The following is a 57,671-nucleotide window of genomic DNA, read 5'->3' on the forward strand; positions in this document are numbered from 1 at the left end:
CACAAGAAGCGTTTATCGAAATCGAACAAGCGGCAAAAGAAACTCTTATTGCAGCTGTAGATGGAGATAACCAACGTATGATGATTTCTGCTTTACGCAAATTGACTCGCTACACTCCATACAACGTAATTGAGAAAAAACGTGAAGCATCGGTTAAACTGATCGAAGCAGAAAAATACGTTCTTTAATCAATTCATGAAAAAGCCGATTCCTTGTGGATCGGCTTTTGTGAAGATTAGGACTATATAAAATTGTACCGTGAACACTGTGTTTTAAGGGTGAAAGAATGAATAATTACTAATACTGATTTGCGTTTCAGGTGGACGCGTTTCGCGGGATGAGTGATGAGCTCATCCCGCAGAAGTCGCCACCTTTCACTTTAATCAATTAAGTTAGTAGTACTCAATTTTAAAATATTGCATAGCTTCTCGCTTAGATATTAAGAGTAGTCAAAGTTAATATAGGGATAAAACCTTCTGCTTGGTTAGGAACATTATCTTTGATAGGATTCCCTTTCAGCCTTACTTATTTTAAAAGAAATTTGTATATTTAGGTGGTTTTATAATTAATTATCCGATCATTTAAAGCGGATCTAGTTGTTTGGAGCGCAGAGCGGTGACTCCAGTGGGAACAGCACGAGCTGAAGATCCTGGACTGAGCATCGCGTTGGGAAGCGGCTGAAGCCGGGCCCACGGAAAGCGTCCGCTTGAAGCGGAAATTATGGGCATTTCTATATTCTTATTTTTAAAGGGCCGGGCGCATTTTGCTCGGTTTTTCTTGATTGGAGGCTGAATCATATATTAATTTATTCAAAATAATTGCCTATCCTTTCCGCTTTTATGTATGATTAAGAGAAAAAGGTGGTACAACATGACTATTCAATATTATGGCTATCCAAAATGTACAACGTGCAGAAAAGCAAGTAAATGGTTAAAAGATAACGGAATAGAATACATAGACAATCATATAGCTGAAAGTCCCCCAACGAAAGAAACTCTTCAAAAAATGTTTGAGGTAAGTGGACTAGAACTAAAAAAATTCTTTAACACTTCCGGTATGAAATATCGCGAGCTTGGACTAAAAGACAAGCTTCCAACAATGTCAGAAGACGAACAACTATCCTTGCTTGCTTCGGATGGAATGCTTATTAAACGACCAATTGTTTTTGACGGGATTAAATTAACGCTAGGCTTCAAGGAGCAACAGTTTGAGGATGTATGGAAGACTTCTTAAAGTCACTTGTTTTTACTATTAAAATATGTGAATATAGTAGATGAATGTATTATTAATGGAGAGGGGTATATAATATGAACGCACCTAAAGATTTAAAATACTCAGCAGAGCATGAATGGGTAAAAACTGAAGGCGGCAATGTCCGTATCGGTATTACTGAATTTGCACAATCTGAACTTGGAGATATCGTTTTTGTTGAACTTCCACAAGTTGGAGATGAGATCAAAGCAGGAGATCCGTTTGGAAGTGTTGAATCGGTTAAAACTGTTTCTGAACTGTATGCACCAATTAGCGGTAAAGTAGTAGAGGTAAATACAGAACTAGAAGATAGCCCTGAGTATGTTAACGAATCCCCTTATGAAAATGCATGGATGATTGTTATTGAACCATCTGATGCAGCTGAAGTGGATGGTTTACTTTCTCCAGAAAAATACGAAGAATTAATTTCAGAATAATTTCGAAAACGCCGCTTAATATCGGCGTTTTTTTCATATAATATTGGAAAGGGCATAGTTGGGAGAGAGGCTGAATGGCTATTGTCTTTAGTGAAAAGATAATTCTTGTTGAGGGTAGATCCGATAAATTAAAGCTTTTAAAACTGCTTGATGAATCAACAGAAATTATTTGTACCAATGGAACAATATCGAATGTCAGGCTAGAAGAAATTTTAAGTCCTTATGAAGGCATTCCTATTTATGCGTTTCTGGATGCAGATAAGTCTGGTGAGCAAATTCGCTCTGTCGTGAGAAAAGAATACCCTGAAGCGATTCATCTATATACCAATCCGATGTTCTGCGAAGTAGCGACTACACCATTCAAAGTTTTGGCTTCTATATTAAAAAGTGTTAATATAAAAGTGAAAAGACAATATTTACTTTAGGATGATGTAATATGAATGAATGGACCTTAGAACAATGGAACAGCCATAAGAACAGTGGGCAGCTTACCATATTTTATATTTATACACCTATGTGTGGAACCTGCCAAGTTGCTAGTAAAATGATGCAAGTTATAAAAGAGATAAAGCCTTTTTTAATTGGTCAAGCAAATATTAACTATCTTGGGGATTTTGCTATGGATTATCAAATTGAAAGTGTGCCATGTCTGCTGATCGCTAAAGGTGGAACGGTATATAAAAAAATATATGCCTTTCAGTCAGTTCCATTTATCTTGGATGCGATAAAAAGTATTGACGACCAAGTTGTCGTATGATAACATTCGATATACCGACAAATTAATAGTTTTACTCTTATTAAGAGAGGTGGAGGGAAGTGCCCTTTGAAGCCCGGCAACCGTCATGTAAATGAAATGGTGCCAAGTCACGCAAAGCAAATGCTTTGGGAAATGAGAGAATGGATAAATGTTATTAAATTGGATAACTTTAAACCCTTCTGCTCTTTTGCAGGAGGGTTTTTTTAGTTGAAAATGGGAAGAATAAGGTTTTAATACAAAGTAAATTTCAACAACCTGTTAATAATAGATAGGTATAGAATAGTTTAAAGAAAGGGGGCAAGGTTCCCATGATTAGTTTAAAAAATATTTCCAAAAAATTTAGTACGAAACAAGGTACGATTGTTGCAGTGGAAGAGGTGAATCTTGACATAAAAAAGGGTGAGATCTTTGGCATTATTGGTTATAGTGGTGCTGGCAAAAGTACACTCATTCGCTTATTAAATGGATTAGAAAAACCAACTTCAGGTGAAATCATCGTAAATAATGAAGACATCACAAAGATAAATGAAGTGAAGCTTCGACAAGTAAGACAAAAGGTAAGTATGATTTTTCAACATTTTAATTTGTTATGGTCAAGAACGGTTGAAGAGAATATTGCTTTCCCATTGGAGATCGCCGGTATACCACCAGCTCAACGTTCTCAAAGAGTTAAAGAACTTATTGATTTGGTTGGTCTGGAAGGGCGAGGGCATTATTATCCTTCTCAACTATCAGGTGGACAAAAGCAACGTGTTGGGATTGCACGCGCATTAGCCAACCGTCCAGAAGTACTTCTTTGTGATGAAGCAACTTCTGCATTAGATCCAGAAACTACAGATTCTATTTTAGATTTATTAGTTAGTATCAATGCGAAACTAGGTCTGACAATTGTATTAATAACCCATGAGATGCAGGTTATTCAGAAGATATGTGGTCGCGTTGCAGTTATGGAAAAAGGTCATGTAGTAGAAGAAGGAAATGTGCTAGATGTATTTCAAAATCCGCAACAAACGATTACGAAGCGTTTTGTTTCGCAGGTCAGTGATTCCAATAAGGCGTTGCAAACAATACAGCAATTAAAAGAACTTTACCCAAATGGCAAGCTGATTAAGCTCGTATTTGTTGGGGAGCAGGCAGTACAACCAATACTGTCTAGACTTATCAAACAGTTTGATTTGGAAGTGAATATTGTACAAGGAAATATTTCGCATACACAAACTGGTGCATTTGGTACGCTCATCCTTCAGTTAGAAGGAGAAGCACTACTAATAGATGATGCAATTCGATATATACACGAACAAAAAGTAAATACAGAGGTGATCAACAATGATTAATAATTTGTTTCCTAATGTTGATTGGCCAAAAATGTGGGAAGCCACAGTTGAAACATTATATATGACTGCAGTATCAACAATTTTAACAGCTATTATTGGACTAGTTCTCGGTCTTCTACTTTTCTTAACTAGCCCTCATCAAGCGTGGGCGAACAAATTAGCAAACTGGTTAACAGGAGCTTTCGTCAATATATTCCGCTCCATTCCATTTATAATTTTGATCATTCTGCTAATACCTTTAACGAAGTTTTTGGTCGGAACAATGCGTGGTCCAAATGCGGCCTTCCCGGCTTTAGTAATCGGGGCTGCTCCATTCTACGCCCGTATGGTATTAATAGCGCTTCGAGAAATTGATAAAGGTGTGCTAGAAGCTGCAAAATCGATGGGTGCTAAAACTTCTACTATTATATGGAAAGTATTAATGCCAGAATCTATGCCTGCTTTAGTATCAGGCATAACGGTTACAGCGATTTCACTAGTTGGATATACAGCGATGGCTGGTATTATCGGCGCTGGGGGACTAGGAACATTAGCCTTTTTAGATGGTTTCCAAAGAGGTAGGACAGACGTAACGCTTGTTGCCACGGTATTAATATTAATTATGGTATTTATCATCCAGTGGATTGGCGATGTAATTACTACGAAGATAGACAAACGATAATAGGTGTTAACGAGAGTACTCGATCACATAGAAATAATAGGATAAAAAGGGAGAGATATTGAATGAAGAAATTTTTAGCTGGAGCATTACTATCGGTAAGCGCATTAACCCTTGCAGCGTGTGGAGATGAAAAAAGTAGTCAGCTTGTAGTAGGTGCATCCAACGTACCTCATGCAGTTATATTAGAAGAAGTTAAGCCAATTCTAGAAGAACAAGGAATTGAGCTTGTTGTAGAATCTTATCAAGATTATGTATTACCAAACAAAGATTTAGATTCAGGAGACTTGGACGCAAACTTTTTCCAACACATTCCTTACTTTGAATCGCAAAAAGCTGATTTTGGATATGACTTCGCCAACGCAGGCGGTATTCACATCGAGCCAATCGGTTTATACTCTAAAAAATACGGTTCTATTGAAGAGCTTCCAGAGGGTGCAACTATTTTAATGAGCAACTCTGTTGCAGATCATGGACGTATCCTTGCAATGTTAGAAGCGAAAGGCCTTATTAAATTAGCTGACGGCATTGATAAAACAAAAGCGGAAGTAAAAGATATTGTGGAAAATGAGAAAAACCTTGAATTTGATGCTAACTATGAATCTGCTTTAATGGTTCAGTTATATGAAAATGAAGAAGGCGACGCAGTACTGATCAACTCTAACTATGCAATTGACGCTGACCTTAATCCATTAGAAGACTCAATCGCTATTGAAGAATCAGATGAATCTCCATACGTAAATATCATCGCAGTAAACTCTGGTGATGAAGACAATAAAGAGATTAAAGCTTTAGTAGAAGCATTAAAATCTAAAGAAATCCAAGACTTCATCCTAAGCGAGTGGGGCGGATCAGTAGTACCGGTAAAATAATAATATTGTAGGAAAAAACAGGCATCCTGGGATGTCTGTTTTTTTGTGGTTGCGATTTGCACACGAGGATTTGGCAAACGCCCGAGAATTAGCCGTATCGGCCCGAGTCGCAAAGCCATGCGCCCGAGCTAGAGCCGTATCCGCCCGAGCATCCGGGGAACGCCCGAGAAGATGCCGTATCGGTCCGAGGACCAGAGCCATGCGCCCGAGCTAGAGAGGTATCCGCTCGAGCATCCGGGGAACGCCCGAGAAGATGCCATATCGGCTCGAGTGTCAGAGCTATGCGCTCGAGCTAGAGCGGTATCCGCCCGAGCATCCGGGGAACGCCCGAGAAGTAACCGTATCGGCCCGACTGGCAGAGGCATGCGCCAGAGCTAGACCAGTATGCGCTCGAGCATCCGGCGAACGCCCGAGAAGTAGCCATATCTGTCCGAGCACCAGAGTCATCCGCCCGAGCCACAAAGTCATGAGCCCAAATAGTAGAACCTCTTGCCAATGATCCGACTCCACTTCAATACACTAATATAAACTCTCTTGAAATATACTGACAATTCATGCTATTGTATTGGGGAGGTGATGAAAATTTGATAATTAAACCGTACTCCGCATCAAATTATGTATTAAGATTATTGGAACTAGTAGACAGACTTTCTCCGCAACATCCATTATATTCAAGAATCTCAAAAGATATAGGCGCTATTAAAGCAGGAGACTATGGGGAAGAGATGGTTTATAGGGAACTTGAGCAAGTGAGACTACCCTACAAAAATTATATTTTTCATAAAGTGTTCCTTCGGGCAGAATCTACATTCGAGTTAGATTATTTAGTTATAACCCCATATGGTTTAGTGATTCTCGAAGTGAAAAACATTATTGGTGAATTAGAGTTTTCGATTAATCCGTCGCAACTTATTCAACGTAAGGAAGACGGAAAAATGTCTAAGTTTCCTTGCCCCGCAAATCAATTAAACGAATATAAATATCAACTCTCGCAGTACCTCCACCATTATAATATTTCAGTCCCCATTCATGGTGCATTAATTTTTGCTTCCCGAAATAGCTTTATTAGAAAATCTACCAATGCCGTTACAGTGATTTATAAGAATGAAATACCGTCTTATCTACGAAATTTTTCCACAATTAATTCAACCCTAAGTGAGGATGACATGGAGCAAATAAAAGGAATTCTCCTAAAGTGCCCATCCCCTTCTACTATTCCTCTTATCAATCATTTCTCTATTCCATTTGAAGATTTAAAACTCGGAGTAAAATGTGAAAGTTGTAGTTTTATTGGGATGCAAAAAATAATACGTACGTGGTATTGCCCTAAATGTAGCAAGACCAATTCCTATGCACATTATAAAGCAATTTCTACTTATTTTTCACTTTGCAAAGAAACGATTACTAATAAAGAATGCAGAGATTTTCTTTTGCTAAACAATAGAAATGAGGCAAAAAGAATACTTTCAAACTCTGGCTTATTGAAATGTGGAAAAAGCTCTGCTACGTACTATAAACAAAGGTTTTATTGATAGAATATTACGTATATTACTCATCCTATTCACTTTAATAAATGAGTGTGCTAAAGTGTATGAAAGTTGTAAATAACACATTTGTACATTTGAGGAGGACACTTCATGAAAAGGTTTGGGTTATTGCCACGAATAGTGGTAGCGATAGTAGCTGGTGTTTTATTGGGATTAGTTGTCCCTAAAATAGTAGTGGAGATTATGGCTACTTTTAATAGTATTTTTAGTTCATTTTTAGGGTTTATTGTTCCTTTCATCATTATTGGTTTTATCGTTCCAGGGATAGCTAAACTCGGAAAAGGTTCTGGTAGATTACTAGGGATTTCTACGGGTATTGCTTATTTATCTACTCTAGTAGCAGGTTTTATTGCATTCTTTATCGCTTCCAATTTATTGCCGAAGCTTATAGGTGGGAAAGAGAGCGTGAAGTTAGAAAATCCAGAGGAGTTTTTAATTGGTGGCTTGTTTGAAATGCCCATCCCTCCAATGATGGATATTATGACTGCATTGGTTTTCTCCTTTATTATGGGAATTGGAATTTCTAAATTAAAAGGAAACACGTTACAAAATGCATTTGAAGAGTTTAGTGAGATTATTGAAAAGGTAATTTCGTTTGTTATTATTCCGTTGTTACCGATACATATATTTGGGATATTTATGAATATGGCGTACGGTGGTCAAGTGGCAAAAGTATTATCTGTTTTCGGAGTTGTGTTTGTCATGATTATCGCACTGCATCTTGTAATGCTTCTATTACAATATACTGCTGCCGGTACTGTAACTGGAAAAAATCCTTTGAAGCTGTTAAAAACAATGTCGCCAGCCTACTTTACAGCTTTAGGTACACAGTCTTCAGCGGCAACTATTCCGGTGACGTTAAAACAGGCGCAGAAAACGGGTGCTTCCGATAAAGTAACAAACTTTACGATTCCTCTTTTTGCAACTATTCACTTATCAGGGAGTACGATTACGCTTGTCTCATGTTCCATTGGCGTATTGCTAATAAATGGGCAAGATATTCTGTTATCTACGTTTATACCATTTATATTCATGCTTGGTGTAACAATGATCGCAGCTCCTGGAGTTCCAGGTGGAGCCGTTATGGCAGCATTAGGTTTACTGGAAACAATGCTAGGCTTCAACGGGGCTATGATAGGTTTAATGATTGCTCTTTATATTGCACAGGATAGCTTTGGAACAGCGACAAATGTAACTGGTGACGGAGCACTTGCGATTATCGTAGATAAGTTTTCTAAGACAAATTAAGTTTTTTTATAAATAAATGTTTAAGTCCGAATTGGTTGGGTATATAAATCATGAACTCAAAAATAGAGAGGATGATTCATTATCAGTTCGGAAGATTTACCTTATACAGAACAGATGGACCACGCATTTAGAGGAGTACATGGTTTTGGATACGATGAATTGAGACAAAGTCAGGAATTACGATTGCAGGTCGAAAACAAGCGACAGCAAGATCATGAAAAATGTATGCAATTAGCGGCTAAACTTGATGCCCAAGCATTTAGGGGATAATATACAAGAATCCATGGAGAATTTCTCCGTGGATTCTTTTTTGTTTACACTAGCTTCATAGTGAAATCCATTCTCAATTAGAAAGTTCTTAATGAAAATAAAGGAAGATTACTATTTACCTAATAGTTTAGTGAAAAGTCAATAGAAAACAGTAAATCTGTATATTCTACAATATTAAATAGAATATGCTTCAAAAGATTTGCAAGGTACCTTCGTTTGGGTTAAGATTAGAATGATAATAAATTAGAATGATTATACATTCGTATTTACTTAATGGAGGTTATTAAATGTCGACTTTAGCTATTAAAGATTTACACGTTGCAATAGACGGTAAAGAAATTTTAAAGGGTGTTAATTTAACAATTAATACGAACGAAATTCACGCAGTAATGGGTCCAAATGGTACAGGTAAATCTACTTTAGCTTCTGCTATTATGGGTCATCCAAAATATGAAGTTACATCTGGTTCAATTGAATTGGACGGCGAAGATGTATTAGCAATGGAAGTAGACGAACGTGCGCAAGCAGGTCTATTCCTAGCAATGCAATATCCAAGTGAAATTACTGGAGTAACAAATGCAGATTTCTTACGTTCAGCAATCAATTCACGCCGCGAAGAAGGCGATGAAATCTCACTAATGAAATTCATCCGTGAGCTTGATAGCAAAATGGAATTTTTAGAAATGGATTTAGATATGGCACAACGTTATTTAAATGAAGGATTCTCAGGCGGAGAGAAAAAACGTAATGAAATTCTTCAATTAATGATGTTACAACCAAAATTCGCTATTTTAGATGAAATTGACTCTGGTCTTGATATCGATGCTTTAAAAGTTGTTTCTAAAGGGATCAACCAAATGCGCGGAGAAGGATTCGGAAGCTTAGTAATCACTCACTATCAACGTCTTCTTAACTACATCACACCTGATCATGTTCATGTAATGATGCAAGGTCGCGTAGTTAAATCTGGTGGACCTGAGCTTGCTCAAAGACTAGAAGCAGAAGGCTATGAATGGATTAAAGAAGAATTAGGAATTGAAGACGAAACAGTTGGACAAGAAGCATAAGAAAGGAGTCGAATAAGCATGACGGTTGAAACAAAATTGGCATTAACCGAGCAAGATATCCGCTCCTTTTCAGAAGGTAAGCAAGAACCAAGCTGGATGACAGCACTTCGTCTAAAAGCATTTGGTCAACTTGAAACACTTCCGATGCCAACACCAGATAAAACAAAAATTACTAATTGGAATTTCACTGAATTTCCAGTTCATACTGTAGAGAGCAGCAAATTTACATCTTTAGCAGAATTACCTGAAGAAGTGAAGGCTGTCGTAAATGCAGAGCAACAAAACATTTACATTCAACATAATAATACGCCTGCTTTTCTTTCATTATCAGAAGAGCTAAAAGCAAAAGGTGTTGTTTTAACAGATATATACACTGCAATTCGTGAGCATTCAGCACTTGTTCAACAATACTTCATGACCGATGGTGTCAAAGTAACAGAACATAAACTAACTGCACTTCATGCTGCATTATTAAACGGTGGTGTATTCTTATACGTACCTAAAAATGTAGTAATCGAAGAACCAATTCAAGTTATTTACTTACATGATGATAAAACAGCTTCTCTTTTCAATCACACTTTACTAGTAGCTGATGAAAATAGTTCTGTAACATATGTAGAGAACTACTTATCTACTGTGGATCATGCAGAAGGATTAGCTAATATCGTGACGGAAGTCATTGCCAAAGACAATTCAAGAGTTACATTTGGAACAGTTGATGTTCTAGCAGAAGGATTTACAACATACGTTAATCGTCGTGGTGTAACAAGTCGTGATGCAGTTCTTGAATGGGCACTTGGTATGATGAATGATGGTGATACTATTTCTGAAAATACAACACATTTAGTTGGAGATAATTCAGAAGGTCATGTGAAAATGGTTGTTGTAGGTCGCGGGAAACAAAAGCAAAACTTTACAACAAAAGTAATCCACTGGGGCAAACATACGGAAGGTCAAATTCTTAAGCACGGCGTTATGAAAGACGAAGCATCATCTATATTCAATGGTATTGGTAAAATTGAGTATGGTGCTACTAAATCTAACGCAGAGCAAGAATCTCGTGTATTAATGCTTAGCGAAAAAGCACGTGGAGATGCAAATCCTATTCTTTTAATCGATGAAGATGATGTAACAGCAGGTCACGCAGCATCAGTTGGCCGAGTAGATCCACTTCAGTTGTACTATTTAATGAGCCGTGGTATTTCTCAACATGAAGCAGAGCGTCTAGTAATTCATGGATTCCTTGCTCCTGTCGTAAACGAATTACCGATAGAAGGCGTGAAGAAGCAACTGACGGAGGTTATTGAAAGGAAAGTTCGCTAATGCTCAATACTAAAGAGATTCGAAGCTATTTTCCGATTTTAAACCAAGAGATTAACGGTCATCCATTAGTCTATTTAGACAATGGGGCTACTTCTCAAAAACCAATTCAAGTAATAGAAGCGATCAAAAAGTATTATGAATTTGAAAACGCAAATGTGCATCGTGGTGTTCATACGCTGGGTAACCGAGCGACGGATAGTTACGAAGGAGCACGTGAAAAGGTTCGAAAATTTATTAATGCTAAGTCTACTAAAGAAGTTATTTTTACTCGTGGTACAACAACCGCTATCAATATGGTGGCACAGAGCTACGGCCAAGCTAACCTAAAAGAGGGCGATGAAATTGTTATTACGCATATGGAGCACCATTCCAATATTATTCCTTGGCAGCAACTAGCTAAGAGAACAGGTGCCGTATTAAAATATATTGATTTAGAAGCTGATGGTACACTTTCTTTAGAGAAGGTTAGAGAAACTATTACTAACCAAACTAAAATCGTGTCAATCGTTTATGTATCGAACGTCTTAGGAACCATGAATCCGATTAAAGAAATTACGCAAATTGCACATGAACATGGAGCTGTAATGGTAGTTGATGGTGCTCAAGCTGCACCACATCTAAAATTAGATGTTCAAGCACTTGATTGTGACTTCCTTGCATTCTCTGGACACAAAATGTGTGGGCCTACTGGAATAGGGGTACTATACGGAAAAGAAGCTTTATTGGATAAAATGGAACCAGTCGAATTTGGTGGGGAAATGATCGACTTCGTAGGTTTGTATGATTCTACGTGGAAAGAACTTCCTTGGAAATTTGAAGGGGGAACACCAATAATTGCTGGTGCTATTGGTCTTGGAGCTGCAATTGATTTCTTAGAGGAAATTGGCTTAGATGAAATTGAAAAGCATGAACATGAGTTAGCTGCTTACGCCATGGAAAGAATGTCTACAATTGAAGGGTTAACCATTTATGGTCCTGTCGATCCTGCGAAACGTGCAGGAATTGTTACATTCAATTTAGATGATGTGCATCCACATGATGTTGCAACAGTTTTAGATATGAGTGGAATTGCAGTTCGTGCAGGACATCACTGTGCACAACCATTGATGAAATGGTTGCAATGTGTGGCAACTGCTCGTGCTAGTTTCTATATATACAATTCAGAAGAGGATTTAGATCGTCTAGTTACTGGATTGCTTTCAGCAAAGGAGTATTTTAACGATGTCTTCTAATTTAGATCAACTTTATCGCCGTGTCATTATGGATCATTATAAAAATCCTCGTAACAAAGGTAGTATCGAGGATGGCGCTTTGACAATTGATATGAATAACCCTACTTGTGGAGATCGCATCCATTTAACACTTCAAGTGGAAGATGGTAAAATTCAAAATGCGAAATTTGATGGAGAAGGATGCTCGATTTCTATGGCATCTGCTTCTATGATGACACAAGCAGTTAAAGGAAAGTCTGTAGAGGAAGCTTTACAACTTTCTAGTACTTTTTCTGAAATGATGCTTGGGAAAGATTATGATGACTCTTTAGATCTTGAAGATATAGAATCATTAAGTGGTGTTTCTCAGTTTCCAGCACGTATCAAGTGTGCAACTTTAGCTTGGAAGGCAATGGAAAAAGGCGTTTCAGAAGAAAAAGAATAACAGACGAACGGAGGAAATACGATGGCTAAAAAAATGCCTGAAATTGGTGATTACAAATATGGTTTCCACGATAAAGACGTATCCATTTTCCGTTCTAAACGTGGATTAACGAAAGAAATCGTAGAAGAAATATCACGTATGAAATCAGAACCACAATGGATGTTAGATTATCGCTTAAAAGCGTTAGAAATTTTTTACTCAAAACCAATGCCTCAATGGGGTGGAGATTTAGGGTCATTAAACTTCGATGAAATTACGTATTACGTGAAGCCTTCTGAACAAACAGAAACTTCATGGGATGAAGTACCAGAAGAAATCAAAGCTACTTTTGATAAATTAGGTATTCCAGAAGCAGAACAAAAATACCTTGCAGGTGTTTCTGCACAATACGAATCAGAAGTTGTATATCATAACATGAAGCAAGAGCTTCAAGACTTGGGTATAATATTTAAGGATACTGATTCTGCACTTCGTGAAAATGAAGATATTTTCAAAAAGCATTGGGGAACAGTAATTCCTTCTTCCGATAATAAGTTCTCTGCACTTAACTCTGCAGTATGGTCGGGTGGATCGTTTATCTACGTACCACCAGGCATTAAAGTGGAAACACCATTACAAGCATACTTCCGTATTAACTCTGAAAACATGGGTCAATTCGAACGTACGCTAATTATTGTAGACGAAGGTGCTTCTGTACATTATGTAGAAGGATGTACAGCTCCTGTTTACACAACAAATTCACTTCATAGTGCAGTTGTTGAGATCATTATTAAAAAAGATGCTTATTGCCGTTATACAACAATCCAAAACTGGGCAAACAACGTTTATAACTTAGTTACAAAACGTGCAGTTTGTGATGCAAATGCAACGATGGAATGGATTGACGGAAATATTGGATCTAAATTAACGATGAAATATCCAGCCGTTATTTTAAAAGGTGAAGGCGCTCGTGGTATGACTCTTTCTATCGCAATTGCTGGTAAAGGTCAACACCAAGATGCTGGTGCGAAAATGATGCATTTAGCTCCAAATACTTCTTCTACTATTGTTTCGAAATCAATTTCTAAACAAGGTGGTAAAGTAACATACCGTGGTATCGTTCATTTTGGCCGTAAAGCTACTGGTGCACGTGCGAATATCGAATGTGATACATTAATCATGGATAATCAGTCTACTTCTGATACAATTCCTTACAACGAAATCTTGAATGATAATATTTCTTTAGAGCATGAAGCAAAAGTTTCAAAAGTATCTGAAGAACAATTATTCTACTTGATGAGTCGTGGACTTAGTGAAGAAGAAGCAACTGAAATGATCGTAATGGGCTTCATCGAACCATTTACAAAAGAACTTCCAATGGAATATGCTGTAGAAATGAACCGTCTTATCAAGTTTGAGATGGAAGGCTCTATCGGTTAATCCAATTATATAAATGCAGCAGGGTGTACTTCACCTTGCTGCATTTTTTTATCCTCTAAATAGGCAAATTGCTAAAAACTATTAGGTTTGGTTATAACTATTAAGTGGTACTCAGAAAGTAGTAGAAGTATTTTGTAAAGAGAGGTATCGACAATGATTGTATTTGAAAGAGAAAAAAGCTATGTCATGGTTACTCAAGATGATCATGCACAAGTTTCCAAGCAAATAGCAGAACATTGTAAAGATGATTTTTATTACGATTCTAAAGATGTGCAGGAAGTAGTTCTCGCCATTCAAGAGCATGACCGTGGTTGGATAGATCCGGATAAGTCCCCAGTATGGAATGATCAATTAGAACAGCCTTTCTCGTTTATAGATTATCCTACAGATCTTAAGATTTCTTTTTATGAAAAAGGATTAGATGAAGTGGAGGGAATGAGTAAGTATGCTTGTTTATTGTGTAGTTTACATTACTCCTCTTTTGTCCAAGATGCTGATGAAACTGCAGTTCAAAAATTTTGGGATATAGAAAAGCAAAGACAGGATCGACTTTATGATGAATTAGGAATTGTCGGCAATGAGAAAAAGAAAGAAACGTTAATGTATCATTTAGATCTGCTGAAGTTTTCAGATTTTCTATCTTTGTTTATTTGTTTACACGAGCCAGGAAACAACGATAAATTGCATCCATTTTTTAAAAATGGATTTCCACAATTATTCCTATTCGTCATGCAGGAGCCAATTATAGCTAGCTGGGAAAGCGATGAAGTCGTTACTTTGTCCTTCTCCCCCTTGAAGAGCGAACTAAATGTAAAACTTACGTATAAAGAAGTATGGAAAGAACAGATTGAGAAGGATGGACTATTGCAGGCATTTAAGGATACTCCAGTTGCGCATAGAAAAGTTACGTTTAAATGATAGTATGCAAAAACCAGTCAAAGTAATTTGACTGGTTCTGTCTATTTTTAAACCATCACAACAAACTGAGAAGCAAAAGATTGTTCTTTCTCTATTTGGATAGCTTGAATTTTAGCAACTTCTTTTTTCCTTACTGAAGCACAATCAGCAGTATTAAGAGAGGTAATTGTATTTTTGTCGATTAAAGAAGAGAAGTAATCCGCATCTTTTAGAGCACTGTTTAACCCAAATGCTCCAGTAGGAGTCATCGTGTGAACTGCATCTCCGATTAAAGCCAACCCTTTTTTCCCCCAAGTCTCACTAGAGCTACTATACACATCTAATAGAACAAAATCCTTCCAAGATTGAATGTTTTCTCGAACGGTTTGTTCAAGTTCTGGAAAAGCCATTATGAGTTGCTCGATAAATGGAGTAAAAGGCTGTTTTCTAAGTGTTGCAAAAGAACCCTCTTCGATATTCCAACCAATTTGTATATAACCCTTTGCCTGTGTAAATAGGGAAATTTGCTTCCCTCCAATTAAAGTCATCCTAATAGACGGTTCCCAATTTACAGGTGCGGGTATTCTAGCCCAGAGTAAATCATATCCGTGTTTTCGAATAGTTACATCCAGATCAGCTTTCTTACGAACGGTCGAATAACGACCATCTGCACCAATAACCAATTCACTTTCAATAATAATTTCTTCTCCATTTTCGGATGCTTTTACTCCAGTGTAGGAGCCATGTTCATCTTGTAAAAGTTCATCAACTTTTGTATTCAGCATTAAATGGAAGTTTGTATATTTCTTTGCAGCGTCTATCAATACTTGTAGTAAATGTGCTTGAGGAACATGAATACCAAGATGTCCGATCTCGGGATGAGGTAAAATAGTTTTAAATACTTCCCCATGCTGCCAATATTCAAGTTTTTTCATTCGTAAAAGTCCGAGCTTTTCTATTTCGTCAAATAAGTTATATTTTTTTAGAATCGCTTCGCCTTCTTCATTCAAATGTTCTCCACGAAACGTTTTTCCGATTTGATTTGTTCGCTCTATTAATACAACAGATATATTTTTCTTTGCCAATAAATACGCTAGAAGGGCACCACCAGGACCTGCACCGACTATACATACATCTACTTTCATCATGTTATTTCCTCCCTTTGCTTCAAAAAAGCGTAATGGGCTATATGTAACGACGACACTTATATATTTTAGCTAAATAAAAAATTATTATCCATCTTTTCATCCTTTGGGGGTAAATACGCTAATACGTGGAGTGCATACAGCTGAATACACCCAACTGAGTGATTATGCTATTATAGTAATAATAGTGAGGTGTTGTAAATGATTCAAATAGGCCTAACAGGATGGGGGGATCATCCTGACTTGTATGTATCCTCGGCAAGAGAAAGGTTACAAGATTACAGTGCACATTTTCCAGTGGTGGAATTAGATGCAGCATTCTATGCAATTCAACCAATAAAAAATAGCTTAAAGTGGATTAAAGAAACGCCAGATAATTTTCAATTTGTTGTAAAAACTTATCAAGGTATCACGGGTCATTTACGTGGTGATTTTCCTTTTGATTCGATCGAAGAAATGTTTGAATTATATCGACAATCGGTTATGCCATTTAAAAATTCGGGAAAGCTATCAATGATACTTGCACAATTTCCTCCTTGGTTCCAATGCACAAAAGAAAATGTACAATATATACGTAAAGTGAGAGAAGAACTAAAGGACTTTGAAGTGGTTATTGAGTTTCGTCACCAATCTTGGTATTCTTCTGAATATAAAGATTCTACACTTCATTTTTTAAAAGAGAATGGTCTTCATCATAGTGTTTGTGATGAACCGCAGGCTGGGGATGGTAGTATTCCTTTAGTTCCAATTGCAACTACGAACAAGGTACTCGTAAGATTACATGGTAGAAATACTTATGGGTGGGTTAATCCGGGCAATAATGTGAAGTGGAGAGAAGTAAGATACCTATACGATTATAATAAGGAAGAGCTTTCATCTATTAAAGGTATTTGTGAGTATTTAGAGAAGCAGGCAAAAGAGGTTGTTGTGTTGTTTAATAATAACTCTGGAGGTCATGCAGCCAGTAATGCCAAAACATTTCAAAGTATGTTAGGAATAGATTTTGAAGGACTTGCTCCAAAACAATTAGATTTTTTTGAAGGAGATTTTTAAATGGAATGGATTATACTAGCAATTAGTGGACTTTTCTCTGGAATTGTAGGAGCATTGGTTGGCCTTGGTGGAGGCGTTATTTTAGTACCGGCTATTTTGTTTTTTGGAGCTTCTCTTAGTTTAATACCAAATATTACTCCGCAAAGCGTTGTTGGTCTTTCTGTGGTTATGATGATATTCACAGGACTTTCTTCTACTCTATCCTATATGAAAACCAAAACGGTCGACTTTAAAAGTGGATTTATTTTTTTCATTGGTAGTATTCCTGGTACTATACTCGGAGCATTTGTAAACAAAGGACTGGACTTACCTTCTTTTAATTTATACTTTGGTATCTTACTTGTTATTTTATCTACTTTATTGTTGGTAAGAGATCGTTTAAGTCCTGTTCGATGGTTTGTGGAAAATGGGAAAAAGAAAACCTTTAATGATGGCGATAAAACATTTGTATATGGATATCCAATTTGGTTCGCATTATTATTAACTTTTGGTGTTGGATTCGCATCGGGTCTATTTGGTATTGGTGGAGGATCTATACTCGTACCAGCGATGATATTATTATTCCTGTTTCCGCCTCATGTGGCTGTCGGTACGTCTATGTTCATGGTATTTCTGTCGTCTATAGTGAACTCTGTCACACATATTTCATTAGGAAATGTACCGTGGTTGTATACGATTCCGGTTATACCTGCTGCCTATATCGGAGCTAAGATAGGAGCAAAGTTAAATAAAAAGTTGAACTCAGATACACTAGTTTTGGCTTTACGAATTGTACTTTTATTATTAGGTATACGATCGATTATAGAAGGACTATTTTAACGTAAAATATGTAATGGATAGGGTGGGCAAAGAATGAGAGAGACGATTTATATATTCCACACAAATGATTTGCATAGTCATCTAGAAAACTGGCCCGCTATTCAGCAATTTCTCTCAGATACTCGGAAGAACCTTGGTGACAAGGCTTCCTATTTAACATTAGATATTGGAGATCATCTAGATCGTTCGAATATATATACAGAGGGTACACTTGGAAAGGGAAATGTGCATCTTCTAAATGATGCCAAGTATGATTATGTAACGATAGGAAATAACGAAGGCATTACCCTAAGTCATGAAGAATTAGAAACGTTGTACATAGATGCTAATTTTGAAGTGATTGTCTCCAATTTCACGGAGTTAGGAGGAAATATTCCTTCTTGGGTATTACCCCACAAAATACATGTAACACCAACTGGTATACGGATTGGCATTGTTGCGGCAACTGCTGACTATGGTATTTACTATGAAAAATTGGGATGGCAAATTCAAGAGCCGATTACCCGACTGAAAGAGGTATGTAATACACTTCGTCCGCAAGTAGATGTTCTTATTTGTATGTCACATTTAGGGAAATCACTTGATGAAATACTATCTTTGGAAATACCACAAATTGATGTGATATTGGGTTCACATACACATCACACGTTTGAAAAAGGTAAAGTAATTGGGAACACGTTGCAAGCTGCTACCGGTAAATTCGGTATGAATGTCGGACTTGTCACGTTGGAATTTGATCATGTAGCAAAAGTTATCCAATCGAAGAAGGCAGTTTTATTTCCTACGGAAGCACTACCAGTTCCACTATATTCAAACGATTTACAGACTGCTTGGGAAAATGAAGGAATAGCGGAGATGTCTAATATTGCTTTTTATAATTCTTTTTTATTGAAGAAGGATTGGTTTAAGGAATCGGATCTATCCCGCTTTTTCGGAAAAGCACTTCTAGCTTTTACAAAAGCGGATTGTGCCATGTTTCCAGCGGGGATATTCTTAAAGGATCTTCAACAGGGGCCGATTACTGCAAGAGATCTACATCAATGTTTGCCTCATCCGATAAATCCTTGTGTTATTACATTAACCGGTGCAGAACTACTAGAAGTTATCCGAACAGGGAAAAATGAAAAATGGCCAACGCTTGAAGTAAAAGGGTTAGGGTTCAGAGGTAAATACCTTGGGGTCATATTATATGAACAGCTAATAGAGTTAGAAAGTGGTATAGTTCTAGTAAATGAATCTCCTATTGAACTAGAAAAAGTATATACATTGGCAACTTTAGATATGTTTACATTTGGTTACTTTTATCCGTCTTTAAAATTTGCTCCCAAACAGTATTTTATGCCAGAAATGATTCGAGATATTGTGAAATGGTATGGTCAGCTTGAAAAAAGTGAATATGAGTCATGAAAATCCTCTTTCTTACATAAGTAGTAATTAGGGGGATTGTTTTTGTTCTATAGAAAGAAGAAAAAACGATTGACTTTCTTTACTAATCAGCGGAAATTAGCCATTTTTTTAGTTTGTTTTATGTTGTCAGTGGGAGGCCTCATCTATTATATTAATAAACAATTGACAGCTACCTATTTGGAATATGCAGAAGTACAAACAACAAAAATAGCATCCATGGTAATAAATAAAGCAATTAACTCAAGAATTTCAAATACGCTCGATGTAAATGACATAATCGAAGAGGTGCCATCAGACAGTACTACAATGGTAACAACTCGATTTAATACAGAAATTATAAATCGTATACTATCTGATACAAATCAGTTAGTTCAGTCTCATTTGGAGCAGGCTGAGCAGGGGAACTTTTCTAGCCTACCGTATTTAGATGACATCGAGTACGATAAACAAACGATGGAGGATCAGGGGGGAGTTGTATTCTTCGTTCCGATTGGGCAAGCGACGAATATCCCCATCATAGGTAACTTAGGCCCTAAAATTCCTATACGCTTTCACGTTATCGGAAATGTTCAATCGAATGTAGTTCCTTCTATTACTAAGTTTGGAATAAACAATGCTTATGTGGAGGTTAATATCCACATTACGGTAAATGTACAAATAATAGTTCCTCTGGCAAGTAAGATGAGTACGGTGGAACAGAGTATACCTGTGGCAATGGGAATCGTGCAAGGCCAGGTTCCTTACATTTACACAGGAGGAGACGGGGACGCTGCTCCATCAATTGAAGTACCATTGCCATTACCTGAAAAATAAAAATCCTTAAGAATATTGTTTTTACTGCTATACTAGTGGAAATGAATAAGAATAGGTAGAGGCCGCATAACAAAAGAGTAGTTTACAGGAGAATGACAACTGTGATTGTAAACGAAAGGAAGTTATGCCGAAATTAGATGTTGACCGTCAAGTCAAATCTAGTTGGGGTTATTTTGAACAAAAATAACACTGTCATTTATACATATGTATAAATGGAGAGCTACAAAGTATAAAATTTTCGCTTGAAATTTTATCTAAAAGCCAACCTATATTTATATTAGGTTGGCTTTTTTATATTCTAAGGCATAATGCACTTGTTCATTTTCGTTAGTGTCAGCTCATATCTCATCGAGTCTTGGGGTATATAAGGTGTAGGTCATGCAGTCGTTGCGATAGGATATCGCGAATTCAGACTGCCTACATTGAAGTAGGCGCTTAAGCATTTCATATTGTCTAGCTTCAGCGCCTAGCCCCTCGAGTCGTTTCAGACTGACGGTTAAGGCAAAGTACGCCTTTACCGTCAGTCTTCCAACGCTAGTCGGAGCTTACATAGGCGCTTATGCATTTCATTATTAGGAGGAAATTATGATGGAAAATACGATTTTTTCAATTTTACCCCCATTACTAGCGATTGTAATGGTACTTGTTACGAAAAGAGTTTTACTATCACTAGGAGTCGGGATTGTTTCAGCGGCTTTGTTAGTAGAAAGCTTTTCGCCGATTGATTCATTGATCATTCTTTGGGATTCCTTTATCACGTCATTTTGGGATAATGGATTGAATATGTATAATATTTATATATTATTGTTTATATTGTTGCTTGGGGTGGTTACTGCGATTGTTAGTCTGTCAGGAGGAAGTACTGCATTTGCTGCATGGGCAGTTAAACGTATTAAAACAAATCGCGGATCTAAACTCCTTACAGCTTTTTTAGGTATTATTATTTTCGTAGACGATTATTTTAATGCACTTGCTGTAGGACAGATTGCTCGTCCAATTACTGACACTCATCGTGTTTCTCGTGCAAAGCTAGCTTATTTTATCGATTCTACATCTGCACCTGTTTGTGTAGTTTCTCCCGTTTCTAGCTGGGGTGCGTTTCTAATAAGTCAGTTGGGTGTTATCTTTGCTACCCATGCGGTAACAGACTATACTCCACTGCAAGCGTTTATGTTAATGGCACCGATGAATTTCTATGTCATTGCTGCGCTTGCAATGGTATTTTTTACCGCATGGACAGACAATGATTTAGGTGAGATGAAAAAACATGAAACACTTGCAAGAGAAACTGGTGTCCTTTTTGATCCAAATAAATCAAATCCAGGTGATTTACAAGGTAATTTCCCGGAAAATAATTTTGGTAAAGTAAAGGATCTAATCCTTCCGATTGTATCATTAATAGTAGTAACTCTTTTTGCAATGTTTTGGACAGGCTATCAGGCTTCAGGAAAAGTAATGGACATATTTGTTATTTTTGAAAATACAGATGTTCCGCTCTCTCTATTTATAGGTGGGATGGTATCGAGTATTTTAGCTGTACTATTGTATACGCGTCAATTCAAGAAAAACAAAGATGCTAGTTTGGGCTTACTGGGGAAAGGAATTATTTCTGGTATAAATTCAATGTTACCTGCTATTTGCATTTTAATATTTGCTTGGTCCCTTTCATTTTTAATAACAGCTTTAGGAACTGGTGAGTATTTAGCTCATCTCGTTACAGATAATAATATTCCGGCAGGGGTTATTCCAGTCTTACTGTTTGTTTTAACAGCTTTTATGGCTTTCGCAACTGGATCTTCATGGGGATCATTTGGGATACTATTACCAATTGGTGCAAGTATCATCATGGTAGTAGAGCCAGAGTTATTACTCCCTGTTTTAGCGGCCGTTTTAGCGGGAGCTGTTTTTGGAGACCATTGTTCGCCTATTTCAGACACTACAATTATGTCAGCGACTGGTGCAGGAGTTAATGTAATCGATCACGTAATGACTCAATTACCATATGCCATTATTAGTGCAGTCATTGCTGCAATTGGCTATTTAGTATTAGGTCTTACAGGTTCTGTTATGTTTGGCTTTATAACAGTAGTGGTCATCCTTATCCTATTTTTCACGATCTGGAATTTTAAGAGTAAGAGGGTAGCTTAGTTGTTTTAAAATTGGTTGTCTTTGGTATTTGTATGGTTGTTTGCAATTAAATAATATGTTACATTGACAACAGTGTAGTTAGTTTATTTAGAATGGGGTCGGGATGAAATGACATCGTGTAAACCAACGAAAACAGAGTACCAAAGAAAACCAGAATGGCTAAAAATTAAGTTAAATACGAATGATGAATACAAGGGTCTTAAAAAGCTGATGCGTGAAAATAATTTAAATACAGTATGTGAGGAAGCAAAATGTCCAAATATACATGAGTGCTGGGGTTCACGTAGAACAGCTACATTTATGATTTTAGGAGCTATTTGCACACGTGCTTGCCGTTTTTGTGCTGTAAAAACAGGCCTACCTAATGAGCTAGATTTGGCAGAACCAGAAAGAGTTGCAGATTCGGTTGTTGTTATGAATTTAAAACATGCTGTCGTAACAGCAGTTGCTCGAGATGATTTAAAAGATGGTGGATCTGAAGTTTTTGCTGAAACCATTCGAGCGATTCGACGCAAAAATCCTTTTACATCAATAGAAGTTTTACCTTCTGATATGGGCGGTATTGAACAAAATATCCGTAATATTATGGATGCAAAACCGGATATTCTAAATCACAATATTGAAACGGTTCGTCGACTCACTCCAAGAGTTAGAGCGAGAGCTAAATACGATCGTTCACTCGAATTATTGCGTCGTGCAAAAGAAATGCAACCAAGTATTCCAACGAAATCATCACTAATGTTAGGTTTAGGGGAAACTCATGAAGAGATTCTGGAAGTAATGGACGACCTTCGTGCGAACAATGTAGATATCATGACGATTGGTCAATACTTGCAACCTTCGAAAAAACATTTACCGGTACTAAAATATTACTCCCCAGCAGAATTTGGAGAATTACGAAAAATTGCGATGAGCAAAGGATTCTCCCATTGTGAAGCTGGTCCACTAGTTAGAAGTAGCTACCATGCAGATGAACAGGTAAACGCTGCGGCTAAGCAAAGACAACTGCAAGGTGAACAACTTCTAGCTACTCCAAATAGTTAATGGATGGTGATTGAATGATAATTGCAGAAGGCTTTACATATGAAATTATAGAGGATTATCGCGAGGCGTTTAAAGAAGAAGCGTTTTTAGATCGTTATAGTGAAATTTTAACTAAATACGATTATATTATGGGTGACTGGGGTTACGGTCAGCTGCGTCTTAAAGGTTTTTTTGAGGATCGTAGTCATAAAGCTACATTTGATACGAAAATAGGAACGATGAAAGACTATTTATATGAATATTGTAATTTTGGATGCGCCTACTTTGTCGTAAAAAAAATAGGGGTTGCTCCAAAAATTGTTCCTGACGAAGCTATAATAGAAGTAAATGAAAATCTAGAGCAAGATCAAGTATGATCTGCTCTAGGTTTTTTCTTTTGCAACCAGATATGGGCTATCCCTCAAAAATTCTCCACACTAGCCTGATTTAAGGGTTAACTATTTGTATAAACTGATAATATTTCTAACTCTACTGCAATAAAAAAACTAGTCGTGATATGAAACCACAACTAGCTATTTATATATTAACTCAATAATTCTCGAAGATAATCTCGTAATTCTACTGCTTCTTCTTCTGATCTATTAAATACATGTTCGAGATAGCCTGGTTCTTCCACATCATCAGCTCCGATAATGGCAGCTCGTCCATATTGTATATCCATTACAAGTACTTTTCCAAAAAAGCGAGAGCTTTGAGAAATAGCTAAATCATATCTTTGGGATTCTCCTGTAAAGCCAACAAATCTCGTTTTAGTATCCTCTACATCATCGTACAAATAAAATCGCTCCACTATGTGACACTCCTTCCTACCTTAGAATTATGGTACTATAGAATAGGAGTATATATCAACTGAACAACAATTAGGAGGCCTTTCCATGTATTTTGTAGATAGAAAAAAAATTGCTTTAACATTGGCTCATATGAACCAATTGTTGAACCTTATTGAAACAAAACAAGATTGGCAAGTAGATGAATTATCTAACTTAGCGTTTGAGCGAATTGGTCATAATATTATTGAATCTATTATCGACGTAGGCAATTCAATGATCGATGGGTTTATCATGCGTGATCCTGGTGGATACGATGATATTATCGATATTTTAACGGATGAGAAAGTTATTTCTGCTGAGATGGATGGACCATTAAAAGAAGTTATTGAGTTTAGAAAAGTGCTTGTTCGCCAATTTTATGCGGTGGACCACAAAAAATTAGAGGAAGTTCTGACGAATAATTTACCATTCTTAAAGGCATTCCCAAAAGCTGTAGAAACTTATTTAGTAAATGAATTAGGGCCAGTTTCTGCCTTTTTACCTGAGGATTCTAATGTTAAATTATAAAGCATACTTTATCGATTTAGATGGCACTGTCTATAGAGGTAAAACACCAATTTCTGAAGCTGTGAAATTCATTCATTATTTACAAAGCAATGGTAACCAACCATTTTTTGTGACGAATAATTCTTCTATGACTCAACAACAACTACAGGAAAAGCTGGCCATAATGGATATTCAAGTAGATACGGAACATATTATTTCATCGTCTATTGCAGCTGCAAATTATATTAATGAGTTTATGCCAGGTAAAGAAGTATTTATGATTGGTGAACTGGGCTTGGAAGATGCACTTAAATCACGAGATATTTCGATTACAACTGGCATGGCAGATGTTGTCGTACTTGGAATTGATCGTCACATTAATTATGAGAAGCTGGCAACTGCCTGTCTTTCCGTAAGAGCGGGCGCTACATTTCTTTCTACTAATAGTGATCATGCTTTTCCTTCTGAAATTGGATTTTTACCTGGAAATGGAGCCTTTACAAAGTTAGTGGAACATTCTACTGGAGTAGAACCAATCTATATGGGGAAACCTCAACCTTTTATGTTAGAGTTTATACAAAAAAAATATGGATTTAGTAAAGAAGAGATGGTCATGATTGGCGATAATTATCAAACAGACATCTTGACCGGAATTCATATGGGGATTGACACAGTACATGTGAACAGTGGGGTAAATTCTACTGCAGAAGTTAAGCTTCAGGCAGAGCAACCTACCTATTTTCTAGAATCTTTAAGCGAATGGACAAAATAAAAAGACTGTGCTCAAAGTACAGTCTTTTAAAATAGAGGGTTGTCCTCTATAAATTGATATATGTTTGCGACAAGTTCGCTTGGGGTATTTGCTTCTACAACTTCACCATTCACAATAGCAAATAAAGTTTCAGAACAGAGGGAGCAATAACTCAGGCAACCATACTCTAAAACGTCTAAATTGGAGTCTTGTTCTAATATTTCAAATGCTTCTTGAGACCCGTTTGCAAGGTTGCTTATACAAAATTCAACCATAGGATTCACAGCTGTTCACCTCACTACATGGTCATGCTACTCTTTTTTAAAGAAAACGTCAATTAAGAAGTTCTATTGTGAAATGTATCACAATCTATTATAATTTGAGATGACATTAAATTTAAGGGAGAATATTATGCGAAAATTAGTATTGTTAGGTGGGGGATATGGAAATATGCGAATATTACTTCGCTTATTGCCAAATAATATTCCTGATGATGTAGAAATTACTTTAATAGACAGAACACCGTTTCATAGTTTAAAAACAGAATTTTATGCACTAGCTGCTGGAACATCTCCAGATAGCGGCATTAGAGTAGCTTTCCCAGAAAACGAAAAATTAAAGGTAACATACGGAGAAATTTTAGAAATAGATGTAGATAGCAAGCAAGTGTTATTAGCTGATGGACAAGCAGTTTCTTATGATGAATTAGTAATTGGACTAGGTTGTGAGGATAAATACCATAATGTACCTGGTGCAGATGAATTTACTTATAGCATTCAAACGATTGGTAGTTCAAGAGATACGTACAATAAAATTGGTGGTCTACCATCTGGTTCTGTTGTAGGTATTGTTGGAGCAGGACTTAGCGGAATAGAACTTGCGAGTGAACTTCGTGAAAGTCGCCCAGATTTATCGATTAAATTATTTGACCGCAGTCCACGTGTTTTGAGAGATTTTCCAGAACGATTAAGTAATTATGTACAAAAGTGGTTTGATAATAACAATGTAGATGTAGTTAGTAATTCAAATATTACAAAAGTAGAGCCAAACAAATTATACAATCACGAAGAAGTAATTCCTGTAGATGTAGTTGTATGGACTGCAGGTATACAACCAGCAGCACCAGTAAGAGCATTACCTGGTGAAAAAGATAAAACCGGTCGTGTTATATTAACACAGTATCATGACTTACCAAGCTATCCAAATGTATATGTTGTTGGTGACGCAGCATCACTGCCATTAGCACCAAGTGCCCAGTTAGCAGAAGAGCAAGCTGAGCAAATTGTTAAAGTCCTTCAAGCGCGTTGGAAAGATGCACCACTTCCTGAAAAGATGCCAGAAATTAAGCTTAAAGGATTCATGGGCTCTCTTGGGAAAAAACAAGGATTTGCCTATTTAGCGGATATCTCAGTCACTGGACGTATTGCACGTTTGATGAAGTCTGGTCTGCTGTGGATGTATAAACGTCATAATGGGTAATAGAAAAAGCTTCGAAGGCTCCTTAGAGAGCACTTGGAAGCTTTTTTTGATCAATCTGTGTAGCCATATTTCTCAAGGGCAGCATAGATTGGTTTTAATTGGATATACCCTTCTCCAATCATCTCATCATTAATCATTACAAGTGGATAAAAGAATTCATCTTCCGCAATTCGGTCGGCGATACTCTGTTGTTTTTCATTCTCAATTGGCTTTTCAATATCGATATAGTTGAAAATAACTTTGTGATTTGGAAATTTGCGGTCGATTGCAGCTTGTAACCATTCGTATGTATCCTTAGAAGATGGTGCGTTTACACAACTTGCGCAAACAACATCAGCCCCATAAATTTCTATATTTATAGATTGAAACGTCATAATAATGACCTCCTTGGAATTCTTTATTGGATTTTTTCCTTCCTTCACATTATAATGATTATAGCGAAAGGAGTCGATAGAAATGACTGATACAATGAATGAACAAGTTCAAGAGGTTTTAGATAAATTGCGTCCATTTTTACTTCGAGATGGAGGAGACTGCGAGCTTGTAGACATTGAAGATGGTATTGTAAAACTACGTCTTCTAGGAGCTTGTGGCAGCTGCCCAAGTTCAACGATTACACTTAAAGCTGGTATTGAACGTGCACTTCTAGAAGAAGTTCCGGGAGTAGTAGAAGTAGAACAAGTATTCTAATAATAATTATAAGCAAGCACCTATGTCTGCCTAGACAGGTAAGGCACTGGAGTCATTGCAGAGAATCTCTTGTAGTTAGATTCCTGCAAAATAGATTTTATACTTTCTTAAAGTAGAAAAAGGAGCCTAACCTATGGCTTCTTTTTCTTTTTGCGCACGAATTTCCTGCCAACGATCTTTTGCCATTTCAACAATAGTCGGTTCTAGAGAACTATTTTGTTTTTCAATTACTTTAGAAAAGTATCGCGTAGCATATTCAATATCACCGATTTTTCTCGATAGTTCCGCTATTAAGTAGAGCATACGGGACTCAGACATTTGTGTGCCATTGTAGTCATCGTTTGAATAGGACTCGGCATACCGATTACGTGCCATTTCTAAGAACCGGATTTCCTCTTCTTGTTTGTCTTGTAAACGGTATAACCATGCAGTACGTAACGCTAAACCGGCCATATTTACAAATTTTTCTTTCTTAAGAGTGCCGGATAGAATTCCGAGTTTATAGGTCATAATTCCCTCTTCAATCGACCTTTCATTACCGTATGTTCGAGGTGCCCATTTACTGGAAATTTGTTCTTGGATTATTTCTTTCACTCCTGGTGCAAAATACTTTGTGAAGTCATCTGTAAATGAAAATCCACAATGTTCACATACGAATATGTTATATAGCAAAGGATTTATTTCTTTATTTTCATATATTGGTTGAAAATCTGTATGGTGTGATTCAACTTTGATAAATTTGGAGCGGACCTTTGTTGTTTTGAATTTTTGTTTACAATGTAAACATTCAATGTCTTTTTGATAATAGGGTGTAAGTTCCATCTTTAGTCCTCTTTTCACGTGACGTTATATAGTTCCATTATACCTAATGTGTGTGATGAAAGCTAAGTAAATATTCAAGTGGTTTTCCTTGTCTACATAGTAATAACATTGATATGATATAAATAAGAAAAGGAAGGTGATTCAGATGTCACAAATAGTTATTTTATCTGAAGCGGCAGCTTACCGTGTAAAAGAAATGATGACACATAATGGAGAAGAAGGCTCTGCTCTTCGTGTTTCAGTTAATGGTGGTGGATGCAGCGGTCTTACTTACGGAATGGGATTTGAAAAAGAAAAACAGCAAGAAGATATAGAACTTCATCAGCATGGAATAGATATAGTAGTGTCGACAGAAGATGCTTCTATCCTAACTGGAACAACCATTGACTATAAAGAATCATTAATGGGGGGCGGTTTTACGATAGAAAACCCTAATGCCATTGCTTCTTGTGGTTGTGGAACGTCATTTAGAACAGCTAAAAAAGAAGGAACTCCGGAAAGCTGCTAATAGAGGAAAGAACATTTTCTGTAGAAGGAAATGTTCTTTTTTTGTAGTAGATTTTTCAGCTTTAGCCTAAGGCGCTTTTTGGAAAGATAGGAGCCTCAATCTCAGTATTTTCAGACCTTTACAATTAAATAACAATGTATTGAAATCATGTGAGAAAAGGTCTAATATAGGAAGTAAGAGTTTTTGTCGGAAAATAGACAAAGATGAAGCGTTTAGAAGTTATTTTGTGTAATAACTTTTCTTAAAAAATATAAAAAGGTGGTTGCGATCTTCGTGAAAAGACCAACAATTCTAGTATTAGGTGCAGGATACGGTGGACTATCTACAGTAGTAAACCTTCAAAAATTAGTAGGTGCAAATGAAGCAGATATTACATTGATCAATAAAAATGATTATCATTATGAATCCACTTGGTTACATGAAGCTTCTGCTGGTACATTACGTCCCGATCAAGTTCGCTATGATGTGAAAAGCGTAATCCAATCTAGTAAAGTTAACTTTGTAAAAGCTACAGTTGATGCTATTGACGTTAATACTAAAAAAGTTACAACGAGTGCTGGTGAGTATACATATGACTACTTAGTTATTGGTTTAGGCTTTGAAGGAGAAACATTTGGTATTCCTGGCTTAGATAAATATGCACTTTCAATTGCTAACGTAAATGCTGCTCGTCAAATTCGTGATCATATTGAATATCAATTTGCTACTTGGTCTACTGAGGAAATACATGATGATACTCGCTTAACTATCGTAGTAGGTGGAGCAGGATTCTCGGGTATTGAATTTTTAGGTGAACTAGGAAATCGTATTCCAGAACTTTGCAAAGAATATGATGTACCGAAAGAAAAAGTACGTGTAGTTTGTGTAGAGGCTGCTCCAATGGTTTTACCAGGATTCGATCCAGAGCTAGTTGAATATGCAGTAAGACAATTAGAGTCTAAAGGAATTGAATTCTCTATTGGAACTCCAGTAGTTGAAGCAACTCCAGAAGGCGTAAAAATTAAAAAAGGCGAAGAAGAATTCGAATTTATCAAAGCTGGTACTGTTGTATGGGCAGCGGGAGTTCGTGGAAGTCGCTTAATCGAAACATCAGGTATTGAAAATATGCGTGCGCGCGTTAAAGTTGAAAAAGATATGAGAGCTCCTGGGTTCCCAGACGTATTCATCGTTGGTGACTGTGCTTTATTAATTAATGAAGCTATTAATCGCCCATATCCACCAACTGCTCAAATTGCGATGCAACAAGCAGTAACTGTTGCTAAAAATATTGTAGCTCTTATTAATGGTAACCCAACAGAAGAATTTGTACCCAACCTAAAAGGAGCTGTATGTTCTCTTGGAGAGCATGACGCAATTGGGGATGTAATGGGAAGAAAACTGACAGGTACAAAAGCATCAATTATGAAAAAAGTAATCGATAATCGTGCCCTTTACATGATCGGTGGACTTCCACTAGTAGTGAAAAAAGGTAAATTCAGCTTATAATATCCGTTAACTATAGAAGCTCCCACTAAAATTTAGTGGGAGCTTCTATTTTGATCATCAGTAAATTGAAATAAAAAGTATTTTATTAAGTTTCTACTAGTATTAGAGCTAGTTTTAGCCATTTACTAAGTAGAAAACTGCATTTTGTTCCTAATTATATTACTCCTTTACAAATTATTTTGTATGTGATATATTATCTGAATATTAAGAAATATAGAGAGGAGTCGATTACATTGATAAAAAAAGAGACAAAGAATACGCATTGCCCATATTGCAAAGGGGAGGGATATTTCCAACTTCGCTTAGGTGGATCTGAGACTTGTAATTGCTGTAATGGATCTGGAAGAAAGTGAAGAAAGTATGACAAAAAAGTGAAAACAAATATGTTCATTGAATACTAACCTCCGTTAAGGTAAACTATTTACAGATGTTACGGAGGTTATATAATATGGAGTTTATGTTAGTTCAAATGATACTTTCAGTTGTTATATTTTTTGTCATGTTTTTTGGGATCGCTTTCTTATTGAATATGTTACTTCGTATGACATGGTTCATGGCCATTCTTTATCCGATTGTTGTGGTATTAATCATCGATGAAGTTAGATTTTTTGATTACTTTACAAAACCAGGTTCAGCTTTCTCCGCTCTAGGGGAAAAAATTGTTTCTCTTCATGCGGCTGATATTATAATATTAGCTGGCGGACTCGTTGGTACTATTGCAGCAGGCTTTGTCATAAAATTTTTAAGAAAAAATGGATATCAGATGTTTTAATAGAAAAGGATGGCTCCATAATGGAGCCATCCTTTTCTTTGTTTGGTTTTTCCTATAGTAGAAAGTTATAAATGATTACGGAAATTAGTATTCCAGTTATAGCACCCATAAAAACTTCAATTGGTTTATGACCAAGTAACGTTTTAAGCTCTTCTAACTTTTCATCATTTTTTTTATGTGACCATTCTTTGGTTTGTTCAACGAATAGTTGAAAGTCAAGACGCATTTGATTGATCATAATTGCTTGTTGACCTGCTTGAAAACGGACACCCGTTGCATCGAACATAACAATTACTGCAAATACCGTAGCAACTGCAAATAATGTTGAATCGAGTCCTGTTTCAAAAGCTATTGCCGTACATAAAGATGTAACAGCAGCTGAGTGAGAACTAGGCATCCCACCAGTAGAAGTGAATAGCGACCAATCTAATTTTCTCGTCATTAAAAAGTGAATCGGAATTTTGACGAATTGTGCAAAGAAAATAGAAAAAAGTGCAGCTAGTAGTGGAGTGTTTTGGAGGATTGCCAAAGTAGACACCGCCTTTCATTTTGAACTTATATTATTGATAGTATAACACACTCCTACTAGTCGAAAAATAAGTAAGGTTCCTATATAATAAGATTATATCCGAAAATAGTAGGGGGAAAAATAATGATCATCCATACAAATGAAGTATTGTTTGAAGAAGTACAATCTGAAACTCTTGTAGTGGCAGTTTCAAAGCATGTAGAAAACACACCGAAATGGGATACTTTCTTAAAGAGCTTTGGCGAGCATATTGGAGATTGGGTAAAAAGTGGGGATATCTCCACCGATTTAAAGAAAATCGTTAAAATTCCTGTTTCTAACCATGAATCCGTAAAAAGAGTACTGTTTGTAGGTATAGGTGATCGTAAACAATTAACACAAGAACGACTTCGCGAAGCATTTGGCCTTGTTGGGAAAGAATTACTAGTTAGTAAACCTGAATCACTAGGAATCTGGCTTCCTTCATTTACAACGGATGCTATAACTGTAGCAGATGTAGCTTATTTAGCAGCTGAAGGTATTGGCATGGGTTCATTTACATATGAAGGGTATAAAACATCTTCTAATGTTCCGGACTACTATCTGCCATCTATTGAACTTTTGATGGACGAAGAGGATGAAGAGATCGTCTCGTATTTTGAAGTGGGAACTATTTATGCAGATGCGGTAAATGAAGCAAGAATTCTTGTGAACACGCCTGGTAATGTGCTGACTTCTACTCAGTTGGGTGAATATGCAAGAGAATTGGGCGAAACATACGGATTCGAAACTGAAATACTGGGCAAGAAAGAAATTGAGGAGCTTGGAATGGGCGCACTTCTTGCTGTAAACCAAGGATCAGTTGAAGAACCAAGACTTATCGCATTAAAATATCAAGCAACAGACGACTGGACAGATGTTGTAGGGTTAGTAGGGAAAGGTATCACTTTTGATACAGGTGGATACTCTATTAAAACGAAAACTGGCATCGTTGGGATGAAAGGAGATATGGGAGGAGCTGCGGCCGTTTTAGGTGCAATGCAAATCATTGGTGAGCTTCGTCCAAACAAAAATGTTATTGCTATTATTGCTTCTACAGACAATATGATTTCAGGCAATGCCTTCAAACCAGATGATGTTATTACATCCATGAGTGGTAAAACGATTGAAATTTTAAATACAGATGCAGAAGGTCGTTTAGTTCTAGCAGATGCTGTTACATATGCTAAGCAACAAGGTGCGAACTATATTGTAGATGTTGCGACATTAACTGGTGGCGTTATAACAGCATTAGGATACGATAAAACCGGTGCATTAACGAACAATGAAGAGTTCTTCGAGACATTCATGGAATCTTCATTAGAAACAGGAGAATTCGTTTGGAGACTGCCTCTAACTGAAAACGATAAAAAACGTATTCGTAAAAGTGATGTAGCAGATCTAAATAATTCACCTGGTGGAGATGGCCATATGATATTCGGTGGTGGATTTGTTGGGGAATTTGTGGAGGAAACTCCGTGGATTCATTTGGATATTGCGGGTACATCTGATACAAAATCAGCTCATGACTTTGGACCAAAAGGTGGTACGGGGGTAATGGTACGTACACTAGCAACATTAGTAGAAAGAATGGCAGAAGAAGAGTAGGACGTAGGGCAAACACACAGCCTCGCTTTCCCTAGTGGCATACACTGAGGGGAAAGGAGGAGTAACATGGTAAGATTGCGCGGAGGTTATAGAGGACCCGGCTATGGTGGTTACAGAGGTCCAGGATTTGGAGGCATAGGAGGCATAGGAGGCATAGGAGGCTTCGGAGGCTTTGGTGGCCCGTTTGTAGGGGGCTTACTCGGAAGTTTTGTAGGTTCTGCATTATACGGAGGTGTTGGTGGATATAGGCAACCATATCCATATTATCCTTATCCTAATTACTATCCATATTCACCATATCCTTTTTATGGTGGTTATTACTAATAAAATTAATACTGGTAAAAAAGCTTCTGTATCCTCGGTTAATCCTTGGGTACAGAAGCTTTATTTTATTTATAGTGTAGATTAAGCTTAAGTAAAAATAAGAGGTCTAGAATCGATTATTTCTCCCAATGAAGGGGGGATATGTCGAATGGGACCGAAAAAGGAGAGGTGAGAGGTTCGTTTGAATTTATTTATGACCTAGTCCTATTTAAAAAACAAATTGGTAGAAATTCTACCAATTTGCTTTTTAAAAATCGAGTATTAATTTTCCAGTATTTCATTGTATCAATCATTCAAGTTCCGATACGGTTACAAATGTATATCCTTCGCTGATCAAATATACAAGTACATCTTCTAGTCCTTGAGCAGTCGATAAATGTATATCATGCATTAAAATGGTGCTTCCATCATGAACACTGCTCTTCACAGATACTAATAACTGAGAGGCATCACGGTGTTTCCAATCAAGTGTATCTACGTCCCATAATACAACTGGTAAGTTCAAAATGTTCACCAAATCATCATTAAAAGCACCGTAGGGAGGACGAAAAACAGTAGGTTCCTGTCCAGTGGATTGTTCGATGATGTTATTTGTTTTGGAAACCTCTTCCAAGATTGCATCAGTGGTCATATTAGTCAATTTTGCATGAGTCCATGTGTGATTGCCAAGCTCATGTCCGGCTTTCAACACATCGCTAGCAATCTCCGGGTAGAATTCTACTCTGCTCCCAAGCATAAAGAATGTCGCTTTTGCATCATACTTTGCTAAAGTTGTAAGAATACTAGGTGTAACTTTTGGATCTGGTCCATCATCAAAAGTTAAAGCAACTCGCTTCGTTTTAGTATCATCAATTTGTAGGTCAACTTGAGTTGAAGTCTCATCTTTACTGTTTTCTTCCACTTGAACATCCACAGAACTATCTTCTACAGGAGGTTTCGGCAATCTATCCACTGAATTATCAAGCTTATAAGGTGCAAGCAGTTGTTCGTTTAACTCGGAAAGGGGGACAGCGATAATCGGTGCACCTGCCACCCCGCTAGCAATCTCATACTCATCAAAATAGATAACAAGTGTATCGTCTATTATTGCAAACTGTTCAAAGTTACCCCACCTAGGTTCGGTAGCTAGCAACATTTCCTCTTCTTGCACCTGATCTTTCAGGCTGGGGTCTTTCTTAATATTATCTCGTACAAGTGATGAAAGCTTTACCAGATTAGATTCATCATCTCCAAATAGATCATTTATCCCTATAATTTTTTCTGATTCGGGGTGAAAATTAACCGTATTAAATTCTGTATATCCATTTGCTCCTCCAGTATACATTCCGGTAATCATAACAAATGAAAAAGAGCCTGAGGTATGTGGAAATATTTCAAATGCGATGTTCAATTCACCAGGGATCTTACTACCGATCCGTTTATTTTCTTGCATGGTGCTTAAATAAGTGTCAACTTGTTCATCTATGTATTTTTTGATATGTACATTGAATGCTTCTACTTTGCTATGTGGGTATTGTATTGAATAAGGCGAATACTCTTCATTTGACACCTCCGTTTTAATAAGTATTCCAGGAAAAGCTGATTCTTTAGTAGAATCTTCTTTTGTTATTTTTGTATTTTTTCCATTGCCGCTAGTTTGGTTTGCATTGCCCTTTGTTGAGGAACTGAGTAGGATAAAGCTCATGCTCAGAAGTGCAATTAAACCAATACAAGCAACCTCAATCCAAAGGCGCCGTTTTTTGTTAGGGAATTTGTTCATAGATGTTATTCTCCTTTATTATTTTTCAACTTCACATTATAAATTAATATACTACTATTTAGACGGGTGATCAGGTAAAAAAGTTTGCTAAAATAATAATTTCTAGGAAATTTATATTTCTTTATGATAAATATTACGAATAAAGCACGAGAGAGCGCGATTTCAAACTATTAATTCATAAAAAAAAGCATGTTTTGAATTTTTTCAAAACATGCTCGTTAGATTTAATATTAAACAGCTCTTATTGAAGCTTTTCTCTTTTCTTTTTAATCACATCAGCTAGATCATCTCTGACTGTTTGATCGGAAAGTTTTACACCTGATAGATAAGCTGCACGACCCATCATATGACCTCCTACTGGTCCGGTGATGAAGAGAAAGGCAATCCCTAATAATATTCTAGAATTGAAATGACCTTCGATTAGCCAAAAATGAAGGAAGACCCCTAGCAGAATACTCATAACCCCTAAAGTGGCGCTTTTTGACGCGGCATGAGCTCTGGAGAATGCATCGGGTAGACGTATTAAACCAATTGCAGTTACTAAGATGAAGATGGTTCCAAAGGAAATTGTAGCAATGATAAGTATATTAGCTATTACGGTCACGTTGAATGATTTCTCCCTTCTCCGTGAATTTAGAAAATGCCACTGTTCCTATAAAGGATAGAACAGCTAGTAATAATATAACTTCTAAGAAAAAGACGGTATCAAAGAGTATGGATATAAGCCCGATCAGCGTTATAAGTCCTACTCCTATTGCATCTAACGCAATAACACGGTCAGGTGTAGACGGACCTTTTACTAGACGATAAACAAAGGCGAGGATAGACAAACTGATTAACACTACTATTACCCAGAGAAAGGTTATCATGATCTGCTCACCTCCAAAATGGCTTTTTCAAACGTATTTCGAATTGAATCTATTGCTTCATCAATATCTTCAAAGTCTAGCGAATGGATGTATAGTGTTTTATTGTCGTCTGAAATGTCGATAACTACGGTGCCTGGTGTTAATGTGATCAAACTAGACAAAAGGGTAATCTCCCAATCTTGTTCGAGTACTGTCGGCATTGCAAAGATCGCCGGACGAATAGGCATAGTTGGTTGGATGATTAACTTTAAAACAGAGAAATTGGACATGACAAGTTCCTTTAGGAAAAGGCTAGTTAACTTCACAACAGCCCACAGACGATCCATATAAAATCGAGAGCTAAAGGATTTACGTAGCATGAACAGCATTAGTAAACCAATTAAATAACCGACTATAAATGTCGTAGGCTTAAATGACACGGATAGGAACATCCAAGTAAGTGCTATTAATACATTCAATAAAATTTGAAAAGCCATATTATTTCACCCCTTCAAATACAGCGTCAATATATAGAGAAGGATCAAGGAGCACATTTGTGGCATCTCCCATAAATGGTACCAAGTATTCTGCACCAACACCATATAGAACAGTAATAGTAGCTAATGTTATAGCAGGAGCTAATAAATGACGGTACTTTTTATCACTAATAAGATGTTCTCCTTTTTCTTCCCCCCAGAATGCGTAAATGAAAATACGAATGACTGAAAGTAGAACTATAAGACTGGAAGCTAGTATGAAAATACTTTGCCATAATAGATCTCCTTCAAAACCACCTTGTACGATTAAAAGTTTCCCTATAAAACCACTGAGAGGGGGGATACCAGCCAGTCCGAATGCAACAACTAAGTAAACCCAGCCTAACATAGGGTAACGCTTCATGAGTCCTCCCATTTTCCGTAAATCTGACGTTCCAGTTATCTTAATAATAATTCCTATTAATAAGAACAAAGCGCCTTTTATGAGAATATCATGGATCAAATAAAACACAGATCCCATCATTCCACTTTCATTCATCACGGAGGCTCCAAACAATATAACACCTACTGCTATCACGATATTGTATATAATAATCTGTTTGACATCGAAATAGGCTAATGCCCCAATGCAACCTACAACAATAGTAAGGATGGACAGTATCATTAACAAAGTATGTGTATACCCAACATCGGTGGTGAAAAACAGAGTATAAGTTCGCATAATTGCGTATACTCCTACTTTTGTGAGCAATGCACCGAACAGTGCAATCACTGGGATAGGTGGCGCTGCATATGATCCTGGTAGCCAGAAAAATAATGGGAATATACCACCTTTAATCCCAAATACGATGAGGAATAATACAGCTATCACTGTCACAATTCCTGATGGACCTATTTCTGCAAGCTTCACAGAGATGTCTGCCATATTCAGTGTTCCGACTACGGAATACAAATAACCTACAGTAATAACAAACAATGAGGAAGATACAATATTTACGATTATGTATTTGATAGATTCTTTTAATTGAACCTTTTCTCCTCCTAATACAATTAGAACATATGAGGACATTAACAACACTTCAAAGAATACAAACATATTGAAAATATCGCCTGTAGTAAATGCACCGTTTACACCTGTGAGCATGAATAGTATGGCAGGGTAGTAGAAAGCCTTTTCTCGTGCCTCTCCTATAGAGCTAAAGCTATACCACACTACAAAGAACGCAATAAGTAGAGAAGATGTAACCAACATTGCAGAGAACATATCCGAGACCATTGTAATTCCGAATGGTGGTGCCCAACTGCCTAAAGTAAGTGCTTGTACACCATCTACTTTTACTTTGTAAAGTAAGACAAAGGAAGAAGCTAAAGCAAATAGTAAACCAATCATCGTTACAATTCGTTGCGCTTTCACTTTTTTCGGGAATAGTAATAGAACAGCAGCAAACAGGAAAGGAATTAGGACAGGAAATAATAATAAGTTAATCATTGTCTTCATTTCCTTTCATCAAATCCATATTGTCGGTACCAACAACTTTATATGCACGATAAGCTAAAACGAGAGAAAATGCAGTCACTCCAAAGCTAATCACAATCGCGGTTAAGATAAGTGCCTGTGGCAAAGGATCGGCATAATCAGTGATGCCATCTGCTAATACTGGAGCAGATTTCCCGCCTAATCCACCCATAGTCAGCAACAGTAAATGAGTTCCGTGACTTAGTAAACCTGTGCCAATTATTATACGTAACAAGCTTCTAGAAAGTATTAAATAGACGGCAGCCATAAATAGAAAGCCGATTAAAATGGACATGAGGATCTCCATTATTCATCTCCTCCTATCATTTGAATGATGTTCATCGTAACGCCTACCACTACTAAGTATACGCCTGTATCAAAAAACATAGCTGTATGAATAGAGGTTTCACCAAGTAATGGTAAGTTAAAGTAATCATAGACATGAGTGAAGAAAGGAACATTAAAGAAAATGGATCCTGCTGCAGTAAATAGGGCTATTAATAATCCTATAGCAGTAATTAAGGTGTAATTAATCGGAAGCATGTCTTGTACAGTTTTCAAATCAAAGGCTAACATCAGTAAAACGATTCCACTAGACATGACTAATCCGCCTACAAATCCTCCCCCAGGTGTATAGTGACCTGCAAAAAAGATATGAATGGAAAATAGAAAGATGATGAAAAATACTAATTTCGTAGTAGTCTGGATTATTAAATCATTTGTTTTCAACTTTTCTATCTCCTTTCTTTTTTGCTAGGCGAACAGTAATCATTCCTATAATTCCAAGTGAAGCAATAGTAAGTACACTAATTTCAAATAATGTATCAAAGCCACGATAATCGACTAAAATAACGTTTACGATATTACCTCCACCTGCTTCCGAGTAAACAGTTTCCTTATAATACTCAGAGATGGAGACAACAAGCTTTTGAGAGTGTGAAGCTATAGCAATCAACGTCACCATGACACCAACACCTAAAGCAATTAGAAAGTTATTCAATCGGAAACGACGATCTTCTTTCCCTTTTTCATACTTGTTCAATTTCGGAAGATGATAGAAGGCACCTAAGAAAAGTGCAACCGATACAGTTTCAATGACTAACTGTGTTAATGCTAAATCTGGAGCTTTAAAAATGATATAAAATAACGCTACAGTATATCCAACAGCACCAAGAGCAATGATAGCAGTGAGTCTAGATTTGGTAACTAAAATAGTGATTGTACTGATGATTAACACAACTGAAATTAATACCTCAAAAAATTGAATTGGAGCTAGATTAGTGAGGTCCATAACAAATGCATCTTTTACCCACATTGTAAAAGCTAACAGAATTATCAATGCTGCAAACATGTAGATTAAATAGGAACGAATAGATCCAGTCATATAGCTAGAAGATAATCGGTTTGCACCTTTGTCTGAGAGATTCATTAGGCCATCATAAAATCTATTCAGTGAAATCTTAGCAGGCATATTTTCGTATAGTGGAACCCATTTAGCAATTGTTTTATATAAGAGGAACCCTATTAAAAAGATGCCTAATGTCATATACAATGCTGTAGATTCAAAACCATGCCATGCTTTAATCTTAAATCCAACATCTGCAGGTACTTGATATGCAAGCGGCTGAATGGCAGCTACTGCAGGTTTTATAAACGTATTACCAAAAAAGTTGGGAACAAAGAATATTACTATTACAAGTATTGCTAAAATTGCAGGAGACACTAGCATTCCTAGAGGAGCTTCATGTGCTTTTTTCGGCAATAGTTCAGGTTTATATTTTCCACGGAATGTATGGAATACGAAATACAAACTGTACACAAAGGTGAAAACACTAGCAATCCAAGCAATTACTGGAAACAAAATCCACCAGGAATCTAAAGAGTGTACATTAAATTGCTGTAAGGAAAGCGTAGCATCTAAAAACATTTCTTTACTTAAGAAACCATTAAATAATGGAATACCAGCCATGGAGAAACTACCGATCATAGCGATGGTAAAACTAATAGGCATCAAGCTCATTAAACCGCCAAGTTTACGAATATCTCGTGTACCTGTCTCATGATCAACAATACCTGCAATCATGAACAAGCTACCTTTAAATGTAGCATGATTCATTAAGTGGAATATTGCTGCAAAAGAAGCGAATGTAAAGGTGGTTACTAAGTCTCCTGTAACATGATAGGAGATTGACCCAATTCCAAGTAAGGACATGATCAGGCCGAGTTGGCTTACTGTAGAGAAAGCAAGTATAGCCTTTAAATCTGTTTGTTTCACAGCAAAGATAGAACCCCAGAATAATGTTAACAATCCTACTCCAGTCACAAGCCAAACCCAAACTTCAGATAAAGCGAATATTGGAGTGAATCTGGCAACTAAATATAAGCCTGCTTTAACCATTGTAGCCGAATGTAAGTAGGCACTTACCGGAGTTGGGGCTTCCATCGCATCCGGTAACCATATGTAAAAAGGAAACTGAGCTGACTTTGTAAAAGCTCCAATTAGTACTAGGACAAGTGCCCAAACAAATAAATCATGATTGACAAGTGTAGAAGCTTGGTCGATTAGTTCACGAATAGAGAACGTGTCTCCCATTATACCTAGTATTACGAAGCCTCCAAGCATCATCAACCCACCGAATACAGTAATCATCATCGATTTTAAAGCGCCAAAGCGAGAGCGATCCTTTGTATACCAATATCCAATGAGTAAGAAAGACGAAATAGAGGTTAACTCCCAGAAGAAATATAAACTAATGAGATGATCCGATTGGACAACGCCTAACATTGCACTCATGAATAGCAATAGATAAACGTAGAAATTTCCTAGTTTCTCTTTTTCTTTATCCAAGTAAAAAATAGAATAGAGAACGACTAACATACCGATTCCAGTAATTAGTAAAGAAAATAGTAAACTTAACCCGTCCAAATATGAAACTAAGGAAATATCCAAGGATGGAATCCATGCAAACTCCTCCATGTAAGTATTACCGGCCATGATGTCAGGGATATAGGTACCATAAAAGGCAACCAATCCAAGTGGAACAAGTAGTACAAACCAGCCGGTATGAATATTAGAAACTTTCTTGAACAGAAAAGGAATCACGAAGGCCACTATTATAGGTAAGAAAATAGCAAAAATAAGGGACAAGGGGAATCCTCCTTTCAGATAAGTATGTATTTATATGCACCTCAAATTATAACGTAAAAAATTATTATTTGCATGGACTATTGCGTATAGTCTATTTCATTCGATATGATAATTAGGATTAGTTAAATAAGTAGAACTACGTTTTGGAAATGTCATAAAGTATTCACTTGTTTCAATAATCGACGCAAAAATAGCATTTATCAATTAAAGGAGCACTTATGAAAAACCCTTATGTGTTTGGCTTTTTACCATTAATTACAATAGTATTATTCAGTTTGTCCTTTGCAACATTCTCGATGAATAAAGTTATAGACCTTTTTAAGGTGATCGGGGTGTACAGTGGGATGAGAGAATTTCTTTCTGATATAGAACTAAAACTTTTTCTACTGATTATTTTGGCATTAATCTATTTTATGGTTTTTTCGGCATTAAAACTTATTGCTGAAACCATTCATGAAATAGGTATGTTATTTTTCTCGAAGGATTATGAAGGAAAAACAATGGCGCAGGCTCGTGGTGGCTTTGTAATCTTTTTTATAGGGGCAATAATTTCTCTAGTAGGATTTCAATCGATTCAGTTACTACTTATTATATTCTTGTTAACTACTTTTATATATTTTGTGTATGTAGTATATAAATTGAGTGGTTCAATGAGTCTTATCGGTACACTTGGTTTAGTTATGTTTGAAATTATTATCTGGAGTCTATTTATGGCTCTGGTCATATATATAATTATCAAACTATACAATGGGATAATTGCCAGCCTACCGTTTCTTTAGGATTTACTAGATATACTATAGAACGGACATTTAAAGGAGTAAGCAGTATAAGGCTAAAATGAATTATGACTTAGTGGGGTAGAGATATGGAAACTATAGACAAAATCATAAACACTCTAAAGAACAAACACATCATTCAAGAACAGGTTATAGAATGGACAGAGATAAAAAGTGGCACAACTGATGGAACAATATATAGATTATCTTCTGAAAAGAAGCCGTTATATGTGTTAAAAAAAGATGAACCTAAAGTTGTTGCCGCGACTAATGGATTTCTTGAAACTTATAAAAACATTAAGTTATTGCCAAATGTACTTTACACGGATGAATTTAATGAGTTTATTGTTTACTCGTATATTTCAGGAGACACTCATATAAATCGCGGATCTAAATCAGAATGGATGAAGATTATAGTTGGAGAATTGATAAATCATTATGAAAAAGCAGAGGAGAATTTTAGCCGTGGGAGAGTAACAGGTATAAATAGAAGCTTATGGGCTGACTTTAATCTGGAAAGCTTGGAATATGCGAAAGCTAATATCGGGGATTTATTTTCGAACGAAGAACACAGGAGAGTAAGGCTTTTAGTAAATAAACTAAATACTTATGAATACCAACAAGAGAAATATTATCTTCACGGAGATGCAGGTGTGCATAATTTCGTATTTAACAGCCACAAATTAAATGGAATTATCGACCCATCACCATTAATTGGTCCTAAGATTTATGATTTTACATATGCATTTTGTTCCTCTCCTGACGATTTAAATCTAGAAACATTATATTCTTCGTTTTCATTGTTGCATCAAGAACAGCGCATTACTAAGGTGGAACTTTTGGAAGAGGTTCTATTTCAGTTGTATACACGTATTGGTATTTGTAAAAAAGTGCATCCTCAAGATTTGGTTGCCTACCTTGAAGCATGGAAGGAATGGCGAGTATACCTTCCTTCTATCTAATTCTATTTCTAAAATATGACGATGGAGTTGTCTAATGAAAAGGTTAGTAATTATGACAGTTGGAAAAACGCATAGTGGCAAAACTACATTTGCCAAAGCTTTAGAAAAAGAGCTTCTCAACTCAGTTGTGATAGATCAAGATAATCATGCGGAGTTTCTTCATGAGCATTACCAATCCTTATTGCCCAAGCAGGGTAGTAATACGATAAAATATGCAATTACACAAGCTATTGTTCATCATGCTGTTCATGAGACAAATTGTCATATGATTCTTTGTAACTCAAATCGCAATCGGAATGGTCGTTTGAAACTAATCAATTATTATCAAAGCAAAGGGTTTACTTGTATCCTCGTAAACTTTGAGATCCCTGATCATGTTTTAAAAGAGAGAATTACAAAAAGTGAGCGTAGTACATCGATTTTAAGAGTGGCTGCCACTTTTGATGAAGTACTTTTTCGCCAACAGGTAGAAACAAAAGAAGGCGATATACTAACTCCTGCTGGAGATGAAGCCGAGCATTTATTTGTTATTAAAAAGCAGGAGGATGTTGAGTCCGTCATTCGAAAAATTGTAGATACTGCTTTTTGAGGTATGTAGAGATTAGAAGAAATTATTATATAAAGAAGCAAAATAGCGAACAAAATTTCATCTTCGAGAGAGAGCTTATTTACTGAATAGGAAGGTATCCTTTCTCTAGTAATCCATGCTAACGTGTCTCCGAGTGGTATAAAGAAGACGGAAACAACTATAAGAAGAGAAAAAGGGATGCTGGTAGGTTGTGAAGGACGTCACAACAAACTAGCATCCCTTAAATATGACTCGGTAATAATCAGTTAGCATAGTAACTATTCAGAGCCGTTCGAAAACGATAGAAATAGACTTTTCTCAATTCATTATTTGATTAAAAATTTTATGGTGAATCTTTTTCGATTCTATCGGTTTCATATTTTTCGGCATATCATAACCAATCCACACTGCAGCTGTATAAGTATCTGTAAGCCCTGTAATCCAGTAATCATAAAAATCATTGGTTGTTCCTGTTTTAGCCCCAATATAAGAGGACTGCACACTTATGCCCTTGCCGGTCCCATTAGCGACCACGTCTGCTAGTAAATCTCTCATTGTATGCACAGTTGTAGGAGACCAGACTTCGATCTTTTCTTTTTGCCATTCATATAGAGAATCGCCATTCTTGTTCGTTACTTTTTGAATAGCGTGAGCCGGTTTATACATTCCATTGATAAAGCCTGTGTAAGCATCAGCCATCTCCAGGACTGTAACCCCATTCGTTAACCCCCCTAGAGCAGCAGGGTAGGTATGATCTCCCGGAACTAAGTGATTAAATTGAAATTGCTCTAATTTCGCAAATGCCTCTTCAATCCCTACAGTTTGTAATAGACGCACAGCGGGTGTATTGTGACTAAATCGAAATGCTTGTTTTAGCGATACATTGCCGTATATGGCCCCACCATAATTTTGCGGACAATAACTCATAATACATAGTTTCCCCCCACTAATCTCATTGTTTGGAGTTAATGAAGTCGTTTCAAAAACGGGACCATATACGAGTAAAGGTTTTAAAGCTGAACCGGGTTGTCGCACTGCTTGATTAGCCCGGTTAAAATCAAACTTTTTATAATCTTTGCCGCCGAACATACTGACTATTTCTCTTGTCTCATTATTAATAACGATAGAAGCAGCTTGTAAATCATTTGTTCTGTCTAGGAGATTATCGATATATGTTACATCTTCTTTTTGCTTATGAGGATCTAATGCGCTATGCACGATTAGTCCTTGCGAGATTACTTCGTTTACGCGAGTTTGTAATTCGTTTTTTAGAAACACCGCCTGCTGCTCATTGGAGGCAGACTCAATTTTCTGTTGAAACCCCTCGTTACTACTGATCAGGGACTTTAGCTCGTCTAACACATAGGTGCTATAAACTGGATACAATTGTTTTTTTGTCTTAGTCTGAAGAACAATAGGCTCGTTTTTTAAGCTATTTCCATGCTCTGCAGAAATTTTGTTGTTTTTCACTAATACCTCTATCAACAACTCTTGTCGTTTCTTTGTAGCTTCGAAGTTTTCCAAAGGATTATATAGAGACGGGTTGTTAGGTATAGCGGTTATGAATACTTGTTGTGCTTCCGTTAATTCATTTAACGGTTTACCAAAGTAGTAGGTTGCAGCTGCCCCAATTCCATACACTTGGTTACTAAAGTATATTTCGTTTAGATAATTCTCTAGTATCTCATCTTTTTCTGTTTGTTTTTCCATCTCATAGGCATAGACGAGTTCCGTAACTTTTCGTTCATACGTTTTTTCTGTAGATAAGTAACGTAGCCTCACTAATTGCTGAGTAATCGTACTTGCCCCCTGGTCGCTGGAATTTGCGGCGGCATTGGCAAAAACTGCACGAAAAATCGCACTGAAATTAAAGCCAATATGATTATAAAACTCTGCATCCTCACTTTGTATAAGCACCTCTTGTACGAAGAGAGGAATAGATTCTAATGGCAGGGGATCTCGCCACTCAACATAATCTTCTGAGAAAATTTCCTTATCTTTATCCAACAGTACTATAGGAGATGTAATAACGGGTGTATTCAGTGGAATTGCCTCTTTTAAACTTTCTTTAAACTCTGATGCAGTTAAAATTTCGCTATGGATAAACGAGTATAAAATCCAAATGAGAGGAAAGCAAAGAAGAACAATAATATATCCAAATGCTTGTCGCATAAACTTGCACTCCAATTCTAATAATCTAATAACTAAAGCGCAAATTTTACGACATCGTGGTTCTTCTGCGAGAAGGGCGTCGTAAAATAAAAACATTTTGTAACGACTCGATGGGTAAGGCGCTGGATCTGGACAGATAATATGTCAAAGCATATATTCTCTTTTCTAATAAAAAGAATAGCACACTTTCGATATGGAAAGTGTGCTATCTTTAAGTTAATTTTGCATGCATTTCTTCCTCTATTAACACATCCTCAAAATCTATTCGAGGTTTTTTTCTAGCGTAGTATATAATAACGAATGCTATTAAGAACAACGCACCTGTAACAAAAAAGACTGATGAAATACCGATGTAACCACTGATAAATCCTCCAAACATTGGTCCAATTATATTACCTAAAAAACGGAAACTTGTATTATATCCCATTAGTTCACCTTGAACCTCGATAGGGGCTTCTCTTCGTATTAAAGCGGTAGTAATTGGTATTAATCCACCAGATGCAATACCGAACAAGAAACGCAGTATTATCAGTTGCCATAATTCGGTGACGAATGCCTGAGGCACGATAAAAACAAAGGCTATAATTAGAAGAAAGGATAATATTTTTTCATATCCAATAGAATCTCCTAGTTTTCCCCAAGTTCTAGCAAACAGTAGACTTCCTACTCCGGTAGCACTAAAGGTAATACCTGCAAGAAGGGCAACTTCTTTCGAGTTCGTTAATTGAGAAACATATAAAGATAAAAGTGGTTGAATACTAAAAAGTCCAATTTGTATTAAGGAAGTTATCATTAGAACATTTAACACGAGACGGTGGTGAAATATACTGGAGATAACAGTTTTTCTGGAATATTCATGATCTCCTTCTTTTTTCTCTTTGCGAATTTCATGTATTCCAAAAAGAACTATTAAAGCCGCAATAGAGACAGCTGTTGCAGTAATCATAAATGTATATTGAAAACCGAATGTATCTGCTAGTAACCCACCAATAATGGGACCGAATAATGTACCAGAAACACTACCCATTTGCAAAGTACCCATTGTTTTTCCGGCAATTTTCTTTGGAGTTTGAGAGCTTATAAAGGCTAAAGAGGTAGGGATGAATCCAGTGACAATCCCCATAAACAAACGTAGGACAAAGAAGGCTTCTACAGAATTAACAAACCCCATTAACAAAACACTAATTGCAATCCCAAATCCATTAATGATTAAGATTGGTTTATATCCATATTTATCAGCTATTCTTCCCCAGATAGGTGACATTAAAAATGCAGAAACAAATGTAGCGCCGAATACGAGTCCCGACCATTTTTGTACATACGCTTCCGAGAAATCACCCATTGTATTTATATATAAGGATAAGAACGGCATAATCATTGTCATCGTGGCAGAAACTAGAAAGATTGAAAACCACATGATCGTAAAATTGCGCTTTTGTACGCTCACTGAAATCCCTTCCCTCTATTGTTTTCTTAGCTTGTACTATTATTAGTATAGAACATTTAGTGTGTCGAAGAAAGTTAGATACTTTGTCACTGAATTTTGGTGTATTGTTATGGTAAACTAATTTGGGGTGAATGATTCATGAAAAAACTATTAGTAATTATAGGGATAGCAACAACTATTTGCTTTTTAAGTGCTTGTGGAACAGATGATTCCAAAGCATCGAAAGTAGAGTTAAAAAAAGAAGATTCTACTATTAATTCTGATACCCAACAAGAAGGAGAGATAATCATGTATCCACAACTATCTAAAGAGGTTGCTTCAAATGAAGCATTAGTAACTATGAATACATCAATGGGATCGATTAAGATTAAATTATTCCCGGAACTAGCTCCAAAAACAGTGGAGAATTTCTTAACACATGCAGAAAACGGTTATTATGATGGCTTAATATTCCACCGTGTTATTCAAGATTTCATGATCCAAGGTGGAGATCCAACTGGTACTGGCATGGGGGGAGAAAGTATTTACGGAGCAGAATTTGAAGATGAGTTTTCGATGAATCTCTTCAACCTAAGGGGAGCTCTTTCGATGGCAAATGCAGGACCAAATACAAATGGTAGTCAATTTTTCATCGTTCAAGCTTCTGAACCACCTGCAACAGCTAAGCAAATGATCGATGGTGGATGGCCAAAGGAAATAGCTGAAGCTTACGAAGAAATGGGCGGAACTCCGCATCTTGACCAAAAACACACTGTATTTGGTCAGGTCATTGAAGGTATGGAAATAGTGGACCAAATGGCAGCAGTTAAGAAAGGCGCTCAGGACAAGCCACTAGTCGATATCACAATAGATTCAATGGAAATTACGCAGAAATAATTAGAGGAGTGTCTATATGTTTTCGTTTTTACATCTAGCTTTTTTGTATTTCCCAGAAGATAAATCGGAATATATACCTGTTGTAATCGAATTAGTTGTTTTAGTAGCGCTTTGTGTAATTGTTTTTAGATGGTTATTGAAAAAATCTAGAAAAGACGCTGAGAAAGCAAGAGTTTTAGAAGAAAAAATTATGCAAGCAAAAAAAGATGAACTTCACAAATAGTCTCTAAAATAGTATGACAATTACTATAGGTGCATATACAAAGAGACCCTCCATTTACAGAGGGCTCTGAAAAAGTCCTAAAAGGTATTTTATAGCGAGCAATGGAACATTTTATGTTCTCTTGCTCGCTATTTTAAATTGGGGAGTCGTTGATTTGCATTCCATTTGAAGTCGCTGCCTTCCACGCTAATCAGCTAGTATCATCTGCTTATTAGGAAGAAATTTTTCTTCTCCTATCTAAAGAATTTTTCTCTTCCTGTATACTCAGTTGATACGTCCCATGATTTCAAACCAAGAAATTCTAAACTAAGTCCATACATGTGATTTACAATATCGTCGTGCCGAAAGACAATAAGCTTGGTCAATTTTGTCATAGAACTTCACTTCAGGGTGCCACAATAATATGCATGTGAATCTCAAGCGAATAGCGAAGAAATTAGATAAATAAGGGTAAGAAATAGAAAATGAAATAAGGCACTCGCTGACCAAAACGGACAGAAAGTGCCTTGTTTTTTTATTCATAAAAGTCTTTTAGTACTATGAAATGATTGTGCTTTAAAATACTTCTATTCAAGTGATTTTTTAAAACGTTCGACGCCATCTTGAACGGTGGATAGGGGACAAGCTAGATTCATTCGCAAGAATCCCTCTCCCGCTTTTCCATACTTGGATCCTGGTTCTAGAGCAAGCTTACCAACAGTTAATAGACGATCCATCATTTCTTTTTCAGAAAGGCCTGTCCCACGGTAATCAATCCAAACCAAATAGGTGCCTTCAGGCTTAGAAACTTTAATGCCCTCTAATTTGGAAAGATGTTCTATCACGTAATCCATGTTTACAGTTAATACCTCTAATAGTTCTTCCAACCATGGACCACCTTGTTCGTATGCGGTTTGAAGGGCGGTAAGTGAAAATATATTTAAGCCCATATATCCACGACTCATCGCAAGGTTCTCTAATACTTTACGTTTTTGTTCATCAGGAACCACCATAGCAGCAGCTTGAATACCTGCAAGATTAAACGTTTTAGTTGGAGCAAAAAAAGTAATAATATTATTTGGATCTTCCGCTACATTAAGTAATGGAGTGTGCTTATTTGGTTCAAAAATGAGATCCGAATGAATTTCATCAGATAATACTAATACATTATATTGCTGACAAAGTGCAGCCATTTTCGTTAAGTCGCCTTTGCTCCAAACTTTTCCACCTGGATTATGTGGATTACATAATATAAAAGCTTTTACATCATTCTTTAAACACTTTTCAAATGAATGCCAGTCCATCTCATAGGAATTATCCATTTCTATTAACTGACTTGTAACCACTTCTCTCCCTAAATTTGTAGGGATAGTCGTAAATGGTGGATAGACTGGAGTATGAATAAGCACCTTATCGCCAACTTCTGTGAAGGCTTCGATTACTTCCGCTATTCCTGGTATTACTCCTTGGCGAAACATAATCCACTCATTTTGTATAGTTACTTGATGCTTATCTGCAACCCATTTAGTAAGCGATGATTTTGTTTCTTCAGGTGCCATTGAGTAACCAAATACTGGGTGCTCCATACGTGTTTGTAATGCCTCAATGATAACAGAAGGGATGGCGAAATCCATATCCGCAACCCACATAGGGAGTACTTCCGAAGCGTTATTGATAGAATATACTTGCTCTAACATATCCCATTTTGCAGAATATGTATTTCGACGATTAAAAACAGTAGAAAAAATGGACAAAGTGATTTCCCCTTTCAATTTATATTTATTATGTTATTATAACCCTATCTAATAAAACTAGTAAGGTGAAACTAAATGGACACAATTGAAATGAATAGAAGAGCGGTATGGACATTACAAAAATGGGATCCTTTCCACATTGGAGAGAATGCATATGAAACAGAAACGGCAGATGTTGTTGCCTATCTACAAAATATTGACCATCCATCTGATTTAGCGAAACGAATTCAAGAAATTTATGAACATTCTTTTGAAGAATGGATTCCATTAGAAAAATGCGTAGAGATATCTTATAAGCTAATCGCTTTAAAGTATGAAATGAAATGTATTATTTAAAAACAAAAAGCTTTCGGTTTTATTAAACCGAAAGCTTTTTTTATTGATTAAGCTTCTTTAATACCGTCTAATAAGTTAGAAGCTGGAACTTCAAGTGCATTGGACAATCTTAGAATTGTTTGAACTGATGGTTGTTCAACGCCTGATTCGTAGGCTTCTAGCTTACCAGTACCAATTCTTGTTTTTAATGCAAGAGTTTCTAGCGTAATATTACGCTCTTCTCTAAGTTGACGTAATTGCTCATGTAAACCTTTTTTCATGTTAAACCCACCCCTATCTTAATGATTATATTATAACATAATTCCTCTTAAAACTTTTGATATTAATGTCAGAAAAAGTACAATTTTTACATTAATAATTTCATAGCACCTTGGATGAATACCACAAGTATAGCGATTGGAGCTGCAAAACGCACAATAATATGCCAAGAATTCAGTAGAAAATCATTCAATCTAAGTTCTTGGATTAGTGTGGACTTAGAAAAATGGAAACCAGCAAATAATGATATAAACAATGCTCCCAGCGGTAATCCGATACTACTCGTTAAGAAGTCGGCGAAGTCGAAAATCGACATACCTAAGATGCGAACATCTGCTAATATACCAAAAGATAAGGCACTTGGAATACCTAATAAGAAAATGAGGAAGCCATAACTCCAAGCAGCCCGTTTCCTTCTATCATATTTAGACTTAATGCCAATTGATACAACTATTTCTAACATACTGATGGAAGAAGTAAGTGTTGCAAACAATAGGAGAACAAAGAATAAAATTAAGAAAAATTGACCGAAAATGATTTGATCAAATACTGCTGGAATAATGATGAACGCTAACCCTGGTCCTGCGTCTGGTGAGAAGCCTAATGCAAAGACTGCTGGGAAAATAACAAGACCTGCCATAATGGATATACCGATGTTCAAAAGAGAGACGCTAAGTGCAGATGAGCTAATATTAGTCTCCTTCGGTAAATAAGATGCATAAGTAATCATTCCAGAAATACCAACACTTAAAGAGAAGAACGCTTGGCCTAATGCAAGTAATGCAGTCTCCCATGTAAAGTAGGACCAATCCGGTACAAATAAAAACCTAATCCCTTCGATAGCACCGTCTAGTGTGAGGGACCGAATAGCTAGTACTACAAAGAAAATTAGCAAGATGGGCATCATCCATTTACTAGCTTTCTCAATTCCTCCTTTAATACCCCCAGATACAATCCAAATTGTTAACAGGATAAAAGTTGCCTGAGCAATTAATACCTCCCATGGATTTGAAATCACAGTATCGAACAGATCATTAAAGAATGATTCACTACTACCATTTAAGCTAAATGTAATGGCGCGGAACAAATAAGATAAAATCCACCCACCAACAACACTATAGAATGATAATATGATAAATGAAAAGGCAAATCCTGCCCACCCGATTAGAAACCAAGGTTTGCCTGGAGCAAGCTTTTTGAAGCCTGTGACAGCATCTGCTTGACCTTTTCTCCCAATTACAAATTCAGCAAGCAAGATAGGAAGACCTATTAGTAAAGTACATAAGATAAACAAGATAACAAACACACTACCCCCGTTTGTCCCTGCCATATAAGGAAATTTCCAAATAGCACCTAGTCCAATTGCACTTCCGGCTGCCGCTAATATAAATCCTATTTTAGATCCAAAATGATCCCGATTTGTCACGAAAATACCTCCTTTAATAGGACTGTTTTATTGTACATGAGGATTTAGAGAAAATGTTAATTTATTTTACGAAACAAACTGCAATAATCTTTCGTATCATCATTAGAGCACTAGAGAGAGAGGGAGGAATATGTTAGAGGTCGAGTTAATAGAAAGAGCGCAAAAAGGGGACAAAACCGCATATACAGAACTCATACATATACATCATAGAACCGTTGAAAAATTTGCATTTCAGTGTGGTGTTCAAGTTCATGACATTCCAGATGTTACTCAAGAGGTATTTGTGAAGCTATATAGGTTCTTACATCAATTTCAGCGTGATCGGTTTACGACGTGGTTATATAAAATCACCTTAAATACTGCAAGGGATTACTACAGAAAAGAAACAAAAGAAAAGGAAAAGGAACAGAAATTGCACGTAGAAGTCGGATTAAATTATACAACGAAATCAGCGGAGGAACGAGTTTTAGTGTTTGAGGAAGACCGGCATCTCCATAATGCTATCCAAGCACTGGATGAAAAATATCGTCATCCTATTATTATGTTTTACTTTCATGAATTATCATATGAACAAATTGCAGAAGTATTAAATGTACCCTTATCTACGATAAAAATACGGTTAATGCGAGCAAAAGCATTATTAAAATCTGCTATACAAGTGAATGGAGGAGTCAAGCATGGACGATAAACAATTAGAAGAACGCTTAAATCTTTTAAAATCATCCTATGATCGATTGCCTTCATCTATTGATCCTGGTGAAATTTTAACGAAAATAGAAAATGAGAATAATGTTCCTCCGATAGAAAAGAAAATCAGAGGATCAAAGCGGCAACGAATTACCGTATGGGCAGTGAGCGTAGCAAGTGTGTTAGTGATTGGACTTTTAGGAACAACATATCTAACCGACTCAGATAATACAACAACTAGTGATGAAAACTACAGCGATGAAGATATAGAAGAATTTAAAAGCCGTTATAAAGACGAACGATTAAGACGTCAAAAAATTCTTCAGATGAATGATGCGGAATTTACTACATTAGAATTTGTTCAGTACGCTGATAATATTTTTTCCTCCCAAATTGCCCCAGGGACTTTAGAAGGGAAAAATGATGATATTTCTATTCAAGAGGCATATGATTTGGCTATTGAAGGATTAAATCTTCCTTCTGAAATGATAGAAGTGGCTAAAAAAAGAGGTAAAATAAACGGTAAAGAAAGCTCCTATTTTGTAGATGATTTTGTTACTAAAACGGAGAATTTAATTTTCTACTATGAGCAAATTCTACGAGATAATGAAGATGCTCTTAAAGTTGCCAAACATGAGGGAAGACTAAGTGAGCATGTACTCATTGCCAATCGATATAATCTCTCAAAAGAAATACAAAGCATGATCGAAGTTTTGCCTAAAGAAGGATTGAAACTAGATGTAAATTTGGAAGGAACGGAATTTCGAATTATACCTGATTGGGCCTTATTCACAAGAGACCTTTTCTCCATTTTAGATGAAAATGAGGCGCGCTATTTAGGAATGTATGAGTTAATTCCAGGTCACGGGATAGCCACTTTGTTAGAGGAACAAGAACTATCTCAATTAGGATATTATTTAGCTAGCATAGAATTTACATTACTAAATTCAAGCGAAGGTTCGGCAATACATTCTCGCTGGGAAAATTATTACTTTGAGTTAGCAGAAAAAATTATTTTTCCATCAGACATTGGTGAAATATTAAATGATGACAATAAAATAAATATTGAAACCCAGATGGCATGGGAGTCACTAGTAAATATTCCGGGTGTGTCACCATTAGCTACAATGATGAAGCCTATCGTTGCTTCAATGAAATCAAGTGATTGGACATACAATGAGACCTATAAACTATTGGACATAGAGCAGCTAAGAGATTATTATCTCTTAGCCTTGGATAACAAACTAGAAACGAACAAATTAGACTGGATTTCTATACTGCCTGATGGAGTGGAGAATAGTTTAGAGACTCCTTATACAATGTATGGAATTCATGAATTGTATAAAAAGTTCAATGAGAACTTTAATCCCCTAGTATTACATGGAATTGGACCTATTGATATCACGCTCTTGTATCATTATGCTGATGGGCAAGATAACCATGAAATGATGTGGGAATTGATGACTAGTGATTTTAAAAATGAATATAAAAAAGAAGCATTTTTAGAGAACCCAACTTTTCAAAATATCATTGGAGATAGTGCAAAAAATCTATACTTTAACAAAGAGTATTTAATCCCGGACAATAATAATTTGAAAACCTATATTGGACAGGAAAAAGGAAGTCAAGTCAGCTATGATATACTTCTCCGTTTGGAAAATGATGATATATGGAGAATTCAAGGAGAAGAGGATTACTTAATAAGTAAAGTAGAACCAGTGGATGATAAACTACTTCAGCGCGTTCATGATTTATATATATCCTTTGTACGAACTTATGATCAAACAGTTTTAAAAGGGGCCACTCCTGTAGAAATTGTAGGCTTGTACTATTATTCAGCTCAGCTAAAGGATTTCGAAACACAGTATGAGTTATATATTAAGGATGATCGGCACCTTCAAATACCCAAAGATGAATACATGAACGCAGAACATCAACATATAGAAGATATTAGACTGGAATTTAAACAAATGGAATTTGAAAAAAAATTGAATGGGGAGGGAGTTGTTACATTAACGAAATACCCTGATGAACAGGAGAACGTTCTTGGTTTTCAACTAATACAAACAGACAATGGATGGAGACCACCGTTTATGCCAACACAGTGACTTTTGCCGTCATACTTCCTACTATGTTATAATTTAACATGACTATAACGTATATAAGAAAGTAGGAACGGACCATGACTCAAAATTATAAGGTAGGAGATGTTGTCACGGGTAAAGTTACAGGGATTCAACCATACGGAGCTTTTGTAAGCTTAGATGAGCAAACACAGGGTCTAGTGCATATTTCAGAAATAACATACGGGTATGTAAAAGAAGTGGAAGAATTTTTAACTGTAGGGCAAGGCGTAGAGGTGAAAATTCTAGAGATTGACGATGAGGCTGGTAAAATAAGCTTGTCCATGAGAGAACTCCAGGAAAAACCGACACTACCAAAACGTGACGATAGACCTCGGAAATCACTTCAAGATCGTATAGATGAACATGATGAAGAAGGGTTTAATTCGTTAAAGGAAAAATTAGCGGACTGGATCAAAAAATCAGCACTGTAAAAAGGGTTAGCTCTCGCAGAGATTATCCTTATGTATAAAAAAAGCAAGAATGTTGTTCAACAATATGAACTCATTCTTGTTTTTTTTAATATTTTGTATAAGCAGAATCTCTTATCGCTTCATCTTCCGTATTCGATATTGTAAATTTTGACGGCTCATGCCTAATGCTTCCGCAGCTTTAGTTATATTGCCATCAAATTTATCTAAAGCTTTTTGTAAGTAATACATTTCTGCGGATCGTAAATATTCATCTAGAGGAACCAATTCTTTATCCGACGTTATCACAAAATCCTCTGCTTTTCCTGAAGTCACATTAAAATCCTGGACCTTTAACTTAAAGTGTAAAGGTAACATATCAAATTTTAACACTTGTTCAGTAGTTACCATTGAACTTATTTCATCTAGGAGCAGTTCCAATTCCTTCAGATTACCCGGCCATTCATACTTTAAAAAAGCTTGAACAACTTCTTCTTCAATATCCTTTATAGTGGAGCCATAACGGTTTAAATAGCGATTAAAATAATCATACATAAAAGGAAGGATATCTTCTGTACGTTTGCGCAAAGGTGGAATACTGATTGTTACCTGGGCAAAATAATAATATAGTTCCTTGCTTAACTTATTCGAAGAAATAAGATCTACTGGGTCCTCGCCAATACTTGCTATATAAAGGTTTTGTCCTGCTTCATTTGCAGATAGAATTTGCAAAAGTTCATTTTGTAATTCGAGGGATAATAAATCAATTCTTTCACAAAATATTGTACAGTGTGACATATCAGAAAGCTCTTTTTGAAATTTTTTTATTAAAAAACTATCTGAACTATGACAGTATAGAGAGATAAACTGTTTGTTTACTGGGGAGAGTTGGTTGTGAATTCCTTCAGCGATCAATTCCTTGCCCGTTCCAGCTTCTCCAACTAAAAGGACAGGCATTCGTACATGTGCCGCCTTTATAGAACGTTCTAATATATCTTGCATTTCTGATGAAACTGCTGTAATGCTAGAAAGGGTAATCGATTCATTGTACCTTTTTAAAGGCTGATAAATTAGTCTCTCTAGAGCAGTGATATCGCGAGAAAACTCCACTGCTCCTATAAGTTTTTCCTCAAGACATATAGGGTATGTATCATTAATAGTGGTTATTTCTTGGCCATTACGATTCCAGTATGTCTGTTTAGCTCGTAATACTGGTTCGCCACTATGCAAAACTTTTAACAATGTACTTTCTTGTTGTTCAAATTGGAAAAGTTCGAAGATGGAACGGTCTACAACATCAGTTAAATTTAGCCCTTCAATCTCTTTCATTTTTTCATTGTAAATAATGGTTTTGCCTGTTAAGTCAATGGCATGAATACCAACTGCTACCTGTTCGGTAGCAAATTTATAAAACGGTAGAAAATCTTTTATTTGTTCGTCCAAAAGGCTCACCTCAAAAAAATATTTCACATTTTAGAATTTTTTACTTGAATTACGCAACAATCTTTTGCATTATTATATATGTAAACTAATTAGAACTGCAAATTTTTTTTGCACCCAAATCGAAGGAGGATATTAAATTGATACCTTACAAACACGAACCATTCACGGATTTTTCAAAAGAGGAAAATAAAAAAGCGATGCAAGAAGGATACAAAGTAGTTGATGCATACCTAGGAAATGATTTCCCATTAATCGTTGGTGGAGAACGTATTACTACAGAAGCAAAAATTAAATCTTATAATCCAGCAAAAAAAGAAGAATTAGTTGGTGCTGTTTCTAAAGCTACACAAGAAATTGCTTCTAAGGCTATGGATATTGCTGATGAAACATTCCAAACTTGGAAAAAAGTTAAGCCTGAAATACGTGCAGACGTTCTTTTCAAAGCAGCAGCTATCATTCGTCGTCGTAAATTTGAGTTCTCTGCTCTATTATCAAGAGAAGCGGGTAAAACTTGGGTTGAAGCTGATGTAGAAGTTGCCGAAGGAATTGACTTCTTAGAATACTACGGACGTGAAATGTTACGTTTAAAAAATGGTGCACCAGTTGAAAGTCGTCCAGGTGAATATAACCAATATAACTATATTCCACTAGGTGTTGCGGTTGTAATCTCACCTTGGAACTTCCCATTTGCAATCATGGCTGGTACTACTGTTGCGGCAATGGTAGCAGGTAATACTGTACTATTAAAACCAGCTTCCACAACTCCAGTCGTTTCTTATAAATTTGTAGAAGTATTAGAAGAAGCGGGTATGCTTCCTGGAGTAGTAAACTTCATCCCAGGTTCTGGTGCTGAAATTGGTGATTTCATGGTAGAACATCCACGTACTCGTCTAATCAGCTTCACAGGTTCTCGTGATGTTGGATTAGGAATAGTAGAAAAATCTTCTAAATTAGCTCCAGGGCAAATTTGGATTAAACGTTCTATTCTTGAAATGG

General features: G+C 36.5%; 64 protein-coding genes and 2 riboswitches (2 of these 66 running past the window's edge). Of the genes, 44 read left to right on the top strand and 20 right to left on the bottom strand.

All coding sequences use genetic code 11. The annotated features are described in order from the left end of the window. The 17 genes from BM260_RS12870 to BM260_RS12945 all read left to right on the top strand — a co-directional run. Positions 1-188, top strand: the end of a protein-coding gene (locus BM260_RS12870) for an acyl-CoA dehydrogenase family protein (protein ID WP_093537751.1). The gene continues 1,594 nt to the left of window position 1, outside the view; only the last 188 of its 1,782 coding nucleotides appear in the window; its start codon lies off the left edge, out of view; it ends in the stop codon at positions 186-188. Between the two features lie 682 nt (positions 189-870). Further along, the gene (locus BM260_RS12875; protein ID WP_093537752.1) at positions 871-1,233 is read left to right on the top strand and encodes an arsenate reductase family protein; all 363 of its coding nucleotides are present in this window, start codon (positions 871-873) and stop codon (positions 1,231-1,233) included. Positions 1,234-1,307: 74 nt separating this feature from the next. Then, positions 1,308-1,688: a glycine cleavage system protein GcvH gene (gene gcvH / locus BM260_RS12880; RefSeq protein ID WP_093537753.1), complete on the top strand. Its 381-nt coding sequence runs from the start codon at positions 1,308-1,310 to the stop codon at positions 1,686-1,688. A gap of 74 nt (positions 1,689-1,762) precedes the next feature. After that, complete coding sequence (locus BM260_RS12885; protein ID WP_093537754.1) at positions 1,763-2,113, top strand: toprim domain-containing protein; 351 nt, start codon at positions 1,763-1,765, stop codon at positions 2,111-2,113. Between the two features lie 11 nt (positions 2,114-2,124). Next, positions 2,125-2,445 carry a thioredoxin family protein gene (locus BM260_RS12890; RefSeq protein WP_093537755.1) on the top strand — a complete coding sequence of 107 codons (321 nt, stop codon included), beginning with the start codon at positions 2,125-2,127 and terminating at the stop codon, positions 2,443-2,445. 34 nt (positions 2,446-2,479) lie between these two features. Then, positions 2,480-2,584, top strand: a riboswitch (SAM riboswitch). Between the two features lie 169 nt (positions 2,585-2,753). Next, positions 2,754-3,779 (top strand): methionine ABC transporter ATP-binding protein, encoded by a 1,026-nt coding sequence (locus tag BM260_RS12895; RefSeq protein ID WP_093537756.1) that lies wholly within the window; start codon positions 2,754-2,756, stop codon positions 3,777-3,779. Beyond that, positions 3,772-4,440 carry a methionine ABC transporter permease gene (locus tag BM260_RS12900; protein WP_093537757.1) on the top strand — a complete coding sequence of 223 codons (669 nt, stop codon included), beginning with the start codon at positions 3,772-3,774 and terminating at the stop codon, positions 4,438-4,440. The genes BM260_RS12895 and BM260_RS12900 overlap by 8 nt, the downstream gene beginning before the upstream one ends. A gap of 62 nt (positions 4,441-4,502) precedes the next feature. Beyond that, entirely contained in the window at positions 4,503-5,309 is an 807-nt protein-coding gene (locus tag BM260_RS12905; RefSeq protein ID WP_093537758.1) for a MetQ/NlpA family ABC transporter substrate-binding protein, read from the top strand. A 629-nt stretch (positions 5,310-5,938) separates the two neighbouring features. After that, positions 5,939-6,841: a nuclease-related domain-containing protein gene (locus BM260_RS12910; protein WP_175496297.1), complete on the top strand. Its 903-nt coding sequence runs from the start codon at positions 5,939-5,941 to the stop codon at positions 6,839-6,841. 105 nt (positions 6,842-6,946) lie between these two features. Beyond that, on the top strand, positions 6,947-8,104 hold the full coding sequence (locus BM260_RS12915; RefSeq protein ID WP_093537760.1) for a dicarboxylate/amino acid:cation symporter: 1,158 nt from the start codon (positions 6,947-6,949) through the stop codon (positions 8,102-8,104). A gap of 114 nt (positions 8,105-8,218) precedes the next feature. Next, on the top strand, positions 8,219-8,374 hold the full coding sequence (locus BM260_RS18495) for a hypothetical protein (protein ID WP_175496298.1): 156 nt from the start codon (positions 8,219-8,221) through the stop codon (positions 8,372-8,374). A gap of 287 nt (positions 8,375-8,661) precedes the next feature. Further along, positions 8,662-9,441, top strand: coding sequence for a Fe-S cluster assembly ATPase SufC (sufC, locus tag BM260_RS12920; RefSeq protein ID WP_093537761.1), 780 nt, complete (start codon positions 8,662-8,664; stop codon positions 9,439-9,441). A gap of 18 nt (positions 9,442-9,459) precedes the next feature. After that, positions 9,460-10,764 (top strand): Fe-S cluster assembly protein SufD, encoded by a 1,305-nt coding sequence (gene sufD, locus BM260_RS12925; RefSeq protein WP_093537762.1) that lies wholly within the window; start codon positions 9,460-9,462, stop codon positions 10,762-10,764. After that, a complete protein-coding gene (locus BM260_RS12930) occupies positions 10,764-11,996 on the top strand; it encodes a cysteine desulfurase (RefSeq protein ID WP_093537763.1) in 1,233 nt (410 codons plus the stop codon). Before sufD ends, BM260_RS12930 begins: the two co-directional genes overlap by 1 nt. After that, the gene (sufU, locus tag BM260_RS12935) at positions 11,986-12,420 is read left to right on the top strand and encodes a Fe-S cluster assembly sulfur transfer protein SufU (RefSeq protein ID WP_093537764.1); all 435 of its coding nucleotides are present in this window, start codon (positions 11,986-11,988) and stop codon (positions 12,418-12,420) included. Before BM260_RS12930 ends, sufU begins: the two co-directional genes overlap by 11 nt. Positions 12,421-12,441: 21 nt before the next feature. Beyond that, positions 12,442-13,839 carry a Fe-S cluster assembly protein SufB gene (gene sufB, locus BM260_RS12940; protein WP_093537765.1) on the top strand — a complete coding sequence of 466 codons (1,398 nt, stop codon included), beginning with the start codon at positions 12,442-12,444 and terminating at the stop codon, positions 13,837-13,839. Between the two features lie 153 nt (positions 13,840-13,992). After that, positions 13,993-14,757, top strand: coding sequence for a DUF3891 family protein (locus tag BM260_RS12945; protein ID WP_093537766.1), 765 nt, complete (start codon positions 13,993-13,995; stop codon positions 14,755-14,757). A gap of 47 nt (positions 14,758-14,804) precedes the next feature. Here the strand turns inward: BM260_RS12945 and BM260_RS12950 are convergent, their stop codons facing one another. Beyond that, a complete protein-coding gene (locus tag BM260_RS12950) occupies positions 14,805-15,884 on the bottom strand; it encodes an FAD-dependent monooxygenase (RefSeq protein WP_093537767.1) in 1,080 nt (359 codons plus the stop codon). A 198-nt stretch (positions 15,885-16,082) separates the two neighbouring features. Between BM260_RS12950 and BM260_RS12955 the strand changes: the two genes are divergently transcribed. The 7 genes from BM260_RS12955 to BM260_RS12985 all read left to right on the top strand — a co-directional run bounded on the left by BM260_RS12955 (position 16,083) and on the right by BM260_RS12985 (position 23,521). Further along, positions 16,083-16,934: a DUF72 domain-containing protein gene (locus BM260_RS12955; protein WP_093537768.1), complete on the top strand. Its 852-nt coding sequence runs from the start codon at positions 16,083-16,085 to the stop codon at positions 16,932-16,934. Then, a complete protein-coding gene (locus tag BM260_RS12960) occupies positions 16,935-17,753 on the top strand; it encodes a sulfite exporter TauE/SafE family protein (protein ID WP_093537769.1) in 819 nt (272 codons plus the stop codon). It begins immediately after the preceding gene. A gap of 33 nt (positions 17,754-17,786) precedes the next feature. Further along, the gene (locus BM260_RS12965) at positions 17,787-19,160 is read left to right on the top strand and encodes a bifunctional metallophosphatase/5'-nucleotidase (protein WP_093537770.1); all 1,374 of its coding nucleotides are present in this window, start codon (positions 17,787-17,789) and stop codon (positions 19,158-19,160) included. Positions 19,161-19,202: 42 nt separating this feature from the next. Further along, positions 19,203-19,973 carry a sporulation protein YunB gene (gene yunB / locus BM260_RS12970; protein ID WP_093537771.1) on the top strand — a complete coding sequence of 257 codons (771 nt, stop codon included), beginning with the start codon at positions 19,203-19,205 and terminating at the stop codon, positions 19,971-19,973. Positions 19,974-20,021: 48 nt separating this feature from the next. Then, positions 20,022-20,204, top strand: a riboswitch (Lysine riboswitch). A gap of 357 nt (positions 20,205-20,561) precedes the next feature. Continuing rightward, the gene (locus BM260_RS12975) at positions 20,562-22,121 is read left to right on the top strand and encodes a Na+/H+ antiporter NhaC family protein (RefSeq protein WP_093537772.1); all 1,560 of its coding nucleotides are present in this window, start codon (positions 20,562-20,564) and stop codon (positions 22,119-22,121) included. 108 nt (positions 22,122-22,229) lie between these two features. Next, entirely contained in the window at positions 22,230-23,165 is a 936-nt protein-coding gene (gene lipA / locus BM260_RS12980) for a lipoyl synthase (protein ID WP_093537773.1), read from the top strand. Between the two features lie 14 nt (positions 23,166-23,179). Further along, positions 23,180-23,521, top strand: coding sequence for a YutD family protein (locus BM260_RS12985; protein ID WP_093537774.1), 342 nt, complete (start codon positions 23,180-23,182; stop codon positions 23,519-23,521). 167 nt (positions 23,522-23,688) lie between these two features. Here BM260_RS12985 and BM260_RS12990 read toward each other — a convergent pair whose 3' ends face one another. Beyond that, positions 23,689-23,955: a DUF3055 domain-containing protein gene (locus BM260_RS12990; RefSeq protein ID WP_093537775.1), complete on the bottom strand. Its 267-nt coding sequence runs from the start codon at positions 23,953-23,955 to the stop codon at positions 23,689-23,691. 85 nt (positions 23,956-24,040) lie between these two features. Between BM260_RS12990 and BM260_RS12995 the strand changes: the two genes are divergently transcribed. After that, on the top strand, positions 24,041-24,502 hold the full coding sequence (locus BM260_RS12995; RefSeq protein WP_093537776.1) for a DUF86 domain-containing protein: 462 nt from the start codon (positions 24,041-24,043) through the stop codon (positions 24,500-24,502). Beyond that, complete coding sequence (locus BM260_RS13000) at positions 24,489-25,253, top strand: TIGR01457 family HAD-type hydrolase (protein ID WP_093537777.1); 765 nt, start codon at positions 24,489-24,491, stop codon at positions 25,251-25,253. Before BM260_RS12995 ends, BM260_RS13000 begins: the two co-directional genes overlap by 14 nt. A 26-nt stretch (positions 25,254-25,279) precedes the next feature. On the opposite strand, the gene BM260_RS13005 is transcribed toward BM260_RS13000, so the two are convergent. Next, the gene (locus tag BM260_RS13005) at positions 25,280-25,516 is read right to left on the bottom strand and encodes a YuzB family protein (RefSeq protein WP_093537778.1); all 237 of its coding nucleotides are present in this window, start codon (positions 25,514-25,516) and stop codon (positions 25,280-25,282) included. A gap of 127 nt (positions 25,517-25,643) precedes the next feature. Here BM260_RS13005 and BM260_RS13010 point away from each other — a divergent pair, with 127 nt between their 5' ends. Beyond that, positions 25,644-26,711 carry an NAD(P)/FAD-dependent oxidoreductase gene (locus BM260_RS13010; protein WP_093537779.1) on the top strand — a complete coding sequence of 356 codons (1,068 nt, stop codon included), beginning with the start codon at positions 25,644-25,646 and terminating at the stop codon, positions 26,709-26,711. 50 nt (positions 26,712-26,761) lie between these two features. On the opposite strand, the gene BM260_RS13015 is transcribed toward BM260_RS13010, so the two are convergent. Then, positions 26,762-27,085 carry a YuzD family protein gene (locus BM260_RS13015; RefSeq protein WP_093537780.1) on the bottom strand — a complete coding sequence of 108 codons (324 nt, stop codon included), beginning with the start codon at positions 27,083-27,085 and terminating at the stop codon, positions 26,762-26,764. 82 nt (positions 27,086-27,167) lie between these two features. On the opposite strand from BM260_RS13015, the gene BM260_RS13020 reads away from it, so the two are divergent. Beyond that, positions 27,168-27,401, top strand: a complete 234-nt coding sequence (locus BM260_RS13020; protein WP_090567122.1) for a NifU family protein — start codon at positions 27,168-27,170, stop codon at positions 27,399-27,401. A 126-nt stretch (positions 27,402-27,527) separates the two neighbouring features. On the opposite strand, the gene BM260_RS13025 is transcribed toward BM260_RS13020, so the two are convergent. Then, a complete protein-coding gene (locus BM260_RS13025) occupies positions 27,528-28,223 on the bottom strand; it encodes a DUF2225 domain-containing protein (protein ID WP_093537781.1) in 696 nt (231 codons plus the stop codon). Positions 28,224-28,368: 145 nt separating this feature from the next. Here BM260_RS13025 and BM260_RS13030 point away from each other — a divergent pair, with 145 nt between their 5' ends. The 4 genes from BM260_RS13030 to BM260_RS13040 all read left to right on the top strand — a co-directional run bounded on the left by BM260_RS13030 (position 28,369) and on the right by BM260_RS13040 (position 30,988). Further along, positions 28,369-28,731 (top strand): HesB/IscA family protein, encoded by a 363-nt coding sequence (locus BM260_RS13030; RefSeq protein ID WP_093537782.1) that lies wholly within the window; start codon positions 28,369-28,371, stop codon positions 28,729-28,731. A 273-nt stretch (positions 28,732-29,004) separates the two neighbouring features. Next, on the top strand, positions 29,005-30,216 hold the full coding sequence (locus BM260_RS13035) for an NAD(P)/FAD-dependent oxidoreductase (protein WP_093537783.1): 1,212 nt from the start codon (positions 29,005-29,007) through the stop codon (positions 30,214-30,216). Positions 30,217-30,401: 185 nt separating this feature from the next. Further along, complete coding sequence (locus tag BM260_RS18500; protein WP_322788090.1) at positions 30,402-30,569, top strand: YuiA family protein; 168 nt, start codon at positions 30,402-30,404, stop codon at positions 30,567-30,569. A gap of 95 nt (positions 30,570-30,664) precedes the next feature. Continuing rightward, positions 30,665-30,988, top strand: coding sequence for a YuiB family protein (locus tag BM260_RS13040; protein WP_093537784.1), 324 nt, complete (start codon positions 30,665-30,667; stop codon positions 30,986-30,988). Between the two features lie 52 nt (positions 30,989-31,040). Here BM260_RS13040 and BM260_RS13045 read toward each other — a convergent pair whose 3' ends face one another. Beyond that, positions 31,041-31,517, bottom strand: a complete 477-nt coding sequence (locus BM260_RS13045; protein WP_093537785.1) for a divergent PAP2 family protein — start codon at positions 31,515-31,517, stop codon at positions 31,041-31,043. A 123-nt stretch (positions 31,518-31,640) separates the two neighbouring features. Here BM260_RS13045 and BM260_RS13050 point away from each other — a divergent pair, with 123 nt between their 5' ends. Together BM260_RS13050 and BM260_RS13055 are read left to right on the top strand one after the other, a co-directional pair. Beyond that, the gene (locus BM260_RS13050; RefSeq protein WP_093537786.1) at positions 31,641-33,143 is read left to right on the top strand and encodes a leucyl aminopeptidase; all 1,503 of its coding nucleotides are present in this window, start codon (positions 31,641-31,643) and stop codon (positions 33,141-33,143) included. A gap of 66 nt (positions 33,144-33,209) precedes the next feature. Beyond that, on the top strand, positions 33,210-33,467 hold the full coding sequence (locus tag BM260_RS13055; protein WP_093537787.1) for a hypothetical protein: 258 nt from the start codon (positions 33,210-33,212) through the stop codon (positions 33,465-33,467). A 289-nt stretch (positions 33,468-33,756) separates the two neighbouring features. On the opposite strand, the gene BM260_RS13060 is transcribed toward BM260_RS13055, so the two are convergent. From BM260_RS13060 to BM260_RS13095, 8 genes are all read right to left on the bottom strand, one after another. Further along, positions 33,757-35,226 (bottom strand): polysaccharide deacetylase family protein, encoded by a 1,470-nt coding sequence (locus tag BM260_RS13060; protein ID WP_093537788.1) that lies wholly within the window; start codon positions 35,224-35,226, stop codon positions 33,757-33,759. A 241-nt stretch (positions 35,227-35,467) separates the two neighbouring features. Next, a complete protein-coding gene (gene mnhG, locus BM260_RS13065) occupies positions 35,468-35,830 on the bottom strand; it encodes a monovalent cation/H(+) antiporter subunit G (protein WP_093537789.1) in 363 nt (120 codons plus the stop codon). After that, positions 35,814-36,095 (bottom strand): Na(+)/H(+) antiporter subunit F1, encoded by a 282-nt coding sequence (locus BM260_RS13070; RefSeq protein WP_093537790.1) that lies wholly within the window; start codon positions 36,093-36,095, stop codon positions 35,814-35,816. The genes mnhG and BM260_RS13070 overlap by 17 nt, the downstream gene beginning before the upstream one ends. Further along, positions 36,092-36,571 (bottom strand): Na+/H+ antiporter subunit E, encoded by a 480-nt coding sequence (locus tag BM260_RS13075; RefSeq protein WP_093537791.1) that lies wholly within the window; start codon positions 36,569-36,571, stop codon positions 36,092-36,094. The genes BM260_RS13070 and BM260_RS13075 overlap by 4 nt, the downstream gene beginning before the upstream one ends. A gap of 1 nt (position 36,572) precedes the next feature. Then, entirely contained in the window at positions 36,573-38,060 is a 1,488-nt protein-coding gene (locus tag BM260_RS13080; RefSeq protein ID WP_093537792.1) for a Na+/H+ antiporter subunit D, read from the bottom strand. Next, a complete protein-coding gene (locus BM260_RS13085; RefSeq protein ID WP_093537793.1) occupies positions 38,053-38,394 on the bottom strand; it encodes a Na(+)/H(+) antiporter subunit C in 342 nt (113 codons plus the stop codon). The genes BM260_RS13080 and BM260_RS13085 overlap by 8 nt, the downstream gene beginning before the upstream one ends. After that, complete coding sequence (locus tag BM260_RS13090) at positions 38,394-38,816, bottom strand: Na(+)/H(+) antiporter subunit B (protein ID WP_093537794.1); 423 nt, start codon at positions 38,814-38,816, stop codon at positions 38,394-38,396. The genes BM260_RS13085 and BM260_RS13090 overlap by 1 nt, the downstream gene beginning before the upstream one ends. Continuing rightward, positions 38,803-41,235 carry a Na+/H+ antiporter subunit A gene (locus BM260_RS13095; protein ID WP_093537795.1) on the bottom strand — a complete coding sequence of 811 codons (2,433 nt, stop codon included), beginning with the start codon at positions 41,233-41,235 and terminating at the stop codon, positions 38,803-38,805. Before BM260_RS13095 ends, BM260_RS13090 begins: the two co-directional genes overlap by 14 nt. A 218-nt stretch (positions 41,236-41,453) precedes the next feature. Here BM260_RS13095 and BM260_RS13100 point away from each other — a divergent pair, with 218 nt between their 5' ends. From BM260_RS13100 to BM260_RS13110, 3 genes are all read left to right on the top strand, one after another. After that, positions 41,454-42,014 (top strand): DUF5366 family protein, encoded by a 561-nt coding sequence (locus BM260_RS13100; protein WP_093537796.1) that lies wholly within the window; start codon positions 41,454-41,456, stop codon positions 42,012-42,014. Between the two features lie 86 nt (positions 42,015-42,100). Beyond that, positions 42,101-42,973, top strand: coding sequence for a hypothetical protein (locus BM260_RS13105; protein ID WP_093537797.1), 873 nt, complete (start codon positions 42,101-42,103; stop codon positions 42,971-42,973). Between the two features lie 34 nt (positions 42,974-43,007). Continuing rightward, positions 43,008-43,562 (top strand): AAA family ATPase, encoded by a 555-nt coding sequence (locus tag BM260_RS13110; RefSeq protein WP_093537798.1) that lies wholly within the window; start codon positions 43,008-43,010, stop codon positions 43,560-43,562. 297 nt (positions 43,563-43,859) lie between these two features. Here BM260_RS13110 and BM260_RS13115 read toward each other — a convergent pair whose 3' ends face one another. Together BM260_RS13115 and BM260_RS13120 are read right to left on the bottom strand one after the other, a co-directional pair. Continuing rightward, positions 43,860-45,713, bottom strand: a complete 1,854-nt coding sequence (locus tag BM260_RS13115) for a transglycosylase domain-containing protein (protein ID WP_093537799.1) — start codon at positions 45,711-45,713, stop codon at positions 43,860-43,862. Between the two features lie 211 nt (positions 45,714-45,924). Next, positions 45,925-47,160, bottom strand: a complete 1,236-nt coding sequence (locus tag BM260_RS13120; RefSeq protein ID WP_093537800.1) for an MFS transporter — start codon at positions 47,158-47,160, stop codon at positions 45,925-45,927. A 138-nt stretch (positions 47,161-47,298) separates the two neighbouring features. Between BM260_RS13120 and BM260_RS13125 the strand changes: the two genes are divergently transcribed. Both BM260_RS13125 and BM260_RS13130 read left to right on the top strand, forming a co-directional pair. After that, complete coding sequence (locus tag BM260_RS13125) at positions 47,299-48,036, top strand: peptidylprolyl isomerase (protein WP_175496299.1); 738 nt, start codon at positions 47,299-47,301, stop codon at positions 48,034-48,036. Positions 48,037-48,052: 16 nt separating this feature from the next. Then, a complete protein-coding gene (locus BM260_RS13130) occupies positions 48,053-48,259 on the top strand; it encodes a hypothetical protein (RefSeq protein WP_093537801.1) in 207 nt (68 codons plus the stop codon). Positions 48,260-48,825: 566 nt separating this feature from the next. Here the strand turns inward: BM260_RS13130 and BM260_RS13135 are convergent. Further along, positions 48,826-49,992: a MalY/PatB family protein gene (locus tag BM260_RS13135; protein WP_093537802.1), complete on the bottom strand. Its 1,167-nt coding sequence runs from the start codon at positions 49,990-49,992 to the stop codon at positions 48,826-48,828. A 75-nt stretch (positions 49,993-50,067) separates the two neighbouring features. Between BM260_RS13135 and BM260_RS13140 the strand changes: the two genes are divergently transcribed. Further along, on the top strand, positions 50,068-50,328 hold the full coding sequence (locus BM260_RS13140; RefSeq protein ID WP_093537803.1) for a DUF1871 family protein: 261 nt from the start codon (positions 50,068-50,070) through the stop codon (positions 50,326-50,328). Between the two features lie 47 nt (positions 50,329-50,375). Here the strand turns inward: BM260_RS13140 and BM260_RS13145 are convergent, their stop codons facing one another. Then, positions 50,376-50,588 carry a helix-turn-helix domain-containing protein gene (locus BM260_RS13145; protein WP_093537804.1) on the bottom strand — a complete coding sequence of 71 codons (213 nt, stop codon included), beginning with the start codon at positions 50,586-50,588 and terminating at the stop codon, positions 50,376-50,378. 86 nt (positions 50,589-50,674) lie between these two features. Then, entirely contained in the window at positions 50,675-52,012 is a 1,338-nt protein-coding gene (locus BM260_RS13150; protein WP_093537805.1) for a sodium-dependent transporter, read from the bottom strand. A 130-nt stretch (positions 52,013-52,142) separates the two neighbouring features. Between BM260_RS13150 and BM260_RS13155 the strand changes: the two genes are divergently transcribed. The 3 genes from BM260_RS13155 to yugI all read left to right on the top strand — a co-directional run bounded on the left by BM260_RS13155 (position 52,143) and on the right by yugI (position 55,256). Next, entirely contained in the window at positions 52,143-52,700 is a 558-nt protein-coding gene (locus tag BM260_RS13155) for an RNA polymerase sigma factor (protein WP_093537806.1), read from the top strand. Then, complete coding sequence (locus tag BM260_RS13160; protein WP_093537807.1) at positions 52,690-54,807, top strand: hypothetical protein; 2,118 nt, start codon at positions 52,690-52,692, stop codon at positions 54,805-54,807. Before BM260_RS13155 ends, BM260_RS13160 begins: the two co-directional genes overlap by 11 nt. Positions 54,808-54,881: 74 nt before the next feature. Beyond that, complete coding sequence (gene yugI / locus BM260_RS13165; RefSeq protein WP_093537808.1) at positions 54,882-55,256, top strand: S1 domain-containing post-transcriptional regulator GSP13; 375 nt, start codon at positions 54,882-54,884, stop codon at positions 55,254-55,256. 111 nt (positions 55,257-55,367) lie between these two features. Here yugI and BM260_RS13170 read toward each other — a convergent pair whose 3' ends face one another. Beyond that, positions 55,368-56,675 carry an AAA-type ATPase lid domain-containing protein gene (locus tag BM260_RS13170; protein ID WP_093537809.1) on the bottom strand — a complete coding sequence of 436 codons (1,308 nt, stop codon included), beginning with the start codon at positions 56,673-56,675 and terminating at the stop codon, positions 55,368-55,370. A gap of 137 nt (positions 56,676-56,812) precedes the next feature. Here BM260_RS13170 and pruA point away from each other — a divergent pair, with 137 nt between their 5' ends. Beyond that, a protein-coding gene (gene pruA, locus BM260_RS13175; RefSeq protein WP_093537810.1) for an L-glutamate gamma-semialdehyde dehydrogenase crosses the window boundary here: on the top strand, positions 56,813-57,671 show its 5' portion. The gene runs 686 nt beyond the window's last position; 859 of the gene's 1,545 nt are visible here — the first part of the coding sequence; the start codon lies at positions 56,813-56,815; its stop codon lies off the right edge, out of view.

It is taken from the genome of Psychrobacillus psychrotolerans (assembly GCF_900115805.1).
Lineage (GTDB): Bacteria > Bacillota > Bacilli > Bacillales_A > Planococcaceae > Psychrobacillus > Psychrobacillus psychrotolerans.

Coding starts and splice junctions, on each gene's coding strand:
- BM260_RS13015 (WP_093537780.1), bottom strand. CDS start 27,085: ATGACGTTTCAATCTATAAATATAGAAATTTATGGGGCTGATGTTGTT.
- BM260_RS13160 (WP_093537807.1), top strand. CDS start 52,690: ATGGACGATAAACAATTAGAAGAACGCTTAAATCTTTTAAAATCATCC.
- BM260_RS13105 (WP_093537797.1), top strand. CDS start 42,101: ATGGAAACTATAGACAAAATCATAAACACTCTAAAGAACAAACACATC.
- BM260_RS12900 (WP_093537757.1), top strand. CDS start 3,772: ATGATTAATAATTTGTTTCCTAATGTTGATTGGCCAAAAATGTGGGAA.
- BM260_RS12890 (WP_093537755.1), top strand. CDS start 2,125: ATGAATGAATGGACCTTAGAACAATGGAACAGCCATAAGAACAGTGGG.
- BM260_RS18495 (WP_175496298.1), top strand. CDS start 8,219: ATGGACCACGCATTTAGAGGAGTACATGGTTTTGGATACGATGAATTG.
- BM260_RS13010 (WP_093537779.1), top strand. CDS start 25,644: ATGCGAAAATTAGTATTGTTAGGTGGGGGATATGGAAATATGCGAATA.
- BM260_RS13070 (WP_093537790.1), bottom strand. CDS start 36,095: ATGATAACCTTTCTCTGGGTAATAGTAGTGTTAATCAGTTTGTCTATC.
- sufC (WP_093537761.1), top strand. CDS start 8,662: ATGTCGACTTTAGCTATTAAAGATTTACACGTTGCAATAGACGGTAAA.
- BM260_RS13110 (WP_093537798.1), top strand. CDS start 43,008: ATGAAAAGGTTAGTAATTATGACAGTTGGAAAAACGCATAGTGGCAAA.
- BM260_RS12885 (WP_093537754.1), top strand. CDS start 1,763: ATGGCTATTGTCTTTAGTGAAAAGATAATTCTTGTTGAGGGTAGATCC.
- sufU (WP_093537764.1), top strand. CDS start 11,986: ATGTCTTCTAATTTAGATCAACTTTATCGCCGTGTCATTATGGATCAT.
- BM260_RS13000 (WP_093537777.1), top strand. CDS start 24,489: ATGTTAAATTATAAAGCATACTTTATCGATTTAGATGGCACTGTCTAT.
- BM260_RS12985 (WP_093537774.1), top strand. CDS start 23,180: ATGATAATTGCAGAAGGCTTTACATATGAAATTATAGAGGATTATCGC.
- yugI (WP_093537808.1), top strand. CDS start 54,882: ATGACTCAAAATTATAAGGTAGGAGATGTTGTCACGGGTAAAGTTACA.
- BM260_RS13155 (WP_093537806.1), top strand. CDS start 52,143: ATGTTAGAGGTCGAGTTAATAGAAAGAGCGCAAAAAGGGGACAAAACC.
- BM260_RS13140 (WP_093537803.1), top strand. CDS start 50,068: ATGGACACAATTGAAATGAATAGAAGAGCGGTATGGACATTACAAAAA.
- BM260_RS13055 (WP_093537787.1), top strand. CDS start 33,210: ATGGTAAGATTGCGCGGAGGTTATAGAGGACCCGGCTATGGTGGTTAC.
- BM260_RS12960 (WP_093537769.1), top strand. CDS start 16,935: ATGGAATGGATTATACTAGCAATTAGTGGACTTTTCTCTGGAATTGTA.
- BM260_RS12875 (WP_093537752.1), top strand. CDS start 871: ATGACTATTCAATATTATGGCTATCCAAAATGTACAACGTGCAGAAAA.
- lipA (WP_093537773.1), top strand. CDS start 22,230: ATGACATCGTGTAAACCAACGAAAACAGAGTACCAAAGAAAACCAGAA.
- BM260_RS12975 (WP_093537772.1), top strand. CDS start 20,562: ATGGAAAATACGATTTTTTCAATTTTACCCCCATTACTAGCGATTGTA.
- BM260_RS12905 (WP_093537758.1), top strand. CDS start 4,503: ATGAAGAAATTTTTAGCTGGAGCATTACTATCGGTAAGCGCATTAACC.
- BM260_RS13060 (WP_093537788.1), bottom strand. CDS start 35,226: ATGAACAAATTCCCTAACAAAAAACGGCGCCTTTGGATTGAGGTTGCT.
- BM260_RS12965 (WP_093537770.1), top strand. CDS start 17,787: ATGAGAGAGACGATTTATATATTCCACACAAATGATTTGCATAGTCAT.
- BM260_RS13040 (WP_093537784.1), top strand. CDS start 30,665: ATGGAGTTTATGTTAGTTCAAATGATACTTTCAGTTGTTATATTTTTT.
- BM260_RS12955 (WP_093537768.1), top strand. CDS start 16,083: ATGATTCAAATAGGCCTAACAGGATGGGGGGATCATCCTGACTTGTAT.
- BM260_RS12950 (WP_093537767.1), bottom strand. CDS start 15,884: ATGATGAAAGTAGATGTATGTATAGTCGGTGCAGGTCCTGGTGGTGCC.
- gcvH (WP_093537753.1), top strand. CDS start 1,308: ATGAACGCACCTAAAGATTTAAAATACTCAGCAGAGCATGAATGGGTA.
- BM260_RS13125 (WP_175496299.1), top strand. CDS start 47,299: ATGAAAAAACTATTAGTAATTATAGGGATAGCAACAACTATTTGCTTT.
- BM260_RS12895 (WP_093537756.1), top strand. CDS start 2,754: ATGATTAGTTTAAAAAATATTTCCAAAAAATTTAGTACGAAACAAGGT.
- BM260_RS13080 (WP_093537792.1), bottom strand. CDS start 38,060: ATGATTAACTTATTATTATTTCCTGTCCTAATTCCTTTCCTGTTTGCT.
- BM260_RS13075 (WP_093537791.1), bottom strand. CDS start 36,571: ATGGCTTTTCAAATTTTATTGAATGTATTAATAGCACTTACTTGGATG.
- BM260_RS12945 (WP_093537766.1), top strand. CDS start 13,993: ATGATTGTATTTGAAAGAGAAAAAAGCTATGTCATGGTTACTCAAGAT.
- BM260_RS13115 (WP_093537799.1), bottom strand. CDS start 45,713: ATGCGACAAGCATTTGGATATATTATTGTTCTTCTTTGCTTTCCTCTC.
- BM260_RS13025 (WP_093537781.1), bottom strand. CDS start 28,223: ATGGAACTTACACCCTATTATCAAAAAGACATTGAATGTTTACATTGT.
- BM260_RS13020 (WP_090567122.1), top strand. CDS start 27,168: ATGACTGATACAATGAATGAACAAGTTCAAGAGGTTTTAGATAAATTG.
- BM260_RS13145 (WP_093537804.1), bottom strand. CDS start 50,588: ATGAAAAAAGGTTTACATGAGCAATTACGTCAACTTAGAGAAGAGCGT.
- BM260_RS13100 (WP_093537796.1), top strand. CDS start 41,454: ATGAAAAACCCTTATGTGTTTGGCTTTTTACCATTAATTACAATAGTA.
- sufB (WP_093537765.1), top strand. CDS start 12,442: ATGGCTAAAAAAATGCCTGAAATTGGTGATTACAAATATGGTTTCCAC.
- sufD (WP_093537762.1), top strand. CDS start 9,460: ATGACGGTTGAAACAAAATTGGCATTAACCGAGCAAGATATCCGCTCC.
- BM260_RS13130 (WP_093537801.1), top strand. CDS start 48,053: ATGTTTTCGTTTTTACATCTAGCTTTTTTGTATTTCCCAGAAGATAAA.
- BM260_RS12995 (WP_093537776.1), top strand. CDS start 24,041: ATGTATTTTGTAGATAGAAAAAAAATTGCTTTAACATTGGCTCATATG.
- BM260_RS12930 (WP_093537763.1), top strand. CDS start 10,764: ATGCTCAATACTAAAGAGATTCGAAGCTATTTTCCGATTTTAAACCAA.
- BM260_RS13085 (WP_093537793.1), bottom strand. CDS start 38,394: ATGGAGATCCTCATGTCCATTTTAATCGGCTTTCTATTTATGGCTGCC.
- BM260_RS13050 (WP_093537786.1), top strand. CDS start 31,641: ATGATCATCCATACAAATGAAGTATTGTTTGAAGAAGTACAATCTGAA.
- BM260_RS12915 (WP_093537760.1), top strand. CDS start 6,947: ATGAAAAGGTTTGGGTTATTGCCACGAATAGTGGTAGCGATAGTAGCT.
- BM260_RS13030 (WP_093537782.1), top strand. CDS start 28,369: ATGTCACAAATAGTTATTTTATCTGAAGCGGCAGCTTACCGTGTAAAA.